The following is a 57,671-nucleotide window of genomic DNA, read 5'->3' on the forward strand; positions in this document are numbered from 1 at the left end:
CAGCACGCTTGGCTACATGTCACCCTTGCGTTTCGAACAGCTTTATTACGAAAAAATAGCATAATGGGCGTGTCTACTCTATTGACAGAAGAGCAGGAAATCCGTTATTGTCCCCATAATCGCATGGAAATGAGTATGAGGCGCCCATTAGCGGCTCCTGAGTCCGCGAGTACCGCCAAAAACCCTAATTTGGTTAAAATAGCGTCGTCTGTGTCCGCCAAATTTCCGCTGCCGACTTAGCCCGGTTATTAAGCCACTTCATATCGTCTCCGCATACATATCCGAACGAGCAAGCCTACAGCTTTGATGCATCTATGCTTATTTAAGCCTATCTAAACCTGTCTATACCTAACGTCTACTCCGTCACGAGAATACGCGGCGTAGCTTGTTTAATCACTTTCGACGAGGCCCATGAGCCAAGCACCGCCGAGAAAATACTCAGGCACGAGACGACGGGCAAGTCACCTGATCCAGCCCGCTCAGCAAGTACAGCAGCGGCGACTTGCCGGAGCCGAAGTTGCCCATAATGACAGTGAATTCGCCCTCATAAATGTCTAAATCCACATTGCGGATGGCATGATATTGCTCGCCGCCTGTCGAATAGGTTTTACATAGGTTTCTAGCTCGAATAATCGCTTGCTTGGTCATGCGTATCTCTCTCGAAAGATTGTCTTAACCCCATAATAAATACGCAATATTTAAAAAGGCTTATCAAGTTATTAATAAATCCTTACAGTGAAGTGCACTTCACAAGGAGGCGGTTTCTATGCAGGAGCTAACAGCAGCAGAGTTTAATATGGTTAATCCAATGCTTGAAAAGGTAGGAAATAAAGCGGTCTATGCTTTATCGGTAATCCAGCAGCTTCAACCAGGAAAGGTGTTAGTAAACGATAAGAAAAGTCCTACAGCCGCATTCATAACGAGTGTTGGTGGATTCTATTGTTTATTGGGAGCTGCAAACGATGTTCTATTTAATGAGGGGGTTATACGGTTCCTAAACGATAGAGACAGCCATTCTATTCGTTTTTATGCTCTAGCTTTATTTTCAGCGGATTGGGAACTGCTGCTGGCTGAAAAAAATCTAATAAATGCGGCCAAGATTAAAAGGGCTTATTTCCAATTTAACAAGGAAAAATTTCTTCAAACTTATTGCGATTATCCGTTTGTGCTCAATGCTGAATTCAACGATGAAGGATTAAATCTAGAAATAGCTAACCAATATCGAGAGGACTTTTATCCGTATTATAAAATAGTTTGGGATTCGGCCCAACAATTTATCGATAATGGTGTCGGTCATTTTGTGACGAAAGACGATAAGATTGTCAGTGTTTGTTCCTCTCCCTATGTTGGAGGCGGTTACGCTGAAATCGACATCATTACAGTAGAAAAATATAAACGAAAAGGGCTCGCTGCATGGGCCGGTGTCCATTTTATTAAGGAGTGTCTTAACAAAGGACTGACACCAAACTGGTGCTGTCATTCCGATAACCTGGAGTCCTTAAGTGTCGCCCAAAAGCTTTGTTTTGAGCAAATAGACGAGCATCCTATGTATTGGTACAACGGTTAACCATTATGCGATTAGCAGAGGGGAATAGTGAAATGAAAAACGGTGCCACTGCCGTTATTGCTTCTGAACGCAATGGAGCCGCCATAAGCTGCTCCTTGTTCGCATCCAGCTCGGCCTCTATACGGATCGTATCGCCTGGGGAGGATGCGTTAAGCGCATTCGCCACGATGTTGGCAAGCATTTGCTCAATACGCGCGTGGTCGATAGCGATCAGTACGGTCTCTTGCAGCTGCAATCGCCAGATAGCTTGCGCCGCAGCTGCGCCAATGGAGACTAGCTCTGCCAGCCGTTACTCCCGAATGGTCACACGGGTATTAATTGGAACCAAATGGGCGAGAGCGACAACGTCGTCATTGTACATGCGGATGCAGCCATGCGACACCATGCGCCCGATAGAGGAAGGATCATTGTTGCCATGAATGCCGTAATGCGGCTTGGACAATCCCATCCAGAAAGCGCCGAATGGCCCGCCGGGATTAGGTTGCTTGTTAATAATCGTAAATTCGCCGAGCGGCGATTGCGTCAGCATTTTGCCGATGCCAACAGGATAGGCGTTTACAACCGTATTGCCATCGAGCAAATACAGCCTGCGGTCAGATAGATCAACGATAATGCGGTATGAAGGCATGAAAGGTTTCCCTCCTTTGCTTCTATCCTATGTAAGAGGGGGAGGGAGGGCATTAGGCATTGTCCTATAGGCATGAAATCGTGGAGATTCGGAAGTAGTCTTCCTATAGCAATGAGGGCTGCCATATAGTTGGCAGCCCTCATTTTTAAGAAAAGCGTGTATTGCGTATTGCGTCAGCGGCTAGTGCCCCGATGCCTCATGATCGTTGGACAGCTTCAGCACATCAAACAGCTTGAACAGCAGGCTTAGCAAAATCGCTACGACTGTCGCAAGCGCCATGCCGGAGATGGAGAAATCGCCCAGCTTGATGGTGACGCCGCTGAGTCCGGTTACCATGACAACCGTTGTCAGAAACAGATTTGTCGGCTTGCTGTAATCGACCTTCGATTCCACAAGCATCCGAAAGCCGGATGCGGCGATAACGCCGAACAGAAGCAGGGAAACGCCGCCCATGACAGGAGTCGGAATGCCCGAAATGAGCGCCGAGAATTTTCCTGAAAAAGAGAGCACAATGGCGATGACGGCAGCGCCGCCAATGACAAAGGTCGAATATACCTTCGTAATCGCGAGTACGCCAATGTTTTCGCCGTAGGTCGTATTAGGCGTGGAGCCGACGAAGCCGGAGATCATCGTTGAAATACCGTTGCCCAGCATGGAGCGGCTCAGCCCCGGGTCCTTCGACAAATCCTTTTCGACGATATTGCTCGTCACGACCAAATGGCCGATATGCTCGGCAATGACGACGAGCGCAGCGGGAGCGATGGCAAGAATGGCTGCCCACTGGAAGACTGGCATTGTAAACTGAGGAGACTGCAGCCAGCCGCTTTCACTAACGCCGGAAAAGTCAGTCATGCCCATAAATTGAGCAAGAACATAGCCGGACACGATTCCAATTAGAATCGGAATAATCTTCATAAACCCGCGGAACAGCACCGAGCCGAACACGGTTATAGCCAGCGTAATGGTAGACAATGCGACCGTTGAACCGTCCATCGTCCAGTTTGCCGGGTCTTTATAGTTGTCCGGCATAATCCAGCCAGCCATTTTCGCTGCGACCGGAATGAGCTCCAGCCCGATAATCGCTACAATCGCGCCCATCGCCGCAGGAGGGAAAACGACGTTAATCCAGCCCGTTCCCGCATAATGAATAATCAAGGCGACAAGTGTGAAAATAACGCCTGCGGCAATAAAACCACCCAACGCTGCGGCATAATTGCCCGGCTCACCAGCTGCATGTTGGCCGATTACCGCTCCGGCAGGAGTGATAAAGGCAAAGCTGGAGCCAAGATAAGCGGGGATTTTGCCTTTGCAAATCCATAAATAAAGCAAGGTGCCGATTCCGTTCATAAGCAGGCACACAGCCGGATCGACGCCGAGCAAATTCGGCACAAGCACGGTGGAGCCGAACATGGCGAATAGATGCTGCAAGCTCAGCATCAGGCTCTGCCCTAGCGGAGGGCGATCCATAATTCCAATTGCATTACGGTTTTTCATAAACCATTGATCCTCCCGAATGTTCTACGTCTATAATCCTTGTCGATTCTACCTAGTTCGGTGAAGGTTGGCAAGCTTTTTTTCAAAATAGAGAGAAAGTATGATTTTTCCATCCTTCCTCTCTATTTCTCGGAATGAAACGCGCCGCGCTGCCAAAGGACGGCGACAGCCGTTTCACCTTGAAATATAGGGAAGGAGCTGATTTTTCCGCCCTTCCTCTCTATTTATCGGAATGAAACGCGCCGTGCCGCCAAAGGACGGCGACAGCCGTTTCACCTTGGGCGGAGCAAAAAAAGAGGCCGGAGCCGTCCCCAGAACGGACTCCAGCCTGATGCCGTTAGCTATATGAGCTTAGCACCGTGTTGGTTTTCAAGGCAGTGCAAGCCATCCTTACAGTATTATCGTCATTTACGGCGTGTGATGCCCCATATATTCGTACGTCCCTTTAGGATAATAGGACCACTGGCTGGTATCGTACAAGCTCTTGCCGATTTGACCCAACTTGCGGACCATTGTACCGCCGCTTGGGAACAGGGTGCTGGTTAAAGCTCCGTTTGAGCTGATATCGCCAGCTACATCAACGACCACGCCATTTTTCTTAAGAGCAAGGCCGCTCACCGTAATATTCCATTCTGGAGCAAACTTATCTTCAAAATTAAAATAAACAGCTGAAGTTATATCCATAAAATCATAAAATGCTGTGTCTATAATAACGGTAATATTGTTGGGCATGAGGAAAGGAAACGCTAGCTCCTTCTCGTAGTACTGCCCATTGGTAGAATTGCGGCCGTAAACAAACAAGCTATAGCCTGTAAGGTCACTGTTGTCGCTATAAATTTCGACGGCTGACCGGTATTCATCCTCAAGTAAAAACTCGGCAATGTAAACAGGCGAGGTTGTAAAGCTCGGAGCGTCGGCAGCGGTTGTAAACGTCCACTGTGTCTTCGAGGTCATTCCCGTCGATGCCAGACCATTGCTGTCTTTAAAGCTTCCGGCAGCAAACTTTACATAATAGGCGGTCGCGCCTGAGAGCCCGGCAACTTGGACATTTGCCATATTGGCGCTGAACGTCACCTGGGATGGGTCATTGAGGGCGATGCTGGCGGCAACGGTATCGTCTGATGCTTTATACACGGTAAGCGTTTGGCCTGCTGCCGCTGTAACGGGCCGATTAAACGTAAGCGAAAGCGTCAAATTTTTATTCGTATTTAGCTCATGGTTAGCAGGAGACAGGCTGGTAATTTCCAGCTCATTCGTTGCGCTAATGAGCATGTCAGCAGTCTTAAGTGTGCGTCCGCTGGTCAAAGCGCTTGCCTTGGCTGTAATGCTGAAGTTTGTAATATCCGTATCAAAGTCGGTGCCATCGTAATCTACCGATAGCCAAATCTCATTGGGGGATAAATGCGACACATCGAGTATGGTCATGCCTTGTGGAGCATGGTTCAACTCAAAGTCGCCCGTGTTTGCCGCCGAATCGAACGTATCCTCCTCTAATGCGACAGCGAAAATAGCCCCGCCGGAAGCTCGCAGTTGATCCTCCGTCAAATCCTCAAGATCGACAGCAGTTAACGTCCGCGCATCTGCGGTCAGGAACGTCCAGGCTGCATCATCGCTGATGCCTGCAAATGCATTGCCATGCACATCTGTAAATGCGCCTTCCTCAACCTCTACGTAATAAGCAGTTATGCTCGTGAATTGAAAAAGTTGTGATGAGGGATGGAGAATCGCTTTACCGCCTTGAATCGTAACCTGATCTGATTCAGATACGATGTAGGTTTGCACGACCGTATCGTCTGAGGCCTGCCGAATCGTAATTTTTTTGCCTGTGACCGGAACGATATCCTCGTTAAAGGACAGGGAAGGCTCGGCTGACAAAGCATAATTCGGCTCCTGATTTGCAGGAGAGGTCTGCACGAGCAGAGGAGCGGCGACATCGGCAGTTGCAAAGCTCCAAGCTGAAGAACTGCTGATGCCTTCAAAGGTATTGCCCGCCTGATCGATGAATGCGCCAGCGTCTATCGTGACGGAATAGCTTGTCTCGCTGCCTAGATCGGCATGCTTAATCGATATATTTTTGCCATCTATGATGATATGACTAGCATCGTCTGCATCGTAGGCCAAAACATCAAGCGGATTCGCCGTATTTGTAATATAGATTTTTTTACCGGAAACAGCTGTAACGGGCCTATTCATTGTCAGCTCCAAATCGGCAGCTACGCTAATGTCGCCCGCGGAATGAGCTGGAACCCGGCTCTGAATATAGGGTGCGGACGTATCTGGCACTACCGTGCTGGTGGCCAGCAAGAAGGATTGCCCATCGATTGTGCCTGCCGCCGCAACTGGTGTAGCTTCTACAAATAAGTAGAAGCCGACGTCTTCAGACGCAACGGGATAGGCTGGCGAAGTTGCGCCGGCAATGGCCGTGCGGTCCGAGCCATCTGCCTGCGTGCCGCGGTACCATTGGAAGCGGGAAGCGGCTTCGGCGTCATTTTCAGCATCAAAATAATTATATTGCACCGTCATCATTTCGCCTGCTTTCAGCAAGCCAGCGAGCGAAGCGCCGTGCAGCACAGGAGCATCGTTGATAGAACTGAGCGTGATGATGTAATTGGAGCTGGTTGCCGAGGAGCCTTTGCCCGCATAGCTGCTTAGCAGCTTGGTTGCGTCCGCAGCGGTGACAACGCCGTCACGGTTAATATCGAGCAGATTAATCTCTTCCGGCGTCAGTACAGCGCCGCTGTTCACGACCTTCATAATGTACAGGGCGTCCGCAGCAGTGACAACACCGTCGCCAGTCGTATCCCCGATGCGGGTTACGGTCAACTGGAACTGCTCTGTCAGTTTCTCAAGCGCTGGGGTTTGTGCTTCAAGCGTAATCGTAGTTGTCCCCGCCGATATAATCTCTAATTCTGTATAAAGCTGATAAGCATTTGCCGTAGCAACGGCGGAATCGCTGGACGAGGCTGTCAGCTGGGAAAGGCCAGCAACACCGGAGAACAGCACACTTGCATCCAAGGAAATACGGGAGCCGTGATGCTCGATAGCCGCACCAAATGGGGTGGTAGAATCCGAGGAAGGCTTAATCCAGGGAATATCCTTGTTGACGATCGGGGTGAAAAAGTTGGAGGTGGCCGGAGTGGCATTCGCTCCATTTGGCAGTGGCAGAGCGGTCCCCAGCATAGTCGCGCACAAAATAATCGCAGGTCCTTTGCTGCGGGAGAAATGAGTCATTTTACGCCAATAATTATTCATTCGTCCAGTTCTCCTTATAAGAGGGTTGATGAGATATTGCCTTTATTGTAAAACAAGCGGTTGAACGGATTCTGAATCTTATTGTCGAAATAAGTCGAAGGAAAAGGCTGCAAAATTCTAGCGATAGAATTTTGCAGCCGGATTGAAATCATGCAGATCAAGCTTAACCGTTAATTAGACCAGCTTTGACAAGCAGGCGTTTCACGATAGCAGCGGTCTCTGCCCGGGTTACATTGGAATCCGGGTTCAGAGCGCCATCGGCGCCTTGGACAATGCCGTTTTTCAAAGCAGCAGCAACTGCGGCTTTAGCCGAAGCTGATACCGATGCGCTGTCTTGGTAGGCTGCCAGCAGGCTGTCGATTTCAGCGGTATCGCTGACTTGTGCTAGTGAGGTAAGCGCAAGGGCGCGGTTCAAAATAATCATCGCTTCTTCACGAGTGATCAAGCCGTTTGGACGGAAGGTGCCGTCCGAATAGCCGCTGATCAGCTTGCTCGAAACCGCGAGCTTCACTTCATTTTCGTACCAGCTGCCTGCCTTCACATCGGAGAAGGAAACCGCTGTGCTGCCGGAAGCGGCATGGATGCCGAGCGCGCGCAGCAAGGTTGCTGTAAACTCAGCGCGAGTAATGGAAGCGTTCGGTGCAAATTCAGTTCCCGATACGCCCTTCATGATCAGGCGGGAGCCGAGATCGATGACGTCATTTTTGCTCCAGTGATTTTCAACATCCTTGAACGAAGCCGGGGTATAAACGACCGCATAGCTGCTGTTCGTCAAGCTGTTGATGCTCGCCCAATACGTGCTGCCCGTAACGGAAATATGGGTCGGTACATGGTGCAAGGTGCCATCAGAACCAAGCACTACGCCCGTTGTAATCGCTGTGCCGTCAGAGCCGGCAGGAAGAGCGATCGCACGTTCTACATAATGATTAAACTGGTTAACGACAATGCTTTTGCCGTTGTAATGCGCGATGACTTCAAAGTCAACTGGCGTTCCAACAACGCTCAGCCCTTGCTTGGAGGCTTGGGATTTTACTGCGCTTGCCGCGGAGCCATCGGCTGTTGTGATGGAAATCGTGATTTTAATATCCGACAGGGCAACCGAAGCGCCAACCTGTGCGGAAATGCTGTCAATGTTGATATCGCTCGCAGGCAGCGTATAAGTAGCCGTAGGCGTTTGAATTTTAACGGAAGCTCCACGACCTTCCAGCTCTTTCACCAGTTGGCCGTTCAGCTCGCCGGTCACGATAGCGGCAGTTGTATCCTGAACCGGAAGCACCAGCTCTTTAATGCCGGAAGTGCTGATTTGCTTGATTACTTTATCGTTGTCTACTTCAAGCAGTACCGATTTGCGTCCATTTTGTACAGAAGACTTCGAAGTCGCAAATTGCGGCTGCTCCTTGCCATCGATGTAGACGATGACCGGTGTCGATGTTGTTGTCGGCGCCGGTGTGCTTGTAGCAGGTGCCGGTGTTGTGGAACCGCCGCCTGAGCCCGATCCGGAGCCTGGATCTGGATTGTTCGGAGAATCCTTGTAAACGACAATTTCTCCGCCTGCCAGTGTAGACGGCACCTTATAAGAGGAACTGCGGTAAATGGCCCAATTTTCATCTTTGGACGTATCTACAGTCAAATTATAAGTTCCTGTCGTTTCGCTGCTAAGCGCTTTAATTTCAATAGTAAACAGCTGCTGCGGGTCATGAATACGCGAGTTTCCGCCAGTGGAATCGATCCAGATCGCCCGGACCCAGCCAGCCGTATTGTCGAAGTTGGACTGGAAATAGCCCGTATCAGAGGGGCTGCCGTCTTCTGGAGCAACTTCACCATAGGTAGGCGTGATGCTGACGATGCTGAAAATAGCAGGATCGAAATCGAGCTGCATGTTATAAGCACCAACGCCATCGCCAGCACTCGTCAGCATGACAGGCACGCTTCCTGATTGTCCAGCTGCAACTCGGGTATTCGTAATCGTAACCTGCGCAGGGGCGCTAGATTCAGCGTGTGCGGCAGTTGGAAGAAGAACGGCTGGCAATACGAGCAGGCAGCTCAGTATGAGCAGCAGAAGGCGTCTTGCAGGAGCTTGCTTCAATAATGGTTGCATAATAACCTCCATGATAGTAAGGGTAGATGTGTGGGGCCTGGGTATTTTGATCTTCGATAGTCTTGACACTGTTAACCTACATATTGGGTTGTGAACATCCATTCAGAAAGTGAGACGCCTGCAAAATCATTTCCGTCGATATCTTCGAAGGCGCCATCATCGATGATAATGCTGAATTGTGTATCGGATGGCAGGAAAATGGTTAAACCGCTAAGGGTAACCGTATTTCCGCTAATGATAACGTGAGCCGGATAGTCGGCTGGAAAGCTCAGCACTTCACTGTTAGTTGAGGTATCAATAAATTTGATCTCTTTACCAGCAACGGCGGAAATGTCTCTATTAAATGTAAAAACAATATCGTCATATTGATTGACATTGACGCTTCCGTTTACAGGGGTGCGGCTTACAATGAAAGGAGCAGCGCTTGCTACGGCAGCATTTGACTTCAAGAGGACGGCCTGGCCCGTCAGCAGATCGCCTGATGCGGCAACCGGCGTTACCTCTGCGAACACATAATAATTGACATCGTCTTGCTGAAGGCTGTAAGTAGTCGCCGTTTCACCGATGATTTCCACCCGGTCAGAGCCGTCAGCTTGAGTACCGCGGAACCATTTCGTGCGGGTATTGCCCTCGGCATCATTTTCGGCGTCAAAATAACTGTATTGCGCAGTAGCCGTCTTGCCAGACACCCATGAGTCGACACTTAAGGAAGTGTTGTACACAGCAGGAGCATCGTCAATGGCGCTTAAAGTGACGATATATTTTTCAGTTGAGTTAAGGGCGGTTTTCCCGGTGTAGAGATTCATCAGAGCCGTGACATCTGCCATGGAGATGCTGCCATCGCGGTCGATATCGTACAGATTGGCGTCGCCTGGGGTCAGGACGGTATTCCGGTCTATCTCTCTAGCGATCAGGAACGCATCCGCTGCTGTAACCATGCCATCCTTGTTCGTATCCGCAAAGCGGTCTACCGTCACGCGGAAATGCTCGGTCAGCTTTTCATTTCCGGCTGTAACGCCTTCAATTCTGATTTCAGTCGTTCCAGCAGCTAAAATTTCAACGTCTATATAAGGCAGCTGCACATTAACCGATGCGACATTTGTATCACTGGACCAAGCGGTTAACGTAGTGATGATGGCTGCCTGAGGGAACAGCTTCGTCGTATCCAGCATAATGGAGGAGTCGTACGTAATAATCTGCGATCCCGAGCTAGGGACAGGACTGTAATTAGAAGTAGGCTTGACCCATTGAATATCGTTGTTAATAACAGGCAGGAAGTAGTTCGATGGTCCAGATGCTGCATGCGCCAGGGTTGACAATGACAAGCTTGTTCCTAGTACAGCGGTGCACAACAATAGCGAGGGACCTTTGATTCGTGAAAAACCAGCCATTTTACGCAAAGAATGCTTCATTTGTCTTAAGTCTCCTTTATTCCGAATAGCTTGTCTAATTCAAGCAGCTGAGTTTGAAAAGCTGTAAGATTCCAAGCTCAGAATCTTACAGCTTTATAACAAGCTTGCTAGCAACTTAGCCGTTAATCAGGCCAGCCTTGACGAGCAGGCGCTTCACAATAGCAGCCGTTTCGGCACGGGTCACGTTGGAATCTGGGTTCAGGGAACCGTCAGCCCCCTGCACAATGCCGTTTTTCAAAGCGCTGGCAACAGCGGCTTTCGCATATCCCGACACCGAGGAGCTGTCCTCGTAAACAGCCAGCAGGCTGTCGATTTCAGCAGCATCGCTGACGGTTGGCAAAGTTGTAATCGCAAGAGCGCGGTTTAAAATAATCATCGCTTCTTCACGGGTAATCAAACCGTTTGGACGGAAGGTGCCGTCCGAATAGCCGCTGATCAGCTTGTTTGCTACAGCAAGCTTCACTTCATTTTCATACCAGCTGCCTGCCTTTACATCGGAGAAGGAAACCGAAGTGCTGCCGGAAGCCTTGTGAATACCAAGTGCGCGCAGCAGGGTTGCTGTAAACTCAGCGCGTGTAATGGAAGCATTCGGTGCGAACTCCGTGCTCGATACGCCCTTCATGATCAGGCGGGAGCCGAGATCGTTGACGTCATTTTTGCTCCAGTGATTTTCAACATCCTTGAACGAAGCAGGCGCATACACGATCGCATAGCTGCTGTTCGTCAAGCTGTTGATGTTTGCAAAATACGTGCTGCCCGTTACGGAAATATAGGTTGGCACATGACGCAGCGTACCATCTTCGCCAAGCACGACGCCCGTTGTCATCTTCGAGCCGCCTGCGCCGGCAGGCAGAGCGATCGAGCGTTCTACATAATGATTAAATTGGCCAATGCTGATGTTTTGTCCATTGTACTGCGCAATGACTTCAAAGTTTACCGGAGCGCCAACGACGCTTACGCCTTGCTTGGACGCTTGGCTTTGTACAGTATTGATGATTGCATTGTCTGCTGCGGTAATAGAGATGATGATTTTAATATCGGACAGCTTCACCGTTGTACCGACCTGTGCGGAAATCGCATCAATGTTGATGTCGCTCGCAGGCAAGGTGTAGGTTGCTGCTGGCGTCTCGATTTTAACGGTTGCGCCGCGTTTCTCCAGCTCCTTCACCAGTTGGCCGTTCAAGCCTCCGTTGACGACAGCGACTGTGCTGTCTTGAATCGGAAGCACGAGCTCTTTAATGCCTGCTGTGTCGATTTGCTTAAGAACCTTGTCATTGTCTACGTCCAGTTGTACCGTTTTGCGGCCGTTCTGCACAGAGGTTTGAGCCGTTGCATATTGCTGCTCCTTGCCGTCGATGTATACAATAACCGGAGTTGTTGTAGTTGTCGGAGCTGGCGTGCTTGTAGCAGGAGTCGTAGTGGAACCTCCGCCTGAAGAGCCTGAACCTGAACCTGAACCAGATCCTGAGTTGGCCTTCGAAATGACGATTTCTCCGCCATCAACGGTAGAAGGCGTCGTATACGATGGGCTGCGGTAGAACGCCCATTTCTCAGCGTTCGTCGTATCTACAGTCAGGTGATACGTTCCTGTCGTTTCGCTGCTGAGCGATTTAACCTCAATAGCGAACAGTTGGACAGGATCGTTAATGCGCGAGTCTCCGCCCGTAGAGTCTATCCAGATGGCACGTGCCCAGCCCGCCGTATTGTCAAAGTTGGACTGAAAATAGCCTGTAGCTGATGGAGCGCCGTTTTCTGGCGCCACTTCACCATGTGTAGGCGTAATGCTGACGATGCTCAGTACGGAAGGATCGAAGTCGATTTGCATATTGTAAGCGCCGACGCCGTCTCCTGGATCTGTGAGTATGACGGGCACGGTTGCTGATTGTCCGGCTGTCACATTGGTATTCGTAATCGTAACCTTAGTAGGGGCGTCTGATGCAGCATGTGCGGCAGAAGGGACAAAAAAAGCTGGCAATACGAGCAGGCAGCTCAGCATGAGCAGCAGAAAGCGTTTAGCAGGAGCTTGTCTCAAGAATGGTTGCATAATAACCTCCATGAAAGTAAGTAGATGGATGAAACTTGATTATTTGTTGAAAAATCAATGGCTAATGCAGAGTTAGCTCGGGTAGTTGGTAGTGAATTCCCATTCTCCTTGATCGAAGCCTGCATAATCATTACCGTTTGCATCTTTAAAGGCACCATGATCAATGAAAAGAACAAAGTGCGTACCGTATGACAGTTTTCCAGCTAGGTGTTTAATAGTGACGGTTTTCCCAACAACCTCAATATTGTAATCATCATTGGCAAGATAGTCTAATACAAAGCTGTCTATTCCAGAATGATAAAAACGAATGTGCTTACCAGGAACAGCCGTAACCTCTCTATCAAAAGTGAAGACAATATCAGCATTTCTATCGACATTTACACTGTAATTTTCGGGTGTAAGGCTAACAATGATAGGAGTAGCACTCAATACGATAGAATCGGGCTTCAATAGGACAGTTTCGCCCGTCAGCAGATCGCCGGATTCGGCAACTGGCGTCACTTCTGCGAACACATAATAATTGAGATCGGTTTGCTGAAGAGTATAGCTGTTCGACGTTGCGCCTATGATTTCCGTACGGTCCGAGCCATCTGCTTGCAGGCCGCGGAACCATTTAAAGCGGCTATTGCCTTCGAAGTCATTTTCAGGATCAAAATAACTGTATTCCGCGGTCACCGTTTGGCCTGGTGCCCATGTATCCGCGCTTAAAGAGCCGTTATATATAGCTGGAGCATCGTCAATGGCGCTTAAGGTGACGATATATTTTTTAGACGAGTCTAGAACGGTTTTGCCAGTGTAGAGGTCCATTAAGGCGGAAGCGTCCGCTGCCGTTACGGATCTGTCGCGGTCGATATCATATAAATTGAAGTCTCCGGGAGTAAGGGTGGAATTTCTATTGAGCTCCCGAACGATGTGAAAGGCATCCGCTGACGTAATCATGCCGTCTTTATTCGTATCGGCGAAGAGGTCTACCGTCACGCGAAAGTGTTCGGTCAGCTTTTCATTTTCAGAGGTAACGCCTTCAACCCTGATTTCAGTCGTTCCCGGGCCGAATATTTCCATCTCAAAGTTGGGCAAATAAGCGTTCGCAGACGCGACGCTTGTATCGCTGGAAGTAGCAGTTAACATCGTTATGACGGTTGATGGGGGGAAGAGCTTCTGTGAATCCAATGAGAAGTAGCTGCCATAAACGTTAATGGTTGATCCCATTCCCGCATTCGCATTGGAATCATTTTTAACCCAGTGCAGATCATTGTTTACTACAGGAAGAAAGTAGTTCGAAGGTTCTGGAATTGCATATGCCGGAGCAGATAGTGACAAGGTGGTTCCCAATACTGCAGCACAAACAAAAAGAGAGGGGCCCTTTTTCAGGGATAATGCGGTCATTTTGCGCCAATTATCGTTCATTTGTCCGAGTCTCCTTGTTACGAATAGTAAGATGCTTAGCTTCATTTTACTTTTTAGGGCTGAACCGATTCTGAACGGATGTGTCTAATTGAAAAGAATGAAGTAGCAAAACGTCGAATAATGTTGAAATAAAAAAGAAAAACACAAAAAAACCGTCAATATCTGCAAGCAGAATTTGACGGCTCAAACTATTATTTCTTCATTAAAGGTCAATGCTTAGCAGTACCGGACAATGATCGCTACCCATAATAGCGGAATCAATAGCCGCATCCTTCAGCAGCGGAGCTAGTCGCTCTGAGATCAGAAAATAGTCAATCCGCCAGCCGACGTTCCGTTCGCGAACCTTGGGCATGTAGGACCACCATGTATAGGCATCGGTACGGTCTGGGTAGAGGTGGCGAAAGCTGTCGATAAAACCGGCCGCCAGCAGCTCGGTCATTTTGCCGCGTTCTTCCGGGGTAAAGCCGGAATTGCCGTGGTTGGCTTTGGCGTTTTTGAGATCGATTTCCTGATGGGCGACGTTGAGATCGCCGCAGACAATGACGGGCTTCACCGCATCAAGCTGCTGCAAATAAATACGGAAGCGATCCTCCCATTCCAGTCGATAATCCAGCCGCAGCAAATCGCGCTTGGCATTAGGCGTATATACATTAACTAAATAGAAGCCCTCAAATTCCAACGTCAAAATGCGGCCTTCCGGCTCTTCATTTTCTTCAATGCCATAGCGGACGGAAAGCGGTGGTACTTTCGTAAACACTGCCGTACCGGAATAGCCCTTCTTCACGGCATAGTTCCAGTAGTCCGAATACGCCTCGCCGAGCTCCAGCGAAATTTGCCCCTCCTGAAGCTTCGTCTCCTGCAGGCAGAAAATATCCGCGTCCATCTCGGCAAAATAATCATTAAACCCTTTATTCACACAGGCTCTCAGCCCGTTAACATTCCATGAAACCAGCTTCAATGCGAAACCTCTCCTCTGTTGGCGTTTATATAAGAATAACTAAAAGCAGTGCTTCAACTAAGCGGGCAGCAGGATGAAAACCTTGCCATCGGCATTCAAAATCTGGCTTCCATTGCTAAGCGTGGCATAGGGAAGCTCCCAGTGCGAATGCCCGCAAAACACGAGCGTCTCCGGCAGCTGTTCAAGCGCAGCGCGAATGGCGCTGTTCCCCTCAAGCCCAAGTGCCGGCTCATCTGGTCCCTGATGCAGAAGCAAAGCGTGGGGCTGCTTCATAATAAGCTTGCGAAGCCACTTCACATAATCGTGCTGGGACATGCGATTAGGCTTGTCCGCTCGTCCGATAATGCCGCCTAGACCGGCAAGGCGGAGTCCTAATACTTCGGTCAAAGCTGGCAGGTCCATGAAATGCATGCAATCGCTAGCAGCGAGCATATTCATATGCGCAGACTCCATTATATCATGGTTGCCGGGTACACCTGCGACCCAGCCGAATGTTTCACCGAATGCGAGCCAGACAGGAAGGGGGTTGCCGCTGCTGCCCCTTTTGCCAGCATCTCCATATAAATCGCCGCACAACAGAGCGACCATACGCTGTAGGGAAAGATGGGGAAATTCAATCGCTATTAATAACGCTAAATATTCGGGCAGCAGCTCGCCCAGCTGAACCTCGCATCCATCATCGATGGCAACGCCCTGCAAATCGGAGGTGACTATCAGGGCATCTATACGCTCTGGCAGTCCAGATACAAAGCCCTGATAGACGGGCAGCAGCGCAGGGAAGGTCCCGCCGCCAGCCGCCGCTGTTTGATAGGGAAAGCTTTCAATAGGCTCGGGAAGTATTCGCTCGATTTTCATAGTCGTTGAGGCTGCCCCCTTTTGCAACTAAAAATGACTCATGCCGTTTCATTGGAAATTAGGGTCAATATACCATGATTGCGAGTAGCGGGCAACTTAGGAGATTTGATCATTTTTACTAGGGTGCGTTATGATAGGGGAGGTAAATACAAGCAAAAAAGGAGACGGTATGGACAATTTCGTATTATGGCTGAAGTATTTGATTCTCGGTATTATTCAGGGCTTTACAGAGCCTATCCCTGTATCATCAAGCGGACATTTAATTATTGCCCAGCAGTTGCTCGGCGTTGAACAGCGAGGGCTGGCATTTGAAATTTTAACGAACACGGCATCGCTGATTGCGATTGGCTACATTTTTCGCCAGGATATTAATCGGCTAGTTGTTAACACTATCAAATATATGAGAACACGGGACAAGGCTTACAAAAGCGACTTCCTGTTCGCTGTGTATGTCGTCATTGGGACGGTGCCTGCCGTCATTATCGGGCTGCTGTTCAAGGATCAAATTGAGTCTTATTTCTCCTCTGTCCGCACAGTGGCGATATCACTGCTCATAACCGGTGTGGCGCTCTGGCTCATCCGCAATTTGCGAGGGCGCAAGCGGGATGGCGACCTGACGGTCAAGGACGCTTTAATTGTAGGCTTGGCGCAGGCGGTCGCGCTCATTCCCGGTATTAGCCGCTCCGGCTCAACGGTCATTACTTCGATTGCTGTCGGCATGAAGCAGGAGACGGCGCTGCGGTTTTCATTTATGCTGTACATACCGATTAGCTTGGGCGGCTTGGTGCTGGGCATCTCGGATATCGCGAATGATCCTAACCGTACTTCGCTGATGATTCCTTATCTCATTGCCTTTATCGCGACCTTAATCGTCACCTATTTCTCTATGCGCTGGTTCATGAACATTATGGCGCGCGGCAATTTGAAATATTTCTCCTATTATTGCTTTGTCGCCGGTATCCTGCTGCTCATTTTTCTCTAGGCTCTGCCTGGAGTGAGAGATAGGCAAACAAGGTGCAGACTGAACAAAATAGAATTTTAGCAGGCTGGCATCCCGAGGTGGATGCCAGCCTTTTTCTGTGCGGGCTGAGCGGGCTTGCCGCATTTATGCATGTTTGCGAATAAAGATCAGGAAGCCGTAATTGATAAAATATGATCTTTTCAGCTAAATTTACAACTTTTTCCTGTCGTCGCGAAGTGGAATTTCGTTATTTCTTTATGAAAAACGCACAATATCTAAATTCAGGAAGAATTATAATTATAAATATATTGAATTAATTATATAATTAATTTATAGGTGTGAATATTTATTTAAGGGTTTAAATAAATATTATCCCCTCTAATATGTTAATACTTGACTAACTTTTTCTCGTAAACCGAACTAGATGTTAAAAAAAGAGAGAAAGATAAATAAAAAGTATTGTAACTCTATTCTTAATGATATAAAATGTGACATAGATTGAGTCCCATGATGTCACATTCGAACAGCTAGATTCGCCTGATAATGCCGAGCTAAACCCGTCATTATTTTCAGAATTATCAATTTAATTAACGCTCGAAATTATAATTCGTTAGGGTGATTAAATGTGAGTGAGGAATTGCTGAGAATGGAGCATTTAACGACGTCCTTTCGGATCGCTGACCGCTATTATGCAGCAGTGGATGACGTTACGTTAACGGTCAGAAAAAATGAAATTTTAGCGATTGTTGGCGAATCCGGCTCGGGGAAAAGCGCATTGGCCTTTTCGATTATGGGGCTCCATACGCGGGCGAAAATCGAAGGGCATATTTATTATAAGGGGCAGGACTTGGCTCATCTGCCTCCAAGCAAATTAAACAAGCTGCGGGGTAAGGAGATGGGCATGATTTTTCAGGACCCGCTGTCTGCCCTCAATCCGCTCATGATTGTTGGCAGCCAGATTGAGGAGGCTTTGCTGCTCCATAACGACAAGCTGACGGCGGAGCAGCGCAAGGCGAAGGTGCTGGAATTGCTCGATAAGGTCGGCATCCCCCGCCCTGAGCATACGTATCAGCAATATCCGCATGAGCTGTCTGGCGGAATGAGGCAGCGCATCGTCATTGCTATTGCGATTGCCAATGAGCCGGAGCTGCTCATTGCTGATGAGCCGACGACGGCGCTTGATGTGACGATCCAGCTGCAAATTTTGGAGCTGATCCGCAAGCTGAAGAGTGATATTGGCGCGGGCATTATCCTCATCACCCATGATCTTGGCGTTGTGGCGGAAATGGCGGATCGGGTAGCCGTTATGTATGCAGGACAGATCGTGGAAATCGCCGATATTTATACGCTCATCTCAAATGCGCAGCATCCATATACGAAGTCGCTGCTCAGCTCAATCCCGGCGGCCAGTGCTGAGAAATCTCGGCTGCATGTCATTCAAGGCATTGTGCCCTCCTTGCAGAAGCTGCCCCGCGAGGGCTGCCGCTTCCGCTCCCGCATTCCATGGATGGAGGAGGCGGCACATGAGGCGGAGCCTGCGATGCACGAAGTAAGTCCCGGTCATTTCGTCCGCTGCACCTGCTATCGGACTTTTTATTTTCCTAAAGTGGACGGGAAGGGGGCTGACTATGGCGCTTCTTGATATTAAGGATTTAAAGGTGCATTTTCCGATTCGCGGCGGCTTATTCGGCAGAACGGTTGGCGAGGTCAAAGCGGTAGATGGCGTAAGCTTGTCCATTGAGCAGGGCAGCACCTACGGACTCGTTGGCGAGTCCGGCTCGGGCAAGACGACGACGGGGCGGGCGGTTATCGGCCTGAATGCGATTACGTCCGGCAGCGTCATATTCGAAGGCAAGGACTTGAACGAAGGCGGCAAGCGCGGCTTGCTGAATGCCCGCCGCGATATTCAAATGATTTTTCAAGATCCGTATTCCTCGCTTAACCCGAAGAAGCGCGTCATCGACATTGTGGCGGAGCCGCTGCGCAACTTCGAGCGGCTGTCTGAGCAGGAGGAGAAGCGGCGCGTGCGCGAGCTGCTGGAGCAAGTGGGCTTAAGCGCAGAGACGATCTACAAATATCCGCATGAGTTTTCCGGCGGCCAGCGGCAGCGGATCGGCATCGCCAGGGCGATTGCCTTAAAGCCGAAGCTGATCATTGCCGACGAGCCCGTATCGGCGCTGGACGTATCCGTACAGGCGCAGGTGCTTAATTTTATGCAGGACATCCAGAAGCAATTAAACCTCACGTACTTGTTTATCAGCCATGACCTTGGCATTATCCGGCATATGTGCGATCACATCGGCATTATGTACAAGGGCAGACATGTTGAGCAAGGCACAACCTCAGATATTTTTCATAACCCTCAGCATATTTACACCAAGAGGCTCCTTGCAGCCATTCCTGATATCGACCCTACACAAAGAGAGAAACAGCGACAGTTTAGAGCAGAGGTAAAAGCCGAATATGATCAAGCCTACAGAGACTATTTTGACGAAGAGGGCCTGGCCTATTCATTAAGGCCGATCTCAAGCACGCATCTAGTAGCTCTGCCTGGGAAAGGTGGATAGCGATGTGGAAAACGATTGTTCGCCGTATATTCATTATGATTCCGCAATTATTTTTGCTTAGCATTCTCGTTTTTTTGCTCGCTAAAGCGATGCCCGGCGATGCGCTCACAGGCCTTGTTGATCCGAGCCTTGATCCTGCGGCGCTGGAAGCGCAGCGAGAGCGGCTTGGTCTGAACGATCCGTGGCATGTGCAGTACTGGAACTGGATGGTCCATGCGCTCCAGGGCGACTTTGGACAATCGTTCCGCTTCAAAATGCCTGTGTCCGAGCTCATTGGCCAGCGCATATCCAATACGATCTGGCTGTCGGTCGCGACGCTGATTTTGACTTATTTAATCGCGATTCCGCTCGGTATTACCAGCGGCCGCTACAACGATACTTGGGCGGACCGCCTAATTACGGGCTATACCTATTTGGGCTTTGCTGCGCCGCTGTTTATTTTTGGCTTGGTTATGCTGTGGCTGTTCGGCTTCCACTTTGACTGGTTCCCTACAGGCGGCAGCGTTAAGCCGGGAGTAGAGCCTGGCACAGCTGCTTATGTATTTAGCAAAATTTATCATTTGCTGCTCCCGGCTCTATCGATGGCGCTGATTACGACCGTGACGACGGTGCAACTGCTGCGCAGCGAAATTATTGATACGAAGCAGCGCGATTTTATTTTGACCGCAAGGGCTAAGGGGGCTTCGGAGTCCCGCGTCTACAACCGCCATATTTTGCGCAACTCGCTGCTGCCGATTGCCGCCTTTTTCGGCTATGAGATTACGGGCTTGATCGGCGGCACTGTATTTATCGAGAGCATCTTCAGCTATCCCGGCATGGGCCAGCTGTTTCTAAGCTCCATCTCCTTACGGGATTTCAGCGTCGTGACGGCGCTGGTGCTGCTGTATGGGCTCGCATCGATTTTGGGAGCTTTAATATCGGATTTGATTTTGAGCATCGTCGATCCCCGGATTCGGATCAAATAAGCGCGTTGGGAGGCTTAAACTATGAGCAAGCTTGCAACCGCCGAGGCGGACCGAAGCCCCTCCGGCTGGAAAATCATCTGGCGGGAAATTGTCCGCGACAAGGTGGCGTTTGCTTCCTTTCTTTTTCTAGGACTCGTTATCGTCTTTGTGTACGGCATTTCACTTGTGCTGGATCAGAAGCAGATCGTAACCGTCGATTTGTTCTCGCTGTACAAGCCGCCTTCCGCCGATTTTTGGCTGGGGACGGACTATGGCGGGCGGGATGTATTCGGGCAGCTGATTATCGGCACGCGCAACTCCTTGTCCATCGGCATTATTGTGACGCTGATGACGGGGATTATCGGCATTCTGATTGGTCTGCTGTCGGGTTATTTTGGCGGCAGCGTAGACAATGTATTTATGCGCTTCGTCGATTTCTTTATGATTTTGCCGACGCTCATGATTGTAATTGCGTTCGTGACCGCCGTGCCTAAATACAGCATTGTTTCGTTCTCGCTCATTATGACGGCATTTCTGTGGATGGGCATTGCCCGGCTGATTCGGTCGAAGGCGCTGCAGGAGCGGGAGCTGGATTACATTCAAGCGTCCAGAACGCTCGGTTCCTCCCATTTGAAAATCATGTTTACGCAGCTGCTGCCGAATCTCAGCTCCATCATTATTGTGACGATGACGCTGAATCTGGCAGCGAACATCGGTCTTGAATCCGGCCTTTCCTTTCTTGGCTTTGGCTTTCCTGAAAGTACGCCGAGCCTCGGTACCTTAGTCAGCTATGCGAGAAACCCGCAAACCCTGGAGAGCAGATGGTGGATCTGGTTACCCGCGTCAGTGCTGATCTTGGTATTGATGTTGAGTATAAATAATGTTGGTCAAGCGCTAAAGCGTGCGACGGACGCAAGACAAAGAAAAGGTTAATAAAAGGAGGAGATGGTGTAATGGGAAAGGGTAAGGGTAAGGGGACAAAGTATGTATTCGTTTCGCTGATGCTTGTGCTCGCGCTAATGCTGGGGGCATGTACATCAAATGGTGGAAGCGGGGCAGCCGAGAGCGCAAGTCCTGGGGCGAGTGCCGAACCTGCGGCTAGTGCAAGTGCAGCTCCAGCTGAAGATGACGGTCTTTATTCCATTGAGGATTTTAACAAGGTGAAAATTAATGAAGGTACGGCGCTGAAGGGCGGCTCCGTCACTTACGGCTTGGTGTCCGATACGCCATTTGAAGGTACGCTGAACTACAATTTCTATTCGGGCAACCCGGATGCGATGGTTTTGCAGTGGTTCGACGAGGGACTGCTGACTTGGGATGCAAACTACGTCTATACGAATGACGGCGCAGCAACCTATGAGGTTTCCGAGGATGGGCGCACGTTTACCTTCACCATTCGCGACAATGTCAATTGGCAGGATGGCGAGCCGGTGACGGCGGAGGATTGGCTGTTCGCGCATGAAATCATCGGAAATAAAGCTTATGATGGCCCGCGTTACGATTCCAATTTTACGAATATTGAAGGCATGGAGGAGTTTCATGCTGGCAAGGCAAAGACGATCTCCGGCATTAAGGTGCTGAGTGAAAAACAATTGCAAATTACGTACATTCAATCCACCCCTTCCCTGTTAACGGGCGGTGTATGGAATTATCCGCTGGCGAAGCATATTTTTGGCGATATGGATGTAGCGAAAATTTCCGCTTCCAAGGAAGTGCGCGAGAAGCCGATCGGCTTCGGACCTTTTAAAGTGAAATCAATTGTACCAGGCGAGTCGGTTGTATTTGAGAAAAATACCGATTACTGGCGCGGGGAGCCCGCTCTTGATGAGGTTGTGCTGAAGGTCATCAACCCAACGACGGTTGTGCAGCAGCTTGAGAGCGGCGGCGTTGATCTCGTCGATTCCTTCCCGGTTGACCAATATCCGGACAATGCGGGCATGTCGAACGTCGAATTCCTCGGCACGATCGATCGCGCGTATACGTATGTCGGCTTTAAGCTTGGTACATGGGATAAAGAAGCAAAAGTCGTTAAGCCGAATGACAAGGCGAAAATGGGCGATGTGAATTTGCGCAAGGCGATGTGGCAGGCAGTGGACAATGATGCGGTTGGCAAAAAGTTCTATCACGGCCTGCGCTGGAATGCGACGACGCTTATTCCGCCGTCCCACCCAGAGTTCCATGATTCCACCAATAAAGGCGTAACCTACGATCCAGAAGCGGCGAAAAAGCTGCTGGACGACGCGGGCTATAAATTAAACGGCGAATTCCGTACAAATCCAGATGGCAGCGAGCTGGTTATCAATTTTATTTCGATGACAGGCGGAGATATTGCTGAGCCGTTGGCCCGTTATTATGTGCAATCATGGGCGGCAATCGGCCTTAATGTCAATCTGGAAATGGTCGAGTTCAACTCCTTCTATGACCGTGTAGGCAACAATGGGGACGACGATCCTGCGGTTGATGTTTATCAGGCGGCGTGGTCTGTTGGCATCGATGTAGACCCTGCTGGTCTATATGGCAAAGATGCGATTTATAACTTCCCGCGTTTTGAGACGGAGGAGAATAGCAGGCTGCTTGCCGAGGGCGTCTCGGAGAAAGCCTTTGATGTAGAGGTACGCAAAGGCATTTATAAAGAATGGCAGCAATATATGGTTGATCAGGTTCCGGTATTCCCGACTCTATACCGCTCCGAGCTTGTTCCGGTGAATAAGCGCATTATGAACTATGCAATCGGCGATGGCACCGGCATTTATTTGCATCAGCTGGCTGTCTCGCAAGATAAACCGTTTGTAGCAGTGAAATAGCGTATAATAGAGCTTAGAGACTGCGACGAAATAAAGTACCGCTAATTTATTGACAAAACTCCCAAAACCGTGGAGATTTTGTCAACAAAAGCGGGTACTAATTTCCTCGCAGCTCCTTAGAGTAGCAAACAAGATAATCGGCGGGCCTCAGTTGCCCACCCGTTAGACAAGGGCTGTTCACTAGGGCGGAGGACTTCGCCTTGGGGAACAGCCCGCTTTGCGGTTGCAGCGGGTAGGACGCGGCTGCGCTCTTTTCAAACGGGGGCGGGAATGCTACAATCTCTGAAACTATAGCTTTGAAAATGGGGAAAGGCAGGAAACGATTATGAGCAATCGACCTTCTAGAAATGACTTTAATCCTTACTATGAAACGTATATTGAAAAAGTGCCCGAAGGCAGCATTAAGGATGTGCTGCTAGAGGCACAGCAGGCGACAAGCGAGCTGCTGGCAAGCATTCCGGAGGAGCGCGGCAGTTTTAAATACGCGGAAGGCAAATGGAGCATTAAGGAAGTTATTGGCCATATTAATGATACCGAGCGCGTGATGAGTTATCGCCTGCTGCGGATTTCACGGGGCGATTCGACGCCGCTGCCTGGTTTTGAGCAGGATGTGTTTGTAGCGGGTGCGCGGTTTAATGAGTATACGATCGAGGAGCTTGCTGAAGAGTATCGGGCGATCAGGCAATCGACGCTGAAGCTGGTTAGCAAGCTTTCCGATGAGGCGCTGTCACGGCGCGGCAACGCAAGCGATTTCGAGGTAACGGCATTGGCGCTCGCCTACATTATCGCCGGTCACGAGCTTCACCATTTGAACGTATTGAAGGAACGATATTTAATTGACTAGCTAATATAACAGTCACCAAAGGAGCTCTATGATGAGTGAAGCAAGCTTTAAGGATTATCAATTAAGTGAAGACATTACCCGGGCGCTGGACAGCTTAGGCTACAAGCAGCCGACCATTGTACAACGCGAAGTCATTCCGATTGCGCTGAGCAAGCGCGATCTTACGGTCAAGTCGCATACCGGCAGCGGCAAGACGGCGGCCTATGGCATTCCCATTTGCGAAATGGTGGATTGGGATGAAAATCGCCCGCAGGCGCTCATTCTAACACCGACACGCGAGCTTGCTGATCAAGTAACCGAGGACATCACCAATATAGGCCGTTACAAAAGAATTAAAGCGACGGCGATTTATGGCAAGCAGCCCTTTGCCCCGCAGCGAATGCAGCTGACGCAAAAAAATCATGTGGTCGTCGGTACGCCTGGACGCATTATGGATCATATCGAAAAAGATACGATCGATCTGGAGAAGCTGCGCTTCCTCGTCATTGACGAGGCGGACGAAATGCTGAGCATGGGCTTCATCGAGCAGTTGGAAATGATTATTCAGGAGCTGCCGAAGGATCGGGTGACGCTGCTATTTTCCGCTACGCTGCCGAAGGATGTAGAGCGGCTGTGCCATCGCTATATGAATGATCCGGTGGATATTGCGATTAAAGCTGAGGGCGCCGCGAAGGCCGAAATCGATCATTCGTTGTATATCGTACGGGATAACCGCAAGCTGCAATTGCTGCAGGACGTGACGGTGATGGAAAACCCGGACAGCTGCATCATTTTTTGCCGGACGCAGGTGAATGTCGATGAGGTGCATCATGAGCTGACCCAGCTCGGTTATCCGATTGGCAAAATTCATGGCGGCATGGAACAGGATGATCGCAATCGCGTAATGGGCGAATACCGCAGAGGCGAGTTCCGTTATTTGGTGGCGACTGATGTAGCAGCGCGAGGCATTGATATTGATCGGATTACCCATGTGATCAACTACGATTTTCCGATGGAGAAGGAAAGCTTTGTCCACCGCGCAGGCCGAACTGGACGAGCAGGCAACAAAGGCAAGGCGATCTCGTTCGTGACGCCAAATGAGGATTCTTTTCTCGCTAATGTTGAGGCGTACATCGGGTTTAAAATCCGGCAGGCGGAAGCTCCGCCTGAAGATGTCGTGGACAGCCGCAGGGAAAGCTTTGAGCTGAAGCTGAAAGCAAGTCCAGAATTGAAGCAGGACAAGAAGTCACAGCTCAGCGCAGACATCCTCAAGCTTCATTTCAACGGAGGCAAGAAAAATAAGCTCAGAGCGGTTGATTTCGTCGGCACCATTGCGAAAATCGAGGGCATGACGGCCGTAGATATCGGCATCATTACGATTGAGGACAATAAGACGTATGTGGAAATTTTGAATGGCAAAGGCAGCCTCGTGCTGCAAGCGATGAAAAACACGACGGTCAAAGGCAAGCTGCTAAAAGTACAGCCTGCTCGGAAATAACAGGTAAAACCGATGGCGATCAGCAGCAAAGGTAGCGGGAAGGGCGTACTAAGCAATGCGCTCCTCCCAGCCTCTATGCTGCATCGTTATCGTTTTTTTTATTGAGAAAGCAAAAAGCCTCGACTGACAAAGTTGAGCTTTTGACATTTGTATTGGGTTGGACCATATGATATGGTTGAAGCAGCAAAACGAACAAAGAGGGGATAATAATGGCAAATGAAACGCCGCTAACGAAGGAAGCCATATTGGACGCAGCGGAACAGGTGCTTCGGAGATATGGGCCCGATAAAACGTCGGTTACGGACATCGCAAAGTTTCTCCAGGTCAGTCATGGCACCTTATATCGGCATTTTGCGAGCAAGGCTGCGCTTCGAGAGACAGTTACCGAGAGATGGCTGGATAAAAGCGTATCCGAGCCTCTAGAAGGGATTGCGACTGCAACGGACGGCAGCGCGGCTGTACAATTGCGCTCATGGCTTGACGCGCTTATGCAGAAGAAGCAGATGTATGCGCTTGAGGATGCGGAGATGTTTGCAATGTACTCAGCGGTAACGCTGGAAGCCGTTGATTTAATTGCGGCGCATGTCGATCACTTGGTCAAGCAGATTGCCATCATTGTAGAACGCGGCATGCACAGCGGCGAGTTTAAGCCGGGTGATGCGCATGCGACGGCAAGGGCTATTTTTCTGGCGACGACGAAATTTCATCATCCGGCTTTTGTGCGCGAATGGTCGAGAAAGGAAATAGCTCAGGACTTTGATGCGGTATGGAGCTTGCTGCTTGCCGGATTACAATAAATACGCCTTTAGAAACAGATCGGATTACTCCGGGAGCCGTTTCTAAAAGGCGTATTTTTTTGCACTCAAATCGTATAAATGACAAAAAATAAAATTTGTTATTTGACATTTGATAGGTGTCAGCATATACTCAAATCAACAACAACGAGGAACGATTCCTCGCGACAAAGGATGGGACCACAGATGGAGAAAAGTTTAACGGGCAAAGTAGCATTAGTTACGGGCGCATCGAGAGGCATTGGGCAGAAAATCGCTGAGGATTTGGCACAGTATGGAGCCAAGGTAGTGGTCAATTATGCAAGCAGCCCAGCAAAGGCGGACGAGGTAGTCGCTGGAATTAAACGCGATGGCGGGGAAGCAACAGCAATTAGAGCGGATATCAGCAAGGTGGCGGAGATTGAAGAGCTTTTCCGCAAAACATTGGAAGCCTATGGTCAGATAGACATTTTGGTCAACAACGCAGGCATTATGATTAACAAGCCGCTCGCAAGCATAACGGAAGAGGATTTTGACAAGCAGTTTGAGATTAATGTCAAAGGCACCTTTTTTGCCATTCAGCAGGCAGCGCTGCATATGAAGGAAAACGGGCGCATCATTAATTTCTCAACGTCGGTGGCGGGCCATATGTTCAAGGCTTACAGCACCTACGCAGGAACGAAAGGCGCGGTGGAGCAGTTTACCCGCCAGCTTGCGAAGGAGCTTGGTCCGAAAGGCATTACGATCAATGCCATTGCACCGGGACCTGTAAACACGGAGCTGTTCAAGGCAGGGAAGACGGAGGAGCAGATAACGGCGATCAGCAATGCCAATTCCTTTGGACGGCTGGGCGAGCCGGAGGACATTTCACAGGTAGTGCTGTTTCTGGCAAGCAAGGAGTCGCAGTGGGTAACCGGGCAAACGCTGCGCGTGAATGGCGGATTTATTTAAAAGGATGGTTTGAAGCCCTCTCGCAGCTATGTTATGGTTCGTATAAAAGGAGAGGAAGATGATGCAGCATCTGAATCAAATAGTGCCGCTTCTGGAACAGGACACGCTTACGAACATTACGCTGCTGAAAATGATCGAGGCTTATGAGGGGGCCATCAGCAGCAAGCTCATCGAGGGCTCTGAACCATCGCGATGGGGGTTGCTCCTGCTGCTTCCAATTGAAGCGTATCCTTATGATCAGCAAACGTATCCCGAAGCTGACTATATCGCTTTTGTCGCGTATACGGAGCAGTCGCTGCTGCCCGAACTGCTCACAGCTGTTCCCACAGGTGCCCGCCTCGTATTCAAGCTCCAGAAGGATGAGTATCGGGAACAGCTTGCCCAATACTACGAGTTGGAGCAGGCCAGAGCATATATTTCCTATACGAGCCAAGACGAGCTTACCAGCAGCAACGTGCAGCAGCATAAGCAGCATAAGGCGATTAATAATGAAGACGTTGTGAAGCAAGAGACGCTGACAGAGGAACTGCTGCCGCTGCTTTGCAGCAACGGCTATACGCCGGAGGAGCTGCGAGGCTATTTTGCCGAACGCGCCTATGCCTTCGTGATTTACCGGGACGGCGAGGCTGCTGCCGGCTGCTTTATTTTTTGCAATTATAAAGACATTTGGGAAATTGCAGGCGTCCATACCCGGGAGCGCTGGCGTGGGCAAGGCTTGGCGAGGCAGCTTGTAGCTGCCGCGTTGGAGCATTTGAGGCAGAGAGGGCTGAGGCCTAGATACCATGTGCTGGAGACGAATGCCGCCTCAATCGGGCTCGCCGATTCGCTAGGCCTCCACCCCTTCATGAAGCTGACGCATCATACGATGCGAAGCCCCGCCGCGATACCGCAGTAAATTTAGGCGAATCAACAAAAGCCCGCCCTTCAACGCTAGCTGAAGGGCGGGCTTTGTTGCAAATATAGGAAAGTATATAATTTTTCCATCCTTTCTCTTACCGTACTTGTGCTTCGTCAAACCTTATAATTCCAGCAGCACGTAGCTGCCCATATAGAACAATTCAGCATCGTCATATTGATCAGGTACCTCTTCCCATACGATATCCCAAGTGTCATCCAGCATTTCCGAATAATCGACCTCAGGGGAAAGGCGCAAAATAATTTGATCCTGCCCGCTTTGCACGAGCTTCGTCAGCTCCATACGATATTGCTTATTGGAGGTGACTTCGAGACCATTTTTCACATAGTAGTCGTATTTATTGCTATCGCCGGTATATTGGTCGAGCTCATCGTCCAGCCAATAAGACACATCCTCTACATATTCCTCGTTAATGGCGGTCGCATCGCTCGCGTTATAGAGCATATAAGGAACATCTGAATTGGTCGCATTGTTGGTCGGATCGACGTTCAGCCATTCTTCGCCAATTTTGACCTTGTTCCATGCATGGGGAACGCCATCCAAATAGCCGGTTACGACAATCGTCTCCACGCCAGCGAGCTCGTTCAGCAGCTTGTAGGTGTAGGCATAGCTCATACAGACGCCGAGTTTATTGACCATTATGCCGTAGGTGCTGTAAGCATCATAAAACTCCGGGTCCACCTTGCGAAAATCATATTTATACGCATTATCCAGCGCATCATCATCGTATACCGTCGTATCGTTCAAATAATCATAGATCGCCAGCCGTTTTTCCTCGTCGTTCATATCTGGCGTAATCGTGGCTGCAATAATGCGTTCGGCCTCCTGCATAATTTCCCGCTGCTTCGCGCGCATCTCCTTGACCGGATTCTCGTAGGACACATAAAGCGAAAGTGTGCGGTAATCGTAGCCGTAGCTTGCCAGCCCGATAATATATGGGTTTTGGTACATGACCTTCTCGACGACGTCAATGAGAACCTCGGTATTTTGCGCTTCGGGAAAGGACATAAGCGAAATGTCTTCCTCTCCGGTCATCAAGTTGCGGGCCAAATATTCCTCTAGCGCCGAGTCGGCAGAAATATTTAGCTTCTCCAGCAGCTTGTCGGTTGGAACCTTTGCTTTATCGCCCTTGGCGACGACCAGTCGCGTATTTTCGATTTGCCGATCAATCAGGTTGTCGGTAGTCGAAGCCGCTTTGGTGTAGCGGGTAATAATAGTCGGCACATTGGCATCCGGTATAAAATAGGTCGTATTTTCCGGCTGGACGTAGCCGGTATTAGCTGTATTATCGGCTTCGTCATCCTCATCCTCATACCAGGAGGCTACATAATCAATATCCTCAAGGGTGACGTCTTCGACCCAGACGACGCCTGTCAGCGCTGTACCTTTAATGGAATAAGGAATGCGCAGGGGGCTGGACGGCTCAAGGACAAGCGCATCCGTTTCATACACGATGTCCTTAAAGCTGATAGAGCCATCCGTATGCTTGACCTCGACGCTGTATGGCAGATCATCTACGTATTCATAGGTATTGCCGAACAATTCTCCTTCATATTCGTCGGTAACCTCCGTCGGAAGCTGGCTCGACAAATCGGCCGTCACGACGGGGGCGCTGAAGTTGGATTCCTTGCCGTTGGCAACGGCTGTGACATAAAAGTTGCCCTGTACCCCGGTATTTTGCGCGAGTGTAAAGCTCTCGCCCGTATCCAGCTCTAATTGCTCGTAAGTGGTATCGCCAAAATCTTCGAACTCCGTTCCTTTGACCCGCTCAATCAGGACAGGGGTCTCCAAATAAAAGGCGGATTTTTTGCCCGGAGCGCTTGTCGTTCCATCCGTTTTCCGAGCTTTGGGGAAGGTCTGGTACACCTTGTATTCGCTGACCCCGGTTATTTTATCCCATAAGAGCTTTAGCCTGCCATCCTCGCTTATTTCATAGGTGAGATTCGGAACGGGCAGCTTGGACTCCACCGTGAATGGGATAATGAGCGGCTCCTCCAGCTTTTTGGGCGTAGTGGAAGCCATGTCATAATCAATGCGGAGATAATAAATCGGCGCATTTCCCCAGCCTAATGGATCAGAGGAGGAAGCGGAAGGAAGCGGCAGCACACCTGAATCCAGCGGCTCGACCGTGATTATGCTTTTGCTGCCCTCCACAGGAGTGACCCGGTTGAATGAAGCCATTTGGCTGGAGGGCAGCGCCTGCCGGTCTGTATGAACCGTAATCGTTTCTTCCCACTTTAAATTATCGAGCTGCGTCAAATCGGATTGAAAATGAAAATCGAATTTCATATCTTTGGCTACATTGTAGAGCGGCATAATCGGCTTATTGCTCGTTTCGCCGTATTTTTGCTTTAATTGCTGCACGGAAAGCTTCTCCGGCGTCTGCCAAGCATATTTAAGCAGCTTAATGCTGGAATTGAAGCCATTTGCCGCATCTGACATGCAGCCCGTCAGCAGCAGGCTCATGAGCAGCAGGCTGAGCAGCATTTTTTTCATTGCGCAGGTCTCCTCCGGGAAGTGATGAAATCGTATAGTTAGCAATATGAAAATTTTACCTTGTTAAATTAAATTATTCAATTCATTTCATAGTCATGACAAAAAGGGCTGATCCCATTTGTGCCAAACGCAGCGTATTGATGGGCCCTATACGCAGTGTTAGCCGTGAGAAAAGGTGAAAAACGTACTTTTCAGCCTGCTTATTCTATTTTTGATATCGTCCGGCCGGAATTGAACAAAAAATTAAACGACTGGCATAAATAATCCCATTGTGTAGCGGGGCGCTATGCTATTTAATTATTACGAGCTAATGAAAACGCATACATTTAGGAGGGGGAACATGAAGCGAAGAAAAATAGCAGCGGTGCTGCTGGTTGCAGCTATGCTGCTCAGCACGCTGACGGGGCTTGCGCCACGAGCGGTTTGGGCAACAGAGGAGGAGCCTGCTTATTTGGATGAAGGGGTGTCGGCAGCGGAGTCGGTGTACCAGCCCGGCCTGATTTTACACTATGATATGAAGACGACGGCAACCGATGCAGGGCAGACCATTGTGAAAAATGTAGCTGGCGGAACAGCCGTATATGACGGCATTTTCCGCAATCCATCGAATGGCCAGCTTGTGGCGAATGGCACTGCTGGTTTTGCTGGCTTTAACGGAGGCGCGGCTTCCGCGAACAGCGGCTATATTGAAATACCGAAAGGCGCAGGCGGCGAGGATCTGCTGAGCGGCTTAACCGATGTCACGATTTCCTCGCTTGTCAATTGGGAAAACGACGGCACGAATCGCTGGATATTCGGATTCGGTGCCACGACAAGCGATCCCGAGAATGGCAACAAATATTTGTTTGCCACGCCGCGTCATGGCAGCACGGGCAATTATGCGGCTGCCGGCATATCGAAAAGCGGCTGGCGCAATGAAGCGCTGTGGAAAGGGGCTACTACACTTGCAGCGGGAGCCTGGAAGCAGGTGACGGTCGTTTTTTCCGGTGCGGCGGATACGATAACGCTGTATATTGACGGCGTGAAGGCATCCTCCGGCTCGGCGAAGGGCATTAAGCTTGCCGATATTATTAATACGGGGACGAACTACTCCGGCTATATCGGCAAATCTATTTTCGCGGGCGATGCGTTCTATCGCGGCTTGGTAGGCGACTTCCGCGTCTACAATTATGCGCTGAACGATCAGCAGGCGGCTGATCTGTATACGCAGGCTTCCGGCACAATCACGGACCTCAAGCAGCTTGTGCTGACAGCGGCAGCGGATGCACTCGCTCCAGCGACTATGCTTGCCTCAGGCGATTCGAGCGCTGATGCGGTTACGAAAAATTTGACGCTGCCGGCAGCTGGCCGCAATGGCGTAGCGATTGCATGGAGCTCCAGCGATGCGGCGGTCATTGCCGCAGATGGAAAGGTGACGCGTCCAGCGGCGTCAGAAGCGGATAAGTCGGTGCAGCTAACCGCGAGCCTGACGTATCAGGGGCTTTCCATGCAGCGGTTGCTGAGCTTTAAAGTATTAAAGGAATTTTCTGAAAGCGCTATCGCAGAGGCGGATGCGGCGGCGCTAATCATCCATAATCTAGATCAGGTTAAGGGACATTTGACGCTGCCTCAGCTTGGAGGGAACGGCTCCAGCATTGAGTGGGAATCGAGTGATCCGGCGGTTGTGAAAGGCTCAGCGCAGGCGGCAGGCGATGCGGCGCAGCTGGGCAGAGTGCTGCGTCCCGCGGATAAGGATGCCGTCGTTACGCTCAAGGCCACGGTGAAAAAAGGCAGCGCAAGCACACAGCGGCTGTTCCAGCTAACCGTGAAGCAGGCTCCGCCGAGCCTCGATTATGACGCGTATTTCTTTGCTTATTTTACCGGGGAGTATGAGGGCGGAGAAGAAATTTCCTTTGCGACAGCCGAAGACCCGCTCAAATGGCGGGCGCTGAATAACGGCCAGTCAATTATTCAATCGACGCTGGGCGAGAAGGGGCTGCGCGACCCGTTCATTATGCGCTCGCATGAGGGCGATAAGTTTTATTTGCTGGCGACGGATTTGCGCATGGGCGAAAGCACAAATTTTGACCAGGCGCAAATAACGGGCAGCCATTCGATTATGATTTGGGAATCTGACGATCTCGTCAACTGGAGCGAGCAGCGGATGGTCGAGGTCGCGCCGAAAAACGGCGGCAACACGTGGGCGCCTGAGGCAATCTATGACGAGAAAACCGGACAATACGTCGTATTCTGGGCTTCTTCCATGAAGGTTGCCGATACGTATGGCAAATACGCGAGCGGACGCCCATCGGGGCAGTACAACGTTATGTATTACGCGACGACGCGGGATTTTTATACGTTTTCCGAGCCAAAGGTGTATATGGATGAAGCGTTCCCGACGATCGATACGACAATGCTTCAGGAGGGCACAGACCTGTATCGTTTTACGAAATCGGAAATCGGCTACAAAGTGTTTTATGAGAAGGCAGCTAACGTCTTTGACGATGTTGACGGCATTGCGGCTAATGGCTACCAGTTTACGGCGATTGCCGGTACGAAAAATGGCAGCCAGGGGCGCATCGGCCATGGTAGCAACAATGAAGGGCCAACCGTATTCAAGGATATTCGGGAGGACAAATGGTATATGTTCCTCGATTCTTGGCCTTATCATGTACGTGTATCAACCAATCTGGAGGACGGAGCGCAGTTTAGGGATAATCTGCTCGCTGCTGATCAATATGCCCTTCCGCCAGGGCCGCGCCATGGCACGGTCATTCCGGTAACGCGGACGGAATATGATGCGCTGCAAGCGAAATACGGCTTGCCTGGTCCAGCGGAAAAGGAGCAGCCAGTTGTGCATTATACGTTCGACAGCAGCAGCGTAACCGGCACGCTTGTGAAGGATATGTCCGGGCAGGGGCACAATGCGACGCTCGTTGGCGGAGCTACCATTAACGAGTCGGATAAAATAGGCAGCTCTGGCAGCTCGGTGGAGCTGGACGGCGCAACAGGCTATGTAAAGCTGCCAGACAATCTGGTGCGCGACTTGAATTTGGAGAAGACGACGATCGCCACTTGGGTGAAGACTGATCAGAACAAGCTGAACCAGCGGATTTTCGACTTTGCTTCGGATACGGGCAGAGCGGCTAACCGCAATACGATGTATTTGAGCACTACAGGCGATACTGGCGGTCTTGAATTCGCTATCGTTACGCCATTCACGGAGAAATTCGCAAGCGATTCGACGCTGCTTGGCGCGAACTATAAATATGCGCTTCGCGCAGCGACGCCAGAGGCAAATGCTTGGCATCATGTAGCCGTATCCATCGACGGCTTCGAGGCGGTCATGTATGTGGACGGGAAAGAAGTGTCGAGCAGCAGCACCTTTAACGCAGAGCCACGCATGCTGCTGAAAACTTCGATGAACGATATTGGCAAATCCCGAAATGCGAGCCACGGCTTGTTTGACGGCAGGCTGGACGACTTCCGCATTTACAATCGGGCGCTGACGAAGGAGCAGATTGCTGCGCTTGCAGCGGACTTGCCGGAAACGCCGGGAGGCGGCGAGCAGCCGGAAATGCCGAAGGCGATCGTCCATTATGATATGGGCCAAGTCGACGGCACGACGGTGAAGGATTTGGCTGGAAGCTTTAATGGCACTTGGGTCAATTCGCAAAATGCAGAGCGGATACATGCCGGGCAGACGGGCGTTATCAGCTTCACAGGCGGCACGACCAGCTCCTATATTGAGCTGCCAAAAGGGGTAACCGATGGCCTGACCGATACGACGGTATCCATACTGATGAACTGGAGTGGCAAGGCTGGGGCCGAATGGGCTTTCGCATTAGGGCAGAACAGCACCAAATATATGTATTTTACACCACGCTATAACACATCGGCGGCGAATGCGCGGGCGGGCATTGCGACAAATTCATGGAACAACGAGGTAGCGGCGCAGCACACAGCTGGTCTGACGACCAATCAGTGGAAGCTGGTAACAGCGGTTTTATCTGAAAAGGAGCAGACGCTAACGCTTTATATTGACGGCGTAATGGTAGGAGCAACCGCAACGGGCGGCAAAACCATGGCCCAGATTCAAAATGCAGGCGGCATCAGCGGCTATATTGGCAAATCCTTTTATACGTCCGATCCCTATTTCGGCGGCATGGTCGCTGATTTTAAACTGTTCAATGGCGCTTTGAGCGGGGCAGAGGTTGGGGCTCTACAGCGGGAGGCTGCGGCGAAGATCGCTGCGCTTGACGGGCTAACGCTGGAATATGCGGCTAACCAGCTGGATTACAGCGCTTTTCTGAACGGCAATGCGAGCAAGGACAGCATTCGCACGAATTTGAAGCTTCCGGCAAGCGGCGGACATGGCACAACGATTACTTGGGTGTCTGGCACGCCGAGCGTCATATCGAATACGGGTGCTGTCACGCGTCCTGCCAACGAAGCAGGCAACCAGAGCGTCACGCTGACAGCTACGATTACGGATGGAGCCAAATCGGTGACTCGCAGCTTCACGGTCATCGTGGAGAAGGATGCGAGCCTCATGGAGAAAGCGCTGCTGGATGCGCAAAGCCTAATCGTCCATAACTTGGCCGATGTTCGCGGACATTTGACGCTGCAAGTGAAGGGTGCGAATGGATCGGCCATTGCCTGGGCCAGCGAGCAGCCTCATGTTATAACGGCGACAGGCGAGGTTACACGTCCCGCGCATGGCGCAGAGAGCGTAACCGTTAAGCTGACCGCCATCATTACGAATGGCGAAACCTCGATTTCGAAAGCGTTTCTAGCGACGGTGAAGCCGCTGCCTGCGCCAGCCGACTATAAAGCCTATGCGTTCACCTATTTTACGGGGGAAGGCTCGGCGAGCGGCGAGCAAATTTATTTTGCACTCAGCAAAGGCAATGATGCCTTGCACTGGCAGGAGCTGAATGGCGGGCAACCAGCGATTACGTCGAATTTGGGTGAAAAGGGTCTGCGTGATCCGTTCATTATCCGTTCCCCAGAGGGCGACAAATTTTATCTGATCGCAACCGATTTGAAAATTTACGGCAATGGCGATTGGGGCGCTGCCCAGACGAGCGGAAGCCGCTCGATTATGGTATGGGAATCGACTGACCTTGTAAATTGGTCGAACCAGCGAATGGTAGAGGTCTCTCCGCCGGAGGCCGGGAATACTTGGGCTCCGGAAGCGTTCTATGACGAGGAGACCGGTGAATATGCCGTATTTTGGGCATCGAAAATGTATGCCGACGAAAGCCACAGCACAGGTACGCATCAGCGCATGATGGTGGCGAAAACACGCGACTTCTATACGTTCTCGGAGCCGGTCGAGTATATGAACGATGGCTACTCGATTATTGATACGACGATGATTGGACATGATGGCAAAGTTTATCGTTTTACGAAGGATGAGCGCAGCAATAACAGTGCGACGCCGAATGGAAAGTTTATTTTTCAGGAGTCAGGCAGCAGTGTCTTTGACAGCAGCTTTAAGGTAATCAAGGAGGGCATCGGGCGGGTACAAATTTCACAAGGCGAAGGGCCGACCGTATTTAAGTCCAACACCGAGGAAAAATGGTATATGTTCATTGATGAATTTGGCGGCAGAGGTTATGTGCCGTTTGAGACAACGGATCTCGATTCGGGCGAGTGGAAAATATCGACGAATTATGAGCTGCCGTCACGGCCGCGCCACGGCACGGTCATTCCAGTGACACAAGCGGAATATGACCGCCTGCTTGTAAGCGTACCGAAGGCTGGGCAGTCCGAGTCTGGAACGAAAGTAACCGGTGTGCAGCTTGCGCCTTCAGCACTTGCACTGAAAACAGGGGAAGGAGCGCAAATGTCAGCGAATGTCACGCCTCTGGCTGCGACGAATAAGTCTGTCGTCTGGTCAAGCAGCAATACGGCTGTGGCAATGGTGGATGCAGCAGGTTATGTGCGCAGTGTTGGAAAAGGTGCCGCCTATATTAGTGTGACAACCGTAGATGGCGGATTTATCGCCGTATCAGCAGTGACGGTAAGCGCAGGTGAAGATAACGGTGGTGAACCGACACCGACACCGACACCAACGCCAGGTACGACGCCAACATCGACACCTAGCCCAACACCAGCACAACCGACCGTACCAAGCCCAAGTCCAACACCGACCATACCGGGCTCGACGACAGGTCCAACACCGACGCCGGTCATATCGATTCCGTCGATGGCACCGGGTACAACGCCAACGACACCGAGTCCAAAACCGAGTACGGAGCCTAGCCCAACACCGTCTGGCGCTTTTAGCGATACAGCGAACCATTGGGCGAGCGCTTCGATTGCAAAGCTGACGGAAAAAGGACTGATGAAGGGTTATCCGGACGACAGCTTCAAGCCGAATGCCGCGATGAGCCGCGCTGAATTTGTGACGGTCATCTATCGCATGCTTGGCATGGATTCAGTTGGAGGAGCTAGCAAAAACTTCAGCGATGTTTCGACAGATGCTTGGTACAGCGGGGCGGTTCATGCCTTGCGTGAAGCGGGAGTCGTTAGCGGCGATGCCGCAGGCACATTCAGGCCTAACGATTCCATTACGCGGGAGGAAGCTTTTGTGCTCGTATACCGCATTGTGAAGGAAAAGCTTGCGCTCAGTGGTGATAGCGATGAACCTTTATTCACTGACGATGCAGCGATTTCAGACTGGGCGAAGGAGGCGATAGCTGCTTTGTCCGCAGCAAATGTACTGAGCGGCTACGATGATGGCACGCTCAAACCGAAGGGCAGCATTACTCGAGCGGAAGTCGCGACGATTTTGGCGGCATTCGTAGAATGAGCAATGGATGCTAGCTGAAAAACCAGCGAAATAAAAATACGGCGGAAGCTCCCGAATGTTTGCCCGGGAGCCTCCGCCGTTTTATTTTCAAAAGTGCTATCGCTGAAAATTCCTCGCATGATTGTAGAGTTCAATATATTACGACTAAGGCGAAACTTCCGCTGCTAGACATCGCTTTTCACAAAGAGGTACAATTTAAAACAGATCCTTTATGCTTGCAGCATAACGGTCTACAAGAGAGGATGACGACACATGCCAAATTCAAATCATTTATTTGGACAAGCCCTTGTCAAATCGCTGGTGGGGGAACGCGGTCATATTCGCATCGCCCGTGCTTTGCCCGACATGGATGCCGAGTTGGCGGGACGTATTCATCAAGCTATGCCTTACAGCATTTATCAGCTGTTGAAACATATGCATTACTGGCAGCATTTCATGCTGGAGCATTTGGAAGGACGGAAGCCGCAGCTTCCTGCAAACGTTATGGAAAGCTGGCCAGAAGAGACTGCCCCGCAAGATGAGCTGTCATGGCAGGCGGATATTCAGGCCTTTCTGGACGGAGTCGATCAAGCGGTAGCTATTGCCGAAACCGCACAGCTGGATGAGCCGCTTCTGTATTTTCCAGGTGAGACAAAGGCGGGGCTGCTGCGCAATATTGCGTCCCACAATTCGTACCATCTGGGCGAAATTGTGCTGCTGCGCCGCTTTTATGGTGCTTGGCCTCCCCCAGGAGGCGGATTTCCGGCGTAACGGATAGAGACACCTTTTTACAGTTGCTTAGGGGCATAGGGGCAAACGCTATTTTTATTAACAGCCTCTAGCCCATTATTTAATGACCTCAGTAAATAATGCAGCGACAGTAGCGGCGAGCTGTTCTGGAGGAAGCTCCAGCTGAAGACCAACTTTCCCGGCGCTGACGACGATCGTCTCCTGTAGCTCAGCGCTGCTGTCGATAAAGGTAGGATACCGCTTTTTCATGCCAATTGGAGAACAGCCGCCGCGTATGTAGCCCGTCCACTTTTGCAAATCCTTCACTGGAAGCATTTCAAGCTTCTTCTCCCCGGCCGCTTTGGCCGCTTTCTTCATATCCAGCTCAGCCCCAACCGGAATGACAAAAATGTAGAGGCTGTTTCCGCTATGGGTGACCAGCGTTTTAAACACGCTATCGGGCGCTTTTCCAATTTTGTTAGCTACAGCACTGCCGTGGATTTTCCCATCCTCGTTATCATAGGTGTGCACCTCATAAGAAATATGGTCGGCATCCAGCATTCGCATGGCATTCGTTTTGGTTACTTGCATGTTTTATTCTCCTTGTGTATAGAAATCGATGTATTTCATAAGCTGGGCTGCGCCTTTAAATTGAAGGATAAGCTTTTCGTTTAAATTTTGGAGGGCAAGCTGAAACGCTTGATCGACTTTTGGATAGCTTTGCAGCTCGAAGGCTTTTAAGAGCTCCTTCATATTTTCGATATAATAAATGGTTTTTCTTAAGCTGCTAATGACGAGTATTTTTCTTAATTCAGGTACGGTGAAAATGCGATAGCCATTTTCTTTATCTCTTTCGGATTGGATCAATCCCTCTTTTTCCCAATGCCTAATTGCGGAAGTGTTCACCCCAGCCATTTCGGCAACTTTGCCAATCGTCATGGCATTCGTCATTTTAACATTTCGATATTTGCTAAAATCAGCATTTTTAATCAGCATAAGGATTTCTTCAACTCTTTGTTTTTCCACTTGGTTGAGGTACAGCTGGTTGTTCACCAGCCAAAGGGCCTGCACCTGATCGCCGTTTTTTATTTTTCTCATGACCTCATAAACGATCGGTATATCATAGCCTCGCAGTAGCGAGCGAATCGTTATAAAAGCTTGAAAATGGATGGGCAAATAGGACCTATGGTTGCCTATCGTTCTCGGTACATCCGGGAGCAAGCCCTGCTCCTCATATCTTCTTAAAGTAGTTGTACTTATTTTCAGCTCATTGGCAATTTGTACAGGGGTAAATGTATTTGTCATGCGCCTGCTCCTCATTAAAGTAAAAGCTTCAAGTGCTACGATAACATAAAAATGCCTGCTTCGAAATCCTGCCGCTGCTTCATGATGAAAAACCGGAATATTGCATGAATGTTGTATGGTATTCATATAAGCGGATTAGGAGTGATAATCATGAAAAAAATCGTAACTTTAAATGACGGTTCAAAAATGGAGGCGGGTCTAACCGGGAACCCTTCCGGTAAAGTCATCATGCTGCCAATAGCCAAAAAATCGGTTTATGGCCAGCAGGCTGAAAGCTTGAAAAGGTGGGGGGTAGATCCTGAGTTGGGGGAGCATTTTATCGAGGGACTATCCGATCAGTTTCAGGTTTTGTATTTTGATTATGAAGGCCATCTTTTTGAAAATCCGCAGCCGGATCAGCTCACGCCTGACCATATGACAAAGGATTTTCTGCTCATAGCCGATGAAATGAAGGTGGATACCTTTAGTTATTATGGCTACTCATGGCTTGCGTTAGCTGGCTTGCAACTGGCGATTCGAACAAACAGATTGGAAAGCTTGATTATGGGTGGATTCCCGCCATACGAAGGGCCTTATAAAGAAATGATGATCGTAACGGAAAAGACTCATGGGCAAGCTTTAAAAGATCCAAGCAGCTCTAAGGCTGCTAAATATGAAGAAAATACGAATCCGGATGAAATCGATTGGGATCATGTCCAAATCACTCTCGATCCAAAGCAAACCCAACAATTTTTCACCTTGTATCAAAATTTAATGGATTTTGATGATACGTCCATTCATAAAGCTTTGGACTTTCCTAAACTAGCCTTCGCTGGAGAACAGGATACGATTGTTTACGGCGAAAGCTTCGGCAGTGTAACGGTTGATATGATTGGTATATTGCAAAAGAATAAACAGCAGCTAGAACAATGGGGCTGGGATGTGGCTATCCTCGAAGGAGGAGGAATGGACCATACCCAAGCGATGCAGCCTAATGCTGTTCTGCCCTTGATTAAACCCTGGTTGATGGAGCATTTGTAAATGATCTATCTACCGATCTGGAATAACAAACGACACGGTTGTTCCTTCATTAACGCTGCTCACAATCGACAAGCCCTGGCCGTACAGCTGCTGTAATCGTCGATTCGTATTAGGGATGCCAATTCCAGCTTTTTCACTCAAAGCAGCATTTTGCAATTGAGCGACCTTCTCCTGATCCATTCCCTTGCCATTATCTTTTACTTCAATCAGGGTGAAGCCCTCCCGGCGAGTGATGGAAAGCTGAATCGTACCGCCTGCGTTTCGGCTGAGGAGACCGTGCTTGACGGCATTTTCGATCAGCGGCTGAATAGAGAGCGGGGGCAGCAGCAGGCTAATGCCCGGCTCCACCTCCCATTCAATCGACAACCGATTCCCGAACCGCGTTTTTTCAATATAGAGATAGGCTTCAACGAGCGCGAGCTCATGAGACAGCTCTACCAACTCTCCTGTATTCAGATAATCAAAGCTAATTCGTAAAAAGGACGAGAAGGCCTGACCCAGCTTGCGCATGCTTTCCGTATCAATATCACTTAACGCCATTAATGAATTAAGGGTGTTGAATAGGAAGTGGGGCTGGATTTGCGCTTGCAAATAGGCGGCCTCCATACGCAGACGCTCATTAATGGATAGCTTTAGCGCTATCAATGCTCTGATCCGATATTTTAACTCCAGAGCATCTACGGGCTTCGTCACGTAGTCGCTTGCTCCCGCTGAAAATCCGGTGTAAATGTCGGCTTGCTGGCTGCGTGCGGTTAGAAGCAATACGGGCAGCTCCGACATGGAAAACTGCTCTCTTACTTTCTGCGTTAATTCATAGCCGGACATTTGTGGCATCATGACGTCAGCGATAAGCAAATCCCACTGCCGTGTCCCAAGCAATTGCAGCGCTTCCCGGCCGGAACGGGCGGTTGTAAGGGTGTACGGCTCGGTCGAAAGAATGCTCGCGAGGACATTCAGATTGATCGGATCGTCATCAACGGCAAGAATATGGGCGAACTCTTCCTTAAGCAGCGGCGCAAGGGTGGCGGCAGCCTCCATTTCCCCTGAGAAATGATGCGGGAGTAGGAAGCCAGCAGGCGTCTCCTCGATGATTTCTGGCACTTGTCCAGAAGGTTTCGGGAACTTTGCTAGCGGAAGCTTGGCCTCATCTGCCAAAGGCAGATTAAAGCTGAATACAGAGCCTTTGCCCAATTCAGAGCGAACCGTCAATGCTCCGCCGTGCAGCTCGACAAGCTGCTTGCAAATGCTTAAGCCCAGTCCAATGCCTTGCCCATCGCTTATTCCAAAAGAACCTTGCTCATAAGGGAGAAAAATTTTCTCCTGGGTTTCTTTATCTATACCGAGTCCCGTATCGGAAATATGAATAATCGCTTGCTTGTCTCTCATTTCGGCCGAGACGGTAATGCTTCCTTCCTCCGTATACTTGAGGGCATTATGCAGCAGGTTATATAAAATTTGAACGAGCCTTTTCTCATCGGCCAAAACCAAGGGCAGCGATTCGGATATATCCATATGCAGGTTGATTGGCTTGTGCTCCTTCATGAATTGCAGCATCGCGATAACACCGGGTGCAATAGCCTGAATGCTCAGGGGCTCCCGCTGCAAAACGATGCGTTGTTCCTGAAGCCGGGCAACATCGAGAAGATCGCCAAGCAGCTGTGACATTCGCCTGCTGATCGTAATGAGGAGCTGCATATCCTCAAGACTGCTTTTCGCAAGCCTGGTCTTCTCTTTGGTGACAACGTTATAAGCGATATTCATAATACCGTGCAGCGGCGTACGGAGCTCATGAGACGTATTTGCTAAAAACTGGTCTTTAATTTTATCGGCTTTTTGTAACTGCTTGTTCAAATCTCTGTTTTCCCTCGCATTTCGAAAATACTTTTTAAACCAATAGGCCGAAAAACCAATAATGGCAAAAATAATGTCAATAGGATAGTAGACGGTGGTAACATCTCTTGCATTCTCAGCAATACTCCATAATAAGTTGGAAAGGATGCCTGCTGCGGACAACAGCAAGAAAATGATGTCATTATCTTTATTTTTTTGCAAAATCATCGTTCCGACTATGTATATAAACCAGGCGAATGAGATGAAATTTATCGTATTCAATATATTGTAATGAATAAGCCCATAAGCCATATAGACTGGCGAAATCAGAAAAATGACGGTAAAAACTACAATGGCCGCATTGTGCGTTCGGAACCAGTTTTCCCGCAGAGGAGTCGCGTTGAAGCTTTTGAATAGCAGAAGCAGGAGCACATTTTGCCACAGCAGAGAAATCATTCTAATCTTGAAACTCCAAGTATAGTTGATCGGCAGCCACAATAAGAGTACATTGTCGTGGCCTATTAGAATTGTAATGCCCACGGATAACGTTAACAGCGCTGCGATCAACAATCTCTTCTCTTGCGGACTGAATAGGTAGAGAATGCAAGCATATACGCAATGAAGCAGCAGAATAAGAAAAATGAGCATCTGAAACCCAATCGAGTACCAGCGTACAAAATCAATAGTGGCCGCAGTGCCAAAGCGAATCGGCGTTACAATACCGCCCTTATAAGGGCTGTCGAAATTGGCCGCATGAATGACCAATTCGATCTCTGTCGCTCCTTCAATGCCATAAGTAGAGGTGAAAGAGGCGCTTTTCGGCGTATATTCATAGGCAGAGTCGGCAAGCTTGCCCATGCCCCCATTATCTTTTCCGTTAAGTTCAATTTCTGATGCCGCCTGAATGGTTCTAAACCAAAATGAAACAGGAGTCTGAAGCGGATCGATCAAAATGCGAAGACGATACGTTCCATATCCGTACGAGTTGCTAGATTGGTGCGGCAACGCGCTGCTCCAATCGCCTGGAACGACAACGTAGCTTGCATCGGATTCCGTCTCCAAAAGCTCGCTGCCCGTTAGAAATTTTTCAGGATAAAACTGCCATTCTCCATTCAAATTAAGCACGGGGGAATTTTCTAAATCGATACCGCGAAGGTCAAGTACACCGCCAACGGCATGCGGTTGCTGGTCTGACATGGGAAAGAGGACAGACCATGCCCATCTCATGCTGACTAATGCAGCAAAAATTAAAAGCATGATCGTTATATATTTAAAACGTGTAATATGTTTTGCCTGCAGGACGTTCATCAATTTTGTCATAAATGAATAAAACCTCTTTTGACCGCTCTTTATTGTTAATCCTTTACATTATAGCATAGGATTTAGCCATTCTCTTGCTTGGCTGCTAAAGAGAGCAGGTAACGATTAGCAAAAAGCCCTTAGAATAAACATTGGGGACCTGTGAAGGTTTGCCAGTGCTATGCTAAGGGGCGTTTAAAAGGGAGATGTCCTCCTGCGTAATTTCCAGCGTGCCTGTGTCATCGAACAGAGGTAGCGTCTCGCCAGCGAATGCTTGCAGCAGCCGCTCGATAATGCGTGTACCCCATAATTGCTCATTTTGCGACAGTGACGCTGTAATTTGTCCATTCTGAATCGCTTCCTGAATTTCCGGCATCATGCCGAACGTTAGGGAATAGCGGTTTAGACCTTGCGCTTTCCAGACGAGCACCGAGGCGGAGCCGGAGAGGGCATCCATCGATACGAGCGCGTCAAAATGCGGATGGTCATCGATCATTTTTTCCAGCTGCGCCAGCGCGCGGGTTTCGTTGCCTTCGTTATACAACACATCGAGCACTTGAATGTCGGTCTGCTCATTAATATAGGTCAGCATGCCTTCGAGGCGCTCGCTTAAGCTTTTCATCCGCGCCATTCCGTTCTCGACAATAACCATTCCCCGCCCGCCCAGCAGCTCGGACAGCATATGCCCCATTTGGGCACCCGCAGCAGCATGATCCGTTCCAATGAAGGCAGCGCGCTTGCTGCTGGGTGAATCGGATTCAAAGCAAATGACCGTAATGCCCGCCTGTACGGCTTTGTTAATGACGGGAACGAGCGCTTCCTCATCAATTGGATCAAGCGCTATGCCGTCAACCTGCGACGCGATCATCGTCTCCATCATTCGGATTTGCTGCTCCAGATTCGCTTCATCCGGCGCCTTCACTATGAGCTTGACGCCGTGCAGAGCTGCTGCTGCTTTGGCGGATTCCGTCACCGTCTCATAATACGGATGCGCCATCGGATATATAATGCCAAAGGTAGCGATGTCGGGTGCTGCTGTTGAAGCACTTGAAGCAAAAGGGGAGGGTGAGGGAGAGCCGCCATCCTGGCTGCTGGATGAGACGATGCGGGTATCGCCTGCGGTCTCTTTACGACTATCGCCGCTGCTAGAGCTTCCAGCGGCAGTGCCTGCTGCTTCATCATTTGTACAGCCTGTCATTAGCAGATTGAGCATGAGCAAAGCTATAAGCAAAGTAGCGAGCAGGGGCCTTTGCCACAAAACCGATAGCCCATGGGCCAGCTTATGGAAAAACAATGCTGCCTGAGCTCGCATGGTGATGCACCCCTCCTGCCGCTTGCGCGCTGCCATCCTGTTCTTGCTGCTTGCGAAACTGCGTTGTCGTCATGCCGGTTACCCGCTTGAACAAATTGGAAAAATAATGGGCATCATTATAGCCGACCTGATGGGCGATTTCATACGACTTTGCATTCGACGCCTGCAGCAGCTCCATCGCTTTGCGGATGCGCGTGTGGGTTAGAAATTCAATAAAGGTTTGCCCCGTCTCTTGGCTGAACACTTTGCTAAGATGGCTGGGGCTGACGCGCACATGCTCCGCCGCATCATTCAGCGACAAATGATCATCGCCATAATACTTCAAAATGTAGTCTTTCACCTGGCTTAGCATTTCGGCGTATTTATCCGCGGCTCCAGCACGCCATTGCCAGAACTGTGCCAGCAGCGTTTGGAGATAACAGCAGGCATCCTCTTGGCTGCGTACCTCGCTCATGGCCCGCTGCAGCTTATCCAGCTGCTCCTTCGGCATATCCGGATTCCGCTGAATGGATTTGGCGATATGAACTGCTTCAATCGTCAAGTCATTGAGTAAATAATAGCCGTAAAAAGCGCCGCGCCAGTCAAGCTGCTGAAGCCCAGCTGCAAAGCTGGCAATGAAAGACTCCGTCTTGGCGGGCGTGCCAAGCTTGAGGAAGTCGATGAAGCGCTGGCGCTGGGCGACCACCGATTGCTCGGATAAGCCGGAGGCAGCATCGCGCAGCGCTTTGCGGTTTTGCCCGGAGAGCCTGCGCCAATGCTTGTCATCCTCCGCCTCCAGATAGGAGGAATGGATACCTTGCAGGCGATCCTGAATGCTGCCGATGCCGACGGCTATCGTGCAGCTGGCACTGCGCTCCGCCTGCTCCTTCCAGCTGGAGGCGAACCGCGCCAGCACCTCTTGCAGCTGCGGCAGCGAATCGCTCTTGAGCAGCCAGATCGTCTCCGTCTGGCTGCGCTTATAGGACAGCGTGCCCGGCAGAAGGGAGCTGACCGCTTCGTGCAGCAGCAGCTCCGTCTGCTGCTGGGTCGCCATATGAACGCTGACGGAGCCTTCCGGGCAGCGAATGTCCGAGATGGCGGCTGCGTAATAGCTGGCCGTCAGTCCAATCGAAAGCGAGCCGGCCTGATGGATCGCTTCGGCCGTTGTAATAAAGCCGCTGCATAAATCGCTGAGCAGCTTATGCCGCATCTGTTCTGCGTTACCGCCTTGGGCGAGCTGCTTCTTCTCCAGCAGCTCGCGCTCATAACGCTCGCGGTCAATGCTGCGGCTGACGTCATGCAGCGTCCGCACGATATCGGCAGCGCTGACCGGCTTGAGGCAATATTCCTCTACGCCGACGCGGAGAGCGGCTCTTGCATATTCAAATTCGTCATGCCCGCTGAGAATAATGATTTTGATGTCCGGCATCCGCTCGCGGACGATGGCGCTCAGCTCCAAGCCATCCATAAACGGCATCTTGATATCGGTAATGAGGATATCCGGCTGGCGCTGCTCAATGAGCGGCAGCGCCAGCTCGCCATCAGAGGCGTCCCCGCAAAACATAAAGCCTTCTTGCTCCCAATTGATACAGTCCCGAATGCTTTCCCTGACAAGAATTTCGTCGTCAACGAGCATAACCTTTTTCATTCGGCTTCATCCTCTCCATTGGAATGCGGATCGTAACCTTGGTTCCGAGCTGGTCTTCGCTTTCTACGATAACGGTATAGGCTTCCCCGTAATAGAGGCGCAGCCGCTGCTGGACGTTATGCAGGCCGAAGCCGCCGGATACCTCCGAGCCTGTCTCCTCGGGAATATGCTGCATGCGCAGCGCCTCGCGCAGCTCGGCAAGGCGCTCCGGCTTCATGCCGATGCCATTGTCCTCAATCATCAAATACAAGTCCGAATCTTGGCTGGCATAAGCATGTATGCGGATTAAACCTTTACCGCGTTTATTTTTAATGCCGTGATACAAGGCATTTTCAACGATGGGCTGGAGCGTCATTTTCAAAATCGGCAAGTCCTTCAGCTCCTCCGGCACATCCAGCTCATATTCCAAAATGTCGCGATAGCGCATCTGCTGGATGATCAAATAGCTTTGCACATGCTCCAGCTCATCCCTCAGGGCAATCCAGTCCCGCCCCCGATTGAGGCTAATGCGGAAAAAGCGCGACAGCGCCTGTACGAGCTGGATAACCTGCGCGCTGCGCCCGGCTTCCGCCATCCAGACGATGGAATCGAGCGTATTATAGAGAAAATGCGGATTAATTTGCGCTTGCAGCGTCCGCAGCTCTGCCTTCTGCACATGCTCCTGCTCCTCAATGCTTTGCTTGAGCAGCTGCTTGATTTTCTCCAGCATTATGTTGAAGCTGTTGCCCAAATCGGCAATTTCGTCATGGCCGCTCGGCTGTACCTTGACCTCAAGAAAGCCGCCTGCTGCCAGCCGCATCTTGCTCTTCAGCAGCTGAATCGGCCGCGTCAGGCGGGCTGTAATGAAATAATGCAGCGTAATCGCAAACACGATGCTGAGCAGCACGCTGATAATGATCAGCTGGCGAATTTCATTCGCCTCGGCAACAATTTCCTGCAGCGGCACGGAGCCGACGATTTTCCAGCCCGTTGTGGACGAGGTTGTGAAGGCGACGAACTTCGGCCTGCCGATGCTATAATCCACAAAGCTGTTTTGCTGCAGAGCGAGCTGCGCGCTTAGGTCGGCTGGCGGCTGTACCTTCGCCAAACTCGTCATGGCCGAGGGGAGGAAGATGGGATTTCCCGCCTGATCAAGGACATAGACGTAGCCGCTTTCGCCAAGCGTAATATTTTCACAGTAACGCTCGATGATGGAATCATCCAAATCTATGACGATAAAACCGATCACCTCATGGGTAATTTGCTGCTTGACCGTTGCCATGATGGAGATGACGTTATGCTGCGAATAATGAAAGCCATCGAGACGGTCCAGCGGTGAGGCGTCCGGCGGGGGAATGTTCAATACCTCATCCGGATGGTTCAGCAAATATTGAAAATGCGGATTGCGCAGCGGATTCCTATCTAGTTGGAACACGCCTTTACGCTCGCTTAAGCCCCGTCCATACAGGTTGACGACCGTAATGTTGAGCACGCTTTCGTATTTATACGTTTCCCGGTACAAATTCATCGTTTGAATAATGGCTTTGGCATCCTCATACGTATCCGTTTGCGAAAATAAATAATGCAGCACCTGCGGGTTGTTTTCCAGCTCAAGCAGCCTTCCCGTATCCTCAAGCAGCGCATCAATGTCATTGCCAAGCTGGCCCACGACGAGCATGGTCGCTGCTTTGCTGTGATCGGATACCGCATTGTACGATTTTTGATAGGAAATGAGGCCAACGGCAATCAGCGGGACGGAGGTCAAAATAATGAACATCAGCAGCAGCTTGGCCCGAAGGCTTGAGAAAATCCAGCGCATCAGCTTCATAGGTTTATAGGAACCTTTCAAATTGGAAATGTATGCGATTTCAAATCTATCCAACCTTCACTATACCAAATTGCCCCAAACCTCGCTACGCACAGATGAAGGATCGACGAAATTTCCACCTTTCGCACAAAAAATCAAACCATTTGCCGCCGTTGCTGGAAAATTACCCAAAAAATCAAATCGAACGGCTATCGGACTCCGTATCCCGGTCTTTTGAAAGCGTTCTATAATGAGGGCACGCCAAAGTTGGTGAATGACAGGGGAGGTAATACAAAGATGAAAAAAGCAGGAAAACTAGGCATGTCGCTGTTGATGGCGACGATGCTGCTCGTCACATCCGCTTGTGGAAGCGGCAATGGAGGAACGAATACGGCAGGAGCTGGCAATACCGGTGGGACGAGTGCTCCGGCAGCGGCGAGCAGTGAGCCAGCGGCAGCGCCGGCGGATAAAAAAGTGACGCTCGGCTTCGCACAGGTTGGTGCAGAAAGCGGCTGGCGTACAGCGAATACGAATTCGATTAAGGAATCGGCGGCAGCGGTCGGCTATGACTTGAAGTTTTCCGATGCCCAGCAAAAACAAGAAAATCAAATTAAAGCGATCCGCTCCTACATTCAGCAAAAGGTGGACGTGATCGCGTTTTCCCCGGTTGTGGAATCCGGCTGGGATACGGTATTGAAGGAAGCGAAGGATGCGGGCATTCCGGTTATATTGACAGACCGCGCCGTTGATTCGTCGGATACGTCGCTGTACGAGACGTTTATTGGCTCCGACTTCGTAGAAGAGGGCCGCCGCGCTGGACAATGGCTAGTAGATAAATATAAGGATTCGACTGACGAAATTAACATTGTCGAGCTTCAGGGCACAACCGGCTCGGCGCCAGCGATTGATCGCAAAACAGGCTTTGAGGAAATCATTAAAGACCATGCCAACCTGAAGGTTATCGCTTCCCAAACGGGCGATTTCACCCGTGCGAAAGGCAATGAGGTTATGCAATCCTTCTTAAAAGCGAATAAGAAAATCGACGTTCTGTATGCTCATAATGACGACATGGCGCTAGGCGCGATTCAAGCGATTGAAGCAGCAGGCCTCAAGCCGGGCGAGGACATTGTCATCATTTCAGTCGATGGCGTTAAAGACGGCTTTGTTGCGGCAAGCGAAGGCAAAATCAACTTTATCGTCGAATGCAATCCGCTGCTCGGGCCGCAATTGATGCAGGCGGTACAGGATGTACTGGATGGCAAAACGATTGAGAAGCGTATCGTGACGGAGGAAGGCGTCTTTACTTCGGAGCAGGCGAAGGCCGCGCTGCCTGACCGGAAATACTAGAAGCAGAGCTTAAAGCCAGCGAAGGAAGCCGAACAAGGCTGGTCCACGTACCAGGCGGACGGCTTCCTTTTTCATCTTTTATCGTTCATCGCACAGGCGAAATTCCAAACCAAAGGGGAGAAGAAGATGGAGCGGGAACGCGAACCTATCCTGCAAATGAGCAATATCCATAAAGGCTTTCCAGGCGTAAAGGCTTTATCCGGCGTGAGCTTTCGCCTCTTTCCCGGCGAGATCCATGCGCTGATGGGCGAAAATGGGGCGGGCAAGTCAACCTTGATTAAGGTGCTGACTGGCGTGTATTCCATTGATCACGGCACGGTGGAGCTTGCGCATCAGCGTATGGCTATTGATAGTCCTCAAGCGGCGCAAACGGCCGGCATTAGTACGGTTTATCAGGAAGTAAATTTATGTCCGAATTTGACGGTTGCTGAAAATATTTTTATCGGCCGCGAGCCGCGCCGTTTTGGCCGTATTTTATGGAAAGAAATGAATGCGGCAGCCGAGAAGCTGCTGCTCGAACGCTTGCAAATTCGCTTGGATGTAAAGCTGCCGTTATCGGCTTATTCCGTCGCCATTCAGCAGCTTGTTGCGATTGCTCGGGCGCTGAATATTTCGGCGAAGGTGCTCATCTTGGATGAGCCGACGTCGAGTTTGGACCGCAATGAGGTGAAGCAGCTGTTTGAGGTCATGAACAAGCTGAAGGTGGAAGGGCTGTCCATTTTGTTCGTCACGCATTTTCTGGATCAGGTATATGAGGTGTCCGATCGAATAACCATTCTCCGGGGCGGAGAATTTGTAGGGGAGTATTTGGCGAAGGAGCTTCCCCGGATAGAGCTCGTATCGAAAATGATCGGCAAGGAGCTGCAGCAGCTTGATGCGCTGCCGCGTGAGAAAGAGGCGGCTGCGGCAGCCGAGTCTTCGCAGCAATTGGTTATTGAAGCGAAGGCGCTTGGCCGCAAAGGGGCAATTGAGCCGTTCGACCTCCATATTCGCAAGGGAGAGGTCGTTGGCCTTGCAGGCTTGCTTGGCTCGGGAAGGACGGAGCTGGCACGGCTGTTCTTCGGCGCAGATAAGCCTGATGAGGGCGCGCTGCGGGTGAACGGAGTGAAGGAGGGCATCGCTTCGCCGCGCGAGGCGATCGACCAGGGAATTGCCTTTTGCCCGGAAAACCGCAAAACAGAAGGCATAATCGACGAGCTGACGGTGCGTGAAAATATGATTCTCGCCCTGCAGGCGACGCGCGGCTGGTTCCGCGCCATTCCCCGCAAGCGGCAGGATGAGCTGGCTGATGAATATATCAAGGCGCTCAACATTAATCCGCCGAACCCGGAGCAGTTGATTAAAAACCTTAGCGGCGGCAACCAGCAGAAGGTCATTCTTGGCCGCTGGCTGCTGACGCAGCCGAAGCTGCTCATTCTTGATGAGCCGACGCGCGGCATTGATGTCGGCGCAAAGGCGGAAATTCAGAAGCTTGTGCTGAAGCTGTCGGGCCAAGGCATGTCGGTGCTGTTCGTCTCCTCGGAGCTGGAGGAGGTGCTGCGGGTCAGCGACCGGATCGCCGTGCTGCGGGACCATGTCGTAGTCAAGGAAATAGAAGAAGATGAAATGAGCCAGCAGCAGCTTATGCAGGCGATGGCAGGGGAGTGAGCAAGCATGGTGAAGCACCATTTATTTTGGCCGCTGGTGATGCTGGGGGCGCTGTTATTATTTAATTTGCTGTATGAGCCGGATTTTTTCTCCGTGCAGATGCGGGCTGGCAAGCTGTACGGCAGCTTGATTGATATTTTGAATTTTGGCGCGCCGCTTATTCTCGTTGCTATCGGCATGACGCTCGTCATTGCCACGAAGGGCATCGACCTGTCGGTCGGCTCGATCGTGGCCATTGCAGGCGCCATGGCGTGCATGACGCTCAGCAAGGGCACGGATCAGAACATGCTGGGCCTTGTGCTCAGCGCAGTCGGCATTGCTCTTGTGCTGGCGCTTGTGCTGGGCCTATGGAACGGGATGCTTGTGGCGGCCTTCGGCATTCAGCCGATTATTGCCACGCTTATTCTAATGGTCGCCGGGCGCGGCGTCGCCCAGCTCATTACGGGCGGGCAGATTATTACCGTATCGAGCAGCGCCTATAAATTCATCGGCGCAGGCTCGCTGCTCACGCTGCCCTTCTCCATCTTTATCGCTGGCGCCGTGCTGCTGATCGCAGCGCTGCTGACGCGCAAAACCGCCCTCGGCCTGTTCATTGAGTCCGTCGGCTGCAACCCCGAAGCGAGCCGCCTGGCCGGCATTCGCTCGCGAGTCGTCATGATCGCCGTTTATATGTTTTGCGGCTTATGTGCCGGCATCGCCGGTTTGCTGCTCAGCGCAAATGTATCCAGCGCCGACGGCAACAACGCCGGGCTGTGGTATGAGCTTGACGCGATTCTTGCCGTCGTCATTGGGGGCACCTCGCTCAGCGGCGGACGCTTTTATTTGCTCGGTACGGTCGTCGGCGCACTCATTATTCAGACGCTGACGACGACGATCTACATGATCGGCGTTCCGCCGGAAATTACGCTTGTGGTCAAAGCGTTTGTCGTGCTGCTCGTCTGCCTTATTCAATCGGAGACGTTCCGCAAGACGCTGGTACATCGCTTTAAAACTCGCCGCTATCCGGCAGAGAGGGAGGTTAAACGCCATGCTTAAACGGCAGTATATCCCGATCGTAGTAACGGCTGCGCTGCTCGCTTTCATGTTTGCGGCTGGCTCGTTCCGCTACACCGGCTTTTTCTCGCTGCAGGTGCTGCTCAATCTGCTCATTGACAACGCCTTTCTGCTTATCGTCGCGGTCGGCATGACCTTCGTCCTCGTTTCCGGCGGCATTGACCTGTCGGTCGGCTCGGTCATTGCGCTGACGACGATGATTTCGGCAAGCCTTGTCCAGCAGCAGGGCTGGCCGCCCGCCGTCGTCATTCCGCTGGTGCTCGTGCTTGGCGCCGCCTTTGGCTGGCTGATGGGAGCCATCATCCATTATTTTAAAATCCAGCCGTTCATCGTCACGCTCGCCGGCATGTTTCTGGCGCGGGGACTATGCTACGTCATTAGCATCAATACGATTACGATTGACCACCCGTTCTATACGAGCATGGCGCAGACGAAAATCAAGCTGCCGGGCGGCTTTTTCATCTCGATCAGCGTCATTATCGCATTGGTTGTAGTGGCCGCAGCAATTTATTTGGCGCATTACACCCGTTTCGGCCGCAATACGTATGCGCTTGGCGGCAGCGAATCGTCCGCGCTGTTAATGGGGCTGCCCGTCGCCCGCACGAAAATTCTCGTGTACACCTTTAGCGGACTTTGCTCCGCGCTTGCGGGCGTCGTCTTTACATTCTATATGCTGTCGGGCTACGGCCTGCATGCGGTAGGCTTGGAGCTGGATGCCATCGCGGCGGTCGTCATTGGCGGCACGCTGCTGACTGGCGGCGTCGGCTACATCCTCGGCACCTTTTTCGGCGTATTGATTCAAGGGGTTATCCAAACGATTATCAGCTTTGAAGGCACGCTCAGCTCGTGGTGGACCAAAATCGTCATCGGCCTGCTGCTGCTGCTGTTCATCGTCCTGCAGCGCCTGCTCAGTGCAAGGCGGCAAATGCAAAAAGCTTAATAGTCCGTAATAGAACGCGGTTCAAGGGTGCAGCGCAACGATTCGACGTTGTTCGCGGCACCCCCTGAGTCGTTACGATCATGACAAAGCGCCCTGTATCCATTACAATACGATCAGCAAGCTGGAAGGGCATGGACGCTTTTACTGGCTGAACCGGAGGGAGCCTTATGCGAAGACAAGCTGTATTTGTGAAAATGATTTATGCAATCGCTTTCTTGATGCTTCTGAGCAGCTGCCAGCTTACAGCCCCCGCTCCTTCATCATCGGGGATAGGCCATTCGCTCCAGTCTGGAACAGGTATAGGAGAGGGCGCGATAGCAGAAGGCGGCACGCTGCCTGAAGCAACGGGAATCGAGCTCATTCAGCCAGTGAGGCCGATTGTTCTTGGTTTCTCCCAGCTTGGTTCAGAGAGCGAATGGCGAATGGCCAACACCAATTCGGTCAAAGAGGCGGCAAAAGAGGCCGGAATCGAGCTGTTGTTCGAAAATGCGGAGCAATCACAGGAAAAACAGTTTGAAGCGATTCGTTCCTTCATTAAGCGCAAGGTCGATGTCATTGCCATTGCTCCGGTCGTGCATTCGGGCTGGGATGAGATTTTAACCGAGGTAAAGCAGGCGGGTATTCCGCTTATTATATCCGACCGATCCGTTGATGTGGGCGATACCTCGCTTTATGTGACGCATATTGGGGCGGATTTATATGAAGAAGGACGCAAAGCGGGCAAATATTTGGTCGATAAAATGCGGGATGCTGCCGAGACGGTTCAAATTGTCGAGCTGCGGGGAACGGAAGGCTCATCCCCCTCGATTCAGCGCGGACAGGGCTTTCGGGATATTGTGCTGAAGCAGCCGGGCTATAAAATTATGGCCAGCGTCGACGCTGATTTTACTTTTGAACGGGGCAAGGAAGCGATGGGCACGCTTCTTGAACAATATGGCGGTGAAATGGACGTGCTGTTCGCCCAAAACGATGATATGGCGCTTGGCGCAATTGAAGCGATTGAGGAATATGGACTGCGGCCAGGCGTCGATATTGTCATTATTTCAGTGGATGGGACGCGGCGGGCGTTCATGATGCTGGGGGAGGGTAAAATTAACTGCATCGTTGAATGCAATCCGCTGCTTGGCCCGAACATGATGCAGGCGGTGCAGGAGCTCGTTGCCGGGCGCACGCTGCCGAAGCGAATCGTGCCCCAGGAAAGCGTCTATACCGAGCAAATGGCGAAGAAGGAAACCCCGTTTCGGAAATATTAGATCTATCATATACAGCACAAGGCAGTTCCCGTCAGCGTAAAAGCTGCGCGGAAACTGCCTTGTGCCCTTTTCCCTATATGGTTTTGGTAGAGGCGAGGAACAGCTTTACATGCAGAATCGGAATAACCCGGTTATCCAGCCTGAAAGCTTGGTGGAAAATGTCCTTCTCGGAAGAATCCGGCACAGGTTCAATGTCGGCTTCTTCAATCGAAGCGGTATTTTCGATATCATCGACGAGCAGGGCTACTTTGGCTTGCCTGAGCAAAATGATTTTTTGATAGCTGTCTGGGGCCTGTCCAAACAGATTAAATTTTTTGCGCAAGTTAATAATAGTGTAGAGGCCGCCACGAATGTTGGCCACGCCACCATGCCACGGCTCGGCGAAAGGAAGTGGTGTTCCTTCTACGGCTGCTTGAATTTCATCAATTTCCGAAAAATGGACAGCAAAAGATTTGTTGGCCACGTTGAAAATAATAAAGTCGCTCATTAGAGATGGTCTCCTTGCCGTGTTTGGTATGCTTCGAGCAATTCCTATCTCTATTATATTATATCGTTCGACAAGCTGCATATAGCTTTCAAAATAATGATTTGACATTACGGGCAACCTGTAACTATAATAGTTACATTAAGCGGATCGCTTTTTCGGAAATATAGGAAAGGATATCCTAACGCTATCCTTTCTCACCTTATTTTATATTCAGGAGGAATAGACAATGAAAATAGCAGTTATTGGCGCAACAGGCAAAGCAGGAAGCTTGATTATTCAAGAGGCGGCAGCAAGAGGACATGAGGTGACGGCAATTGTCAGAACGGCATCGAAGTTTGCACAGTCCGATGCAGCCGTATTGGAGAAAGATGCGTTCCAGCTGACAGCAGCAGATTTGAAAGCTTTTGACATCGTCGTCAACGCATTCGGCGCACCGCAAGGCGAGGAAACAAAGCATGTAGAGCTCGGCAAAGTGCTGATTGAAGCACTCAAAGGCGCAACAGAAACCCGCTTGATCGTAGTCGGCGGTGCGGGCAGCCTGTTCGTGGATGAAGCGAAGACAACGCGTTTGTTCGAAACGGAGCAGTTCCCGAAAGAATATTATGCGACAGCCTTCAACCAAGGCAGCAACTTGAATGACCTGGAAAGCTCGACCGGCATCAAATGGACGTTCGTTAGCCCGGCGGCCTTTTTCAACCCGGATGGCAAACGCACAGGCTCTTACACAAAAGGCAAAGACAACTTCTTCTTTAACGCCAAAGGCGACAGCTATGTAAGCTATGCGGATTATGCGATTGCAATTGTGGATGAGGCTGAGCAGGCAAACCATGTAAATGAGCGTTTCGCAGTTGTAGCGGAAGCGGAATAAGCAAGAGTCGTTATAGCTTGAATAGGCAAAAGGAATAGACCATTCCGACTTTTTAATAGGTAATAGCTTCTCTAGAAAAAACAGCCCGAACGGACGCATCCGTTCGGGCTGTTTGCATGTCTCTAGCAGCTGCGAAAGCAGATTGACGCTTCACGGCTAGCCTTCGAGTCCGTCGATTTTGCCGAGCACGATCAGCGTGCGAATGAGCACAGCCCCCGCTTGCGCACGCGAGGTTTCTCGCTGCGGCTCGTAGCGGCTGCCGCCAGTGCCTGTCATAATGCCAAGCTCGGCCATGCTGCGTACCGCCTCCAAATACGCCGGCTTCACGCTGGCAATATCTTTGTAGCCGTTGACATTGATAAAGCCGCCGTCTGCATGGCCGGCAGGGAGCTCCTCAGTTTTCGAAATAGCTGCCGCAACCATGCCCGCCATTTGCTCGCGTGTAAGCGGCTGGCTGTCCACGGCATAGGACGCCGGCAGCGCATTTGCGCCGAGCGCCCGAGTCAGCATCGCTGCGAATTCCGCTCGCGTTACAGTCCGCTCCGGAGCAAACTTGCCGCCGCCGATGCCGTTTACCAGCCCCTTCGCTGCGGCCAGCCGGGCAAGCGGTTCACCCCAATGCTTAGACATGTCACTGAAGACGACTTTATTCTCCGCAATGACATACGTGCCGTCCGCCGCAGAACGGATCGCTGCGAACCAGACGCCGCCGATATTAAGCTTGCGGGCAGGAACGAATGCGAGCTGCTTAGTTGCTTCGTCAAAGCGGAAGGCCCCCCAATACTTCGGTATCGCCTTCGGTTCGGCTGATAGCGGAATAAGCTTTGTCATTTCAGAGCTATATGTGTCCACTGATCGCAGCACCGCACCAGTCCCGGCATTGACAATGTCAACGCGTGCATGGACGGGAGCTCCGATTACCTTGCCGTCAGGCAAGCCGCTCGTAAGTGCATCCCGCAGCGAAGGATCGCCGGATTTATCGGTCAAAGTAAGTTTAAAGCTAATATCATTAGCGCCAAGCTTGCTTTCAGCAAGCAACTCCTGCAGTCCCGGTATTAGCGAAGCGAGCTGAACCGGGATGCGGTAGCTGCCGTATGGCGCCTTAATCTCAAGAAGGATAGCTCCATTTTTGCTCGCAAAACCTGCAAGCACGCTTGCCGGAATGCTGGCATAGACGGCGCTGCTGCCAGTATGCGGCGAAGCCTCCAGCACAGCAATCGGCTTCGTCGTGTCGATGGTGCTCGCTGGAACGAGAGTACCGTTCAGGTTGATGCCTGCCACGGCAGCAGGTGAGGACGTGCCCCCGCTGCTGCCGCCTCCGCTTATCGGTGAAGGGGTGGGCGCAGGAGTAACTGTTGGAGTGGGACTAGCAGTTGGAGTAGGGCTAGCCGTTGGACTTGGCGTGGCCGCTGCTCTGGTCACAGTTACAGTGTACGTCTTCGTTGTTCCAATTTGCGCAGTCACTTTTACTTCAATAATATTATTGCCGTCAGTCAAGGGCAGCGGGCCGAAAGGCGAGCCGCTGGCGGCAGCCGCACCGTTAATCGTGACCGTTGCTGCGCTGGTCGATACCTCTGGCGTAACCGTAATCTCGCTCACATTGCTGCCTACAGCTGCTGTATAAACCGTCGTACTCTCTTCAAACAATGGATTAAGAGAGCCGTCTGACAACGCAAGATGGCTAAGGTTCGCGTCGGTGGACAGTGGAACAGCGCTCACTTCATTGGACGCGGAGCTGTCCCGTCCGGCAAAAGCGGCTTTAACTGAATAATAATAGGTCATGCCGTTGGTCAATCCGGTTACTGTTCGGGAATAGACGGAGCTGCCGACAGTAGCGACCTCGGCTCCGCTGCTCCCCAGCGTCTGGCTCTGATAAATTTTATAACCGATTGCACCGTTTACCGGCTCCCAGGCCAAATCAGCCTGCATATCTCCGGCTATA

40 protein-coding genes and 1 pseudogene (1 of these 41 running past the window's edge) are annotated in these 57,671 nt (G+C 50.8%); 21 read left to right on the top strand and 20 right to left on the bottom strand.

From position 1 onward, the window contains the following. Positions 1-459: 459 nt before the first annotated feature. A pseudogene (locus ASF12_RS10170) lies at positions 460-648 on the bottom strand (ATP-binding cassette domain-containing protein); the annotation flags it as partial. A 118-nt stretch (positions 649-766) separates the two neighbouring features. On the opposite strand from ASF12_RS10170, the gene ASF12_RS10175 reads away from it, so the two are divergent. After that, positions 767-1,567: a GNAT family N-acetyltransferase gene (locus tag ASF12_RS10175; protein ID WP_056033548.1), complete on the top strand. Its 801-nt coding sequence runs from the start codon at positions 767-769 to the stop codon at positions 1,565-1,567. On the opposite strand, the gene ASF12_RS10180 is transcribed toward ASF12_RS10175, so the two are convergent. The 10 genes from ASF12_RS10180 to ASF12_RS10225 all read right to left on the bottom strand — a co-directional run bounded on the left by ASF12_RS10180 (position 1,545) and on the right by ASF12_RS10225 (position 15,715). Further along, positions 1,545-1,802 carry an ATP-binding protein gene (locus tag ASF12_RS10180; protein ID WP_056033551.1) on the bottom strand — a complete coding sequence of 86 codons (258 nt, stop codon included), beginning with the start codon at positions 1,800-1,802 and terminating at the stop codon, positions 1,545-1,547. The genes ASF12_RS10175 and ASF12_RS10180 overlap by 23 nt on opposite strands. A 54-nt stretch (positions 1,803-1,856) precedes the next feature. Next, positions 1,857-2,195, bottom strand: a complete 339-nt coding sequence (locus ASF12_RS10185) for a L,D-transpeptidase (protein ID WP_056033554.1) — start codon at positions 2,193-2,195, stop codon at positions 1,857-1,859. A gap of 180 nt (positions 2,196-2,375) precedes the next feature. Further along, entirely contained in the window at positions 2,376-3,689 is a 1,314-nt protein-coding gene (uraA, locus tag ASF12_RS10190) for a uracil permease (protein WP_056033557.1), read from the bottom strand. A gap of 408 nt (positions 3,690-4,097) precedes the next feature. After that, entirely contained in the window at positions 4,098-6,941 is a 2,844-nt protein-coding gene (locus ASF12_RS10195) for an Ig-like domain-containing protein (protein ID WP_056033560.1), read from the bottom strand. Positions 6,942-7,104: 163 nt separating this feature from the next. After that, positions 7,105-9,039, bottom strand: a complete 1,935-nt coding sequence (locus ASF12_RS10200) for an S-layer homology domain-containing protein (protein ID WP_056033563.1) — start codon at positions 9,037-9,039, stop codon at positions 7,105-7,107. 71 nt (positions 9,040-9,110) lie between these two features. Beyond that, positions 9,111-10,451, bottom strand: a complete 1,341-nt coding sequence (locus tag ASF12_RS10205; protein ID WP_056033566.1) for an Ig-like domain-containing protein — start codon at positions 10,449-10,451, stop codon at positions 9,111-9,113. A gap of 115 nt (positions 10,452-10,566) precedes the next feature. Beyond that, positions 10,567-12,495, bottom strand: a complete 1,929-nt coding sequence (locus tag ASF12_RS10210) for an S-layer homology domain-containing protein (protein WP_056033568.1) — start codon at positions 12,493-12,495, stop codon at positions 10,567-10,569. A gap of 72 nt (positions 12,496-12,567) precedes the next feature. Continuing rightward, positions 12,568-13,902: an Ig-like domain-containing protein gene (locus ASF12_RS10215; RefSeq protein ID WP_056033571.1), complete on the bottom strand. Its 1,335-nt coding sequence runs from the start codon at positions 13,900-13,902 to the stop codon at positions 12,568-12,570. A 202-nt stretch (positions 13,903-14,104) separates the two neighbouring features. Then, positions 14,105-14,860 carry an exodeoxyribonuclease III gene (locus tag ASF12_RS10220; protein ID WP_056033574.1) on the bottom strand — a complete coding sequence of 252 codons (756 nt, stop codon included), beginning with the start codon at positions 14,858-14,860 and terminating at the stop codon, positions 14,105-14,107. 57 nt (positions 14,861-14,917) lie between these two features. Further along, positions 14,918-15,715, bottom strand: a complete 798-nt coding sequence (locus ASF12_RS10225) for a metallophosphoesterase (protein ID WP_056033577.1) — start codon at positions 15,713-15,715, stop codon at positions 14,918-14,920. A gap of 169 nt (positions 15,716-15,884) precedes the next feature. Between ASF12_RS10225 and ASF12_RS10230 the strand changes: the two genes are divergently transcribed. From ASF12_RS10230 to ASF12_RS10280, 11 genes are all read left to right on the top strand, one after another. After that, positions 15,885-16,697, top strand: a complete 813-nt coding sequence (locus tag ASF12_RS10230; protein WP_056033911.1) for an undecaprenyl-diphosphate phosphatase — start codon at positions 15,885-15,887, stop codon at positions 16,695-16,697. Between the two features lie 604 nt (positions 16,698-17,301). Beyond that, entirely contained in the window at positions 17,302-18,318 is a 1,017-nt protein-coding gene (locus ASF12_RS10235; protein WP_056033579.1) for an ABC transporter ATP-binding protein, read from the top strand. Then, positions 18,305-19,243, top strand: coding sequence for an ABC transporter ATP-binding protein (locus ASF12_RS10240; RefSeq protein ID WP_056033583.1), 939 nt, complete (start codon positions 18,305-18,307; stop codon positions 19,241-19,243). Before ASF12_RS10235 ends, ASF12_RS10240 begins: the two co-directional genes overlap by 14 nt. A 2-nt stretch (positions 19,244-19,245) precedes the next feature. Beyond that, positions 19,246-20,208 (top strand): oligopeptide ABC transporter permease, encoded by a 963-nt coding sequence (gene opp4B, locus ASF12_RS10245; RefSeq protein WP_056033585.1) that lies wholly within the window; start codon positions 19,246-19,248, stop codon positions 20,206-20,208. Positions 20,209-20,229: 21 nt separating this feature from the next. Next, positions 20,230-21,120: an ABC transporter permease gene (locus ASF12_RS10250; RefSeq protein WP_056033588.1), complete on the top strand. Its 891-nt coding sequence runs from the start codon at positions 20,230-20,232 to the stop codon at positions 21,118-21,120. Between the two features lie 20 nt (positions 21,121-21,140). Further along, positions 21,141-22,991 carry an oligopeptide ABC transporter substrate-binding protein gene (locus ASF12_RS10255; protein ID WP_056033591.1) on the top strand — a complete coding sequence of 617 codons (1,851 nt, stop codon included), beginning with the start codon at positions 21,141-21,143 and terminating at the stop codon, positions 22,989-22,991. Positions 22,992-23,316: 325 nt separating this feature from the next. After that, entirely contained in the window at positions 23,317-23,835 is a 519-nt protein-coding gene (locus ASF12_RS10260) for a DinB family protein (protein ID WP_056033594.1), read from the top strand. Positions 23,836-23,866: 31 nt separating this feature from the next. Further along, on the top strand, positions 23,867-25,312 hold the full coding sequence (locus ASF12_RS10265; protein WP_056033597.1) for a DEAD/DEAH box helicase: 1,446 nt from the start codon (positions 23,867-23,869) through the stop codon (positions 25,310-25,312). A 209-nt stretch (positions 25,313-25,521) separates the two neighbouring features. Continuing rightward, entirely contained in the window at positions 25,522-26,109 is a 588-nt protein-coding gene (locus ASF12_RS10270) for a TetR family transcriptional regulator (protein ID WP_056033600.1), read from the top strand. 183 nt (positions 26,110-26,292) lie between these two features. Next, positions 26,293-27,036, top strand: a complete 744-nt coding sequence (locus ASF12_RS10275; protein ID WP_056033603.1) for an SDR family oxidoreductase — start codon at positions 26,293-26,295, stop codon at positions 27,034-27,036. Positions 27,037-27,094: 58 nt separating this feature from the next. Then, the gene (locus tag ASF12_RS10280) at positions 27,095-27,931 is read left to right on the top strand and encodes a GNAT family N-acetyltransferase (protein ID WP_081418737.1); all 837 of its coding nucleotides are present in this window, start codon (positions 27,095-27,097) and stop codon (positions 27,929-27,931) included. A gap of 123 nt (positions 27,932-28,054) precedes the next feature. On the opposite strand, the gene ASF12_RS10285 is transcribed toward ASF12_RS10280, so the two are convergent. Next, complete coding sequence (locus ASF12_RS10285; RefSeq protein ID WP_056033609.1) at positions 28,055-30,448, bottom strand: transglutaminase domain-containing protein; 2,394 nt, start codon at positions 30,446-30,448, stop codon at positions 28,055-28,057. Between the two features lie 340 nt (positions 30,449-30,788). Between ASF12_RS10285 and ASF12_RS10290 the strand changes: the two genes are divergently transcribed. Further along, positions 30,789-37,247 (top strand): immunoglobulin-like domain-containing protein, encoded by a 6,459-nt coding sequence (locus ASF12_RS10290; protein ID WP_056033611.1) that lies wholly within the window; start codon positions 30,789-30,791, stop codon positions 37,245-37,247. A 252-nt stretch (positions 37,248-37,499) separates the two neighbouring features. Next, on the top strand, positions 37,500-37,997 hold the full coding sequence (locus ASF12_RS10295) for a DinB family protein (RefSeq protein WP_056033614.1): 498 nt from the start codon (positions 37,500-37,502) through the stop codon (positions 37,995-37,997). Positions 37,998-38,072: 75 nt separating this feature from the next. Here ASF12_RS10295 and ybaK read toward each other — a convergent pair whose 3' ends face one another. Together ybaK and ASF12_RS10305 are read right to left on the bottom strand one after the other, a co-directional pair. Continuing rightward, on the bottom strand, positions 38,073-38,546 hold the full coding sequence (gene ybaK, locus ASF12_RS10300) for a Cys-tRNA(Pro) deacylase (protein WP_046233532.1): 474 nt from the start codon (positions 38,544-38,546) through the stop codon (positions 38,073-38,075). Between the two features lie 3 nt (positions 38,547-38,549). Continuing rightward, positions 38,550-39,260, bottom strand: a complete 711-nt coding sequence (locus ASF12_RS10305) for a MerR family DNA-binding transcriptional regulator (protein ID WP_046233533.1) — start codon at positions 39,258-39,260, stop codon at positions 38,550-38,552. A 150-nt stretch (positions 39,261-39,410) separates the two neighbouring features. Here ASF12_RS10305 and ASF12_RS10310 point away from each other — a divergent pair, with 150 nt between their 5' ends. Continuing rightward, the gene (locus ASF12_RS10310; protein WP_056033617.1) at positions 39,411-40,280 is read left to right on the top strand and encodes an alpha/beta fold hydrolase; all 870 of its coding nucleotides are present in this window, start codon (positions 39,411-39,413) and stop codon (positions 40,278-40,280) included. A 9-nt stretch (positions 40,281-40,289) separates the two neighbouring features. On the opposite strand, the gene ASF12_RS10315 is transcribed toward ASF12_RS10310, so the two are convergent. From ASF12_RS10315 to ASF12_RS10330, 4 genes are all read right to left on the bottom strand, one after another. After that, positions 40,290-43,430 (bottom strand): hybrid sensor histidine kinase/response regulator, encoded by a 3,141-nt coding sequence (locus ASF12_RS10315; RefSeq protein ID WP_056033620.1) that lies wholly within the window; start codon positions 43,428-43,430, stop codon positions 40,290-40,292. Positions 43,431-43,593: 163 nt separating this feature from the next. Further along, positions 43,594-44,721 (bottom strand): sugar ABC transporter substrate-binding protein, encoded by a 1,128-nt coding sequence (locus tag ASF12_RS10320; protein ID WP_056033623.1) that lies wholly within the window; start codon positions 44,719-44,721, stop codon positions 43,594-43,596. Then, entirely contained in the window at positions 44,690-46,348 is a 1,659-nt protein-coding gene (locus ASF12_RS10325) for a response regulator transcription factor (RefSeq protein WP_063892537.1), read from the bottom strand. Before ASF12_RS10325 ends, ASF12_RS10320 begins: the two co-directional genes overlap by 32 nt. Further along, positions 46,326-48,155 (bottom strand): sensor histidine kinase, encoded by a 1,830-nt coding sequence (locus ASF12_RS10330; RefSeq protein WP_056033625.1) that lies wholly within the window; start codon positions 48,153-48,155, stop codon positions 46,326-46,328. Before ASF12_RS10330 ends, ASF12_RS10325 begins: the two co-directional genes overlap by 23 nt. Positions 48,156-48,431: 276 nt before the next feature. Between ASF12_RS10330 and ASF12_RS10335 the strand changes: the two genes are divergently transcribed. From ASF12_RS10335 to ASF12_RS10355, 5 genes are all read left to right on the top strand, one after another. After that, the gene (locus ASF12_RS10335; RefSeq protein ID WP_056033628.1) at positions 48,432-49,481 is read left to right on the top strand and encodes an ABC transporter substrate-binding protein; all 1,050 of its coding nucleotides are present in this window, start codon (positions 48,432-48,434) and stop codon (positions 49,479-49,481) included. Positions 49,482-49,607: 126 nt separating this feature from the next. Beyond that, positions 49,608-51,128 (top strand): sugar ABC transporter ATP-binding protein, encoded by a 1,521-nt coding sequence (locus tag ASF12_RS10340; protein ID WP_056033630.1) that lies wholly within the window; start codon positions 49,608-49,610, stop codon positions 51,126-51,128. A gap of 6 nt (positions 51,129-51,134) precedes the next feature. Beyond that, positions 51,135-52,163, top strand: coding sequence for an ABC transporter permease (locus tag ASF12_RS10345; RefSeq protein ID WP_056033633.1), 1,029 nt, complete (start codon positions 51,135-51,137; stop codon positions 52,161-52,163). Further along, positions 52,156-53,121, top strand: coding sequence for a galactofuranose ABC transporter, permease protein YjfF (yjfF, locus tag ASF12_RS10350; RefSeq protein ID WP_056033636.1), 966 nt, complete (start codon positions 52,156-52,158; stop codon positions 53,119-53,121). Before ASF12_RS10345 ends, yjfF begins: the two co-directional genes overlap by 8 nt. Before the next feature lie 167 nt (positions 53,122-53,288). Further along, on the top strand, positions 53,289-54,374 hold the full coding sequence (locus ASF12_RS10355) for an ABC transporter substrate-binding protein (RefSeq protein ID WP_081418739.1): 1,086 nt from the start codon (positions 53,289-53,291) through the stop codon (positions 54,372-54,374). A 73-nt stretch (positions 54,375-54,447) separates the two neighbouring features. On the opposite strand, the gene ASF12_RS10360 is transcribed toward ASF12_RS10355, so the two are convergent. Continuing rightward, the gene (locus ASF12_RS10360) at positions 54,448-54,861 is read right to left on the bottom strand and encodes a chemotaxis protein CheW (RefSeq protein ID WP_056033639.1); all 414 of its coding nucleotides are present in this window, start codon (positions 54,859-54,861) and stop codon (positions 54,448-54,450) included. Positions 54,862-55,087: 226 nt separating this feature from the next. Between ASF12_RS10360 and ASF12_RS10365 the strand changes: the two genes are divergently transcribed. Further along, positions 55,088-55,729 carry an NAD(P)-dependent oxidoreductase gene (locus ASF12_RS10365; RefSeq protein ID WP_056033642.1) on the top strand — a complete coding sequence of 214 codons (642 nt, stop codon included), beginning with the start codon at positions 55,088-55,090 and terminating at the stop codon, positions 55,727-55,729. Between the two features lie 156 nt (positions 55,730-55,885). Here ASF12_RS10365 and ASF12_RS10370 read toward each other — a convergent pair whose 3' ends face one another. Then, positions 55,886-57,671, bottom strand: the 3' portion of a protein-coding gene (locus ASF12_RS10370; RefSeq protein WP_056033645.1) for an S-layer homology domain-containing protein. The gene runs 1,118 nt beyond the window's last position; 1,786 of the gene's 2,904 nt are visible here — the last part of the coding sequence; its start codon lies off the right edge, out of view — the gene reads right to left on this strand; the stop codon is at positions 55,886-55,888.

Source organism: Paenibacillus sp. Leaf72 (assembly GCF_001422685.1).
GTDB lineage: Bacteria > Bacillota > Bacilli > Paenibacillales > Paenibacillaceae > Pristimantibacillus.

What these genes read in the sequence shown, in the direction of transcription:
- opp4B (WP_056033585.1), top strand. Translation starts at nt 19,246, where the DNA reads ATGTGGAAAACGATTGTTCGCCGTATATTCATTATGATTCCGCAATTA.
- ASF12_RS10365 (WP_056033642.1), top strand. Translation starts at nt 55,088, where the DNA reads ATGAAAATAGCAGTTATTGGCGCAACAGGCAAAGCAGGAAGCTTGATT.
- ASF12_RS10255 (WP_056033591.1), top strand. Translation starts at nt 21,141, where the DNA reads ATGGGAAAGGGTAAGGGTAAGGGGACAAAGTATGTATTCGTTTCGCTG.
- ASF12_RS10320 (WP_056033623.1), bottom strand. Translation starts at nt 44,721, where the DNA reads ATGCGAGCTCAGGCAGCATTGTTTTTCCATAAGCTGGCCCATGGGCTA.
- ASF12_RS10250 (WP_056033588.1), top strand. Translation starts at nt 20,230, where the DNA reads ATGAGCAAGCTTGCAACCGCCGAGGCGGACCGAAGCCCCTCCGGCTGG.
- ASF12_RS10185 (WP_056033554.1), bottom strand. Translation starts at nt 2,195, where the DNA reads ATGCCTTCATACCGCATTATCGTTGATCTATCTGACCGCAGGCTGTAT.
- ASF12_RS10265 (WP_056033597.1), top strand. Translation starts at nt 23,867, where the DNA reads ATGAGTGAAGCAAGCTTTAAGGATTATCAATTAAGTGAAGACATTACC.
- yjfF (WP_056033636.1), top strand. Translation starts at nt 52,156, where the DNA reads ATGCTTAAACGGCAGTATATCCCGATCGTAGTAACGGCTGCGCTGCTC.
- ASF12_RS10275 (WP_056033603.1), top strand. Translation starts at nt 26,293, where the DNA reads ATGGAGAAAAGTTTAACGGGCAAAGTAGCATTAGTTACGGGCGCATCG.
- ASF12_RS10200 (WP_056033563.1), bottom strand. Translation starts at nt 9,039, where the DNA reads ATGCAACCATTATTGAAGCAAGCTCCTGCAAGACGCCTTCTGCTGCTC.
- ASF12_RS10325 (WP_063892537.1), bottom strand. Translation starts at nt 46,348, where the DNA reads ATGAAAAAGGTTATGCTCGTTGACGACGAAATTCTTGTCAGGGAAAGC.
- ybaK (WP_046233532.1), bottom strand. Translation starts at nt 38,546, where the DNA reads ATGCAAGTAACCAAAACGAATGCCATGCGAATGCTGGATGCCGACCAT.
- ASF12_RS10225 (WP_056033577.1), bottom strand. Translation starts at nt 15,715, where the DNA reads ATGAAAATCGAGCGAATACTTCCCGAGCCTATTGAAAGCTTTCCCTAT.
- ASF12_RS10290 (WP_056033611.1), top strand. Translation starts at nt 30,789, where the DNA reads ATGAAGCGAAGAAAAATAGCAGCGGTGCTGCTGGTTGCAGCTATGCTG.
- ASF12_RS10240 (WP_056033583.1), top strand. Translation starts at nt 18,305, where the DNA reads ATGGCGCTTCTTGATATTAAGGATTTAAAGGTGCATTTTCCGATTCGC.
- ASF12_RS10340 (WP_056033630.1), top strand. Translation starts at nt 49,608, where the DNA reads ATGGAGCGGGAACGCGAACCTATCCTGCAAATGAGCAATATCCATAAA.
- ASF12_RS10230 (WP_056033911.1), top strand. Translation starts at nt 15,885, where the DNA reads ATGGACAATTTCGTATTATGGCTGAAGTATTTGATTCTCGGTATTATT.
- ASF12_RS10360 (WP_056033639.1), bottom strand. Translation starts at nt 54,861, where the DNA reads ATGAGCGACTTTATTATTTTCAACGTGGCCAACAAATCTTTTGCTGTC.
- ASF12_RS10345 (WP_056033633.1), top strand. Translation starts at nt 51,135, where the DNA reads ATGGTGAAGCACCATTTATTTTGGCCGCTGGTGATGCTGGGGGCGCTG.
- ASF12_RS10205 (WP_056033566.1), bottom strand. Translation starts at nt 10,451, where the DNA reads ATGAAGCATTCTTTGCGTAAAATGGCTGGTTTTTCACGAATCAAAGGT.
- ASF12_RS10315 (WP_056033620.1), bottom strand. Translation starts at nt 43,430, where the DNA reads ATGACAAAATTGATGAACGTCCTGCAGGCAAAACATATTACACGTTTT.
- ASF12_RS10210 (WP_056033568.1), bottom strand. Translation starts at nt 12,495, where the DNA reads ATGCAACCATTCTTGAGACAAGCTCCTGCTAAACGCTTTCTGCTGCTC.
- ASF12_RS10195 (WP_056033560.1), bottom strand. Translation starts at nt 6,941, where the DNA reads ATGAATAATTATTGGCGTAAAATGACTCATTTCTCCCGCAGCAAAGGA.
- ASF12_RS10285 (WP_056033609.1), bottom strand. Translation starts at nt 30,448, where the DNA reads ATGAAAAAAATGCTGCTCAGCCTGCTGCTCATGAGCCTGCTGCTGACG.
- ASF12_RS10335 (WP_056033628.1), top strand. Translation starts at nt 48,432, where the DNA reads ATGAAAAAAGCAGGAAAACTAGGCATGTCGCTGTTGATGGCGACGATG.
- ASF12_RS10260 (WP_056033594.1), top strand. Translation starts at nt 23,317, where the DNA reads ATGAGCAATCGACCTTCTAGAAATGACTTTAATCCTTACTATGAAACG.
- ASF12_RS10215 (WP_056033571.1), bottom strand. Translation starts at nt 13,902, where the DNA reads ATGAACGATAATTGGCGCAAAATGACCGCATTATCCCTGAAAAAGGGC.
- ASF12_RS10310 (WP_056033617.1), top strand. Translation starts at nt 39,411, where the DNA reads ATGAAAAAAATCGTAACTTTAAATGACGGTTCAAAAATGGAGGCGGGT.
- ASF12_RS10355 (WP_081418739.1), top strand. Translation starts at nt 53,289, where the DNA reads ATGCGAAGACAAGCTGTATTTGTGAAAATGATTTATGCAATCGCTTTC.
- ASF12_RS10270 (WP_056033600.1), top strand. Translation starts at nt 25,522, where the DNA reads ATGGCAAATGAAACGCCGCTAACGAAGGAAGCCATATTGGACGCAGCG.
- ASF12_RS10280 (WP_081418737.1), top strand. Translation starts at nt 27,095, where the DNA reads ATGATGCAGCATCTGAATCAAATAGTGCCGCTTCTGGAACAGGACACG.
- ASF12_RS10295 (WP_056033614.1), top strand. Translation starts at nt 37,500, where the DNA reads ATGCCAAATTCAAATCATTTATTTGGACAAGCCCTTGTCAAATCGCTG.
- ASF12_RS10175 (WP_056033548.1), top strand. Translation starts at nt 767, where the DNA reads ATGCAGGAGCTAACAGCAGCAGAGTTTAATATGGTTAATCCAATGCTT.
- ASF12_RS10330 (WP_056033625.1), bottom strand. Translation starts at nt 48,155, where the DNA reads ATGAAGCTGATGCGCTGGATTTTCTCAAGCCTTCGGGCCAAGCTGCTG.
- ASF12_RS10305 (WP_046233533.1), bottom strand. Translation starts at nt 39,260, where the DNA reads ATGACAAATACATTTACCCCTGTACAAATTGCCAATGAGCTGAAAATA.
- uraA (WP_056033557.1), bottom strand. Translation starts at nt 3,689, where the DNA reads ATGAAAAACCGTAATGCAATTGGAATTATGGATCGCCCTCCGCTAGGG.